The organism is Nesterenkonia sp. K-15-9-6, assembly GCF_052656005.1.
Genome location: NZ_JBQYEY010000006.1, coordinates 112981 through 170341 on the forward strand (window position 1 = coordinate 112981; position 57361 = coordinate 170341).

General features: G+C 69.2%; 48 protein-coding genes and 1 pseudogene (1 of these 49 cut by a window edge). 32 read left to right on the forward strand and 17 right to left on the reverse strand.

Annotated features, from left to right (window positions below):
• The 3 genes in view from SD455_RS05795 to SD455_RS05805 are tightly spaced (at most 56 nt apart) and all read right to left on the reverse strand, a layout consistent with a single transcriptional unit that may run on beyond the window.
• Positions 1-347 carry the start of an FAD-dependent oxidoreductase gene (locus SD455_RS05795; RefSeq protein ID WP_445507511.1) on the reverse strand. The gene continues 1333 nt to the left of window position 1, outside the view, so only the first 347 of its 1680 coding nucleotides appear in the window; it begins with the start codon at positions 345-347; the stop codon falls past the left edge of the window.
• Entirely contained in the window at positions 344-2602 is a 2259-nt protein-coding gene (locus SD455_RS05800; protein WP_445507512.1) for a molybdopterin oxidoreductase family protein, read from the reverse strand. Before SD455_RS05800 ends, SD455_RS05795 begins: the two co-directional genes overlap by 4 nt.
• 56 nt (positions 2603-2658) lie before the next feature.
• The gene (locus tag SD455_RS05805; protein ID WP_445507513.1) at positions 2659-4092 is read right to left on the reverse strand and encodes an MFS transporter; all 1434 of its coding nucleotides are present in this window, start codon (positions 4090-4092) and stop codon (positions 2659-2661) included.
• Positions 4093-4380: 288 nt separating this feature from the next.
• On the opposite strand from SD455_RS05805, the gene nagB reads away from it, so the two are divergent.
• The gene (nagB, locus tag SD455_RS05810) at positions 4381-5175 is read left to right on the forward strand and encodes a glucosamine-6-phosphate deaminase (RefSeq protein WP_445507514.1); all 795 of its coding nucleotides are present in this window, start codon (positions 4381-4383) and stop codon (positions 5173-5175) included.
• 151 nt (positions 5176-5326) lie between these two features.
• On the opposite strand, the gene SD455_RS05815 is transcribed toward nagB, so the two are convergent.
• Positions 5327-6115, reverse strand: a complete 789-nt coding sequence (locus tag SD455_RS05815; protein WP_445507515.1) for a FadR/GntR family transcriptional regulator — start codon at positions 6113-6115, stop codon at positions 5327-5329.
• A 109-nt stretch (positions 6116-6224) separates the two neighbouring features.
• Here SD455_RS05815 and SD455_RS05820 point away from each other — a divergent pair, with 109 nt between their 5' ends.
• From SD455_RS05820 to SD455_RS05855, 8 genes are all read left to right on the forward strand, one after another.
• On the forward strand, positions 6225-7745 hold the full coding sequence (locus tag SD455_RS05820; protein ID WP_445507516.1) for an ABC transporter substrate-binding protein: 1521 nt from the start codon (positions 6225-6227) through the stop codon (positions 7743-7745).
• Between the two features lie 90 nt (positions 7746-7835).
• On the forward strand, positions 7836-8792 hold the full coding sequence (locus SD455_RS05825) for an ABC transporter permease (RefSeq protein WP_445507517.1): 957 nt from the start codon (positions 7836-7838) through the stop codon (positions 8790-8792).
• A 2-nt stretch (positions 8793-8794) separates the two neighbouring features.
• Positions 8795-10843, forward strand: coding sequence for a dipeptide/oligopeptide/nickel ABC transporter permease/ATP-binding protein (locus SD455_RS05830; protein WP_445507518.1), 2049 nt, complete (start codon positions 8795-8797; stop codon positions 10841-10843).
• The gene (locus SD455_RS05835) at positions 10840-11652 is read left to right on the forward strand and encodes an ABC transporter ATP-binding protein (protein ID WP_445507519.1); all 813 of its coding nucleotides are present in this window, start codon (positions 10840-10842) and stop codon (positions 11650-11652) included. Before SD455_RS05830 ends, SD455_RS05835 begins: the two co-directional genes overlap by 4 nt.
• A gap of 7 nt (positions 11653-11659) precedes the next feature.
• Positions 11660-12577, forward strand: a complete 918-nt coding sequence (locus tag SD455_RS05840; protein WP_445507520.1) for a dihydrodipicolinate synthase family protein — start codon at positions 11660-11662, stop codon at positions 12575-12577.
• Positions 12577-13575, forward strand: a complete 999-nt coding sequence (locus SD455_RS05845; protein WP_445507521.1) for an ROK family protein — start codon at positions 12577-12579, stop codon at positions 13573-13575. Before SD455_RS05840 ends, SD455_RS05845 begins: the two co-directional genes overlap by 1 nt.
• Positions 13572-14267, forward strand: coding sequence for an N-acetylmannosamine-6-phosphate 2-epimerase (locus tag SD455_RS05850; protein ID WP_445507522.1), 696 nt, complete (start codon positions 13572-13574; stop codon positions 14265-14267). The genes SD455_RS05845 and SD455_RS05850 overlap by 4 nt, the downstream gene beginning before the upstream one ends.
• Positions 14268-14877: 610 nt before the next feature.
• A complete protein-coding gene (locus SD455_RS05855; protein ID WP_445507523.1) occupies positions 14878-16770 on the forward strand; it encodes an exo-alpha-sialidase in 1893 nt (630 codons plus the stop codon).
• Between the two features lie 234 nt (positions 16771-17004).
• Here the strand turns inward: SD455_RS05855 and SD455_RS05860 are convergent.
• A pseudogene (locus tag SD455_RS05860) lies at positions 17005-17355 on the reverse strand (transposase); the annotation flags it as partial.
• A 176-nt stretch (positions 17356-17531) separates the two neighbouring features.
• Here SD455_RS05860 and SD455_RS05865 point away from each other — a divergent pair.
• Complete coding sequence (locus SD455_RS05865; protein WP_445507524.1) at positions 17532-18413, forward strand: hypothetical protein; 882 nt, start codon at positions 17532-17534, stop codon at positions 18411-18413.
• A 35-nt stretch (positions 18414-18448) separates the two neighbouring features.
• Here SD455_RS05865 and SD455_RS05870 read toward each other — a convergent pair whose 3' ends face one another.
• Positions 18449-19552 (reverse strand): CPBP family intramembrane glutamic endopeptidase, encoded by a 1104-nt coding sequence (locus tag SD455_RS05870; protein ID WP_445507525.1) that lies wholly within the window; start codon positions 19550-19552, stop codon positions 18449-18451.
• Positions 19553-19691: 139 nt separating this feature from the next.
• Positions 19692-20477 (reverse strand): methyltransferase domain-containing protein, encoded by a 786-nt coding sequence (locus SD455_RS05875; RefSeq protein WP_445507526.1) that lies wholly within the window; start codon positions 20475-20477, stop codon positions 19692-19694.
• A gap of 162 nt (positions 20478-20639) precedes the next feature.
• Between SD455_RS05875 and SD455_RS05880 the strand changes: the two genes are divergently transcribed.
• Positions 20640-22139 (forward strand): hypothetical protein, encoded by a 1500-nt coding sequence (locus SD455_RS05880; RefSeq protein WP_445507527.1) that lies wholly within the window; start codon positions 20640-20642, stop codon positions 22137-22139.
• Positions 22140-22510: 371 nt separating this feature from the next.
• On the opposite strand, the gene SD455_RS05885 is transcribed toward SD455_RS05880, so the two are convergent.
• The 3 genes from SD455_RS05885 to SD455_RS05895 are packed head-to-tail and all read right to left on the reverse strand — an operon-like array spanning position 22511 to position 24959.
• Positions 22511-23584, reverse strand: a complete 1074-nt coding sequence (locus SD455_RS05885; protein WP_445507528.1) for an NAD(P)H-dependent flavin oxidoreductase — start codon at positions 23582-23584, stop codon at positions 22511-22513.
• A 20-nt stretch (positions 23585-23604) separates the two neighbouring features.
• A complete protein-coding gene (locus SD455_RS05890; protein WP_445507529.1) occupies positions 23605-24525 on the reverse strand; it encodes a DMT family transporter in 921 nt (306 codons plus the stop codon).
• Positions 24526-24584: 59 nt separating this feature from the next.
• Positions 24585-24959: a metal-sensitive transcriptional regulator gene (locus tag SD455_RS05895; protein ID WP_445507530.1), complete on the reverse strand. Its 375-nt coding sequence runs from the start codon at positions 24957-24959 to the stop codon at positions 24585-24587.
• Positions 24960-25071: 112 nt separating this feature from the next.
• On the opposite strand from SD455_RS05895, the gene SD455_RS05900 reads away from it, so the two are divergent.
• The 5 genes from SD455_RS05900 (at position 25072) to SD455_RS05920 (ending at position 31514) form a co-directional block, all read left to right on the forward strand.
• On the forward strand, positions 25072-25293 hold the full coding sequence (locus tag SD455_RS05900) for a heavy-metal-associated domain-containing protein (RefSeq protein WP_445507531.1): 222 nt from the start codon (positions 25072-25074) through the stop codon (positions 25291-25293).
• Positions 25290-27644 (forward strand): heavy metal translocating P-type ATPase, encoded by a 2355-nt coding sequence (locus SD455_RS05905; protein WP_445507532.1) that lies wholly within the window; start codon positions 25290-25292, stop codon positions 27642-27644. Before SD455_RS05900 ends, SD455_RS05905 begins: the two co-directional genes overlap by 4 nt.
• Positions 27645-27781: 137 nt before the next feature.
• Complete coding sequence (locus SD455_RS05910) at positions 27782-28861, forward strand: siderophore-interacting protein (protein WP_445507533.1); 1080 nt, start codon at positions 27782-27784, stop codon at positions 28859-28861.
• 46 nt (positions 28862-28907) lie between these two features.
• A complete protein-coding gene (gene rlmN, locus SD455_RS05915; RefSeq protein WP_445507534.1) occupies positions 28908-30254 on the forward strand; it encodes a 23S rRNA (adenine(2503)-C(2))-methyltransferase RlmN in 1347 nt (448 codons plus the stop codon).
• A 60-nt stretch (positions 30255-30314) separates the two neighbouring features.
• Positions 30315-31514: a pyridoxal phosphate-dependent aminotransferase gene (locus tag SD455_RS05920; protein WP_445507535.1), complete on the forward strand. Its 1200-nt coding sequence runs from the start codon at positions 30315-30317 to the stop codon at positions 31512-31514.
• A 37-nt stretch (positions 31515-31551) separates the two neighbouring features.
• Here the strand turns inward: SD455_RS05920 and erm are convergent, their stop codons facing one another.
• The gene (gene erm / locus SD455_RS05925) at positions 31552-32316 is read right to left on the reverse strand and encodes a 23S ribosomal RNA methyltransferase Erm (RefSeq protein ID WP_085437521.1); all 765 of its coding nucleotides are present in this window, start codon (positions 32314-32316) and stop codon (positions 31552-31554) included.
• Positions 32317-32666: 350 nt separating this feature from the next.
• A complete protein-coding gene (locus tag SD455_RS05930) occupies positions 32667-33095 on the reverse strand; it encodes a VOC family protein (protein WP_070160340.1) in 429 nt (142 codons plus the stop codon).
• 290 nt (positions 33096-33385) lie between these two features.
• On the opposite strand from SD455_RS05930, the gene SD455_RS05935 reads away from it, so the two are divergent.
• Positions 33386-34021, forward strand: a complete 636-nt coding sequence (locus SD455_RS05935; protein ID WP_070160361.1) for a DUF998 domain-containing protein — start codon at positions 33386-33388, stop codon at positions 34019-34021.
• A gap of 10 nt (positions 34022-34031) precedes the next feature.
• Here the strand turns inward: SD455_RS05935 and SD455_RS05940 are convergent, their stop codons facing one another.
• The gene (locus SD455_RS05940; protein ID WP_170922632.1) at positions 34032-34820 is read right to left on the reverse strand and encodes a TetR/AcrR family transcriptional regulator; all 789 of its coding nucleotides are present in this window, start codon (positions 34818-34820) and stop codon (positions 34032-34034) included.
• 80 nt (positions 34821-34900) lie between these two features.
• Here SD455_RS05940 and SD455_RS05945 point away from each other — a divergent pair, with 80 nt between their 5' ends.
• Together SD455_RS05945 and SD455_RS05950 are read left to right on the forward strand one after the other, a co-directional pair.
• Entirely contained in the window at positions 34901-35836 is a 936-nt protein-coding gene (locus tag SD455_RS05945) for an ATP-binding cassette domain-containing protein (RefSeq protein WP_445507536.1), read from the forward strand.
• Positions 35833-36717 (forward strand): ABC transporter permease, encoded by an 885-nt coding sequence (locus tag SD455_RS05950; protein ID WP_445507537.1) that lies wholly within the window; start codon positions 35833-35835, stop codon positions 36715-36717. The genes SD455_RS05945 and SD455_RS05950 overlap by 4 nt, the downstream gene beginning before the upstream one ends.
• A gap of 115 nt (positions 36718-36832) precedes the next feature.
• Here the strand turns inward: SD455_RS05950 and purB are convergent, their stop codons facing one another.
• Positions 36833-38296: an adenylosuccinate lyase gene (gene purB, locus SD455_RS05955; RefSeq protein ID WP_445507538.1), complete on the reverse strand. Its 1464-nt coding sequence runs from the start codon at positions 38294-38296 to the stop codon at positions 36833-36835.
• A gap of 209 nt (positions 38297-38505) precedes the next feature.
• On the opposite strand from purB, the gene SD455_RS05960 reads away from it, so the two are divergent.
• Positions 38506-38991: a hypothetical protein gene (locus SD455_RS05960; protein ID WP_311025294.1), complete on the forward strand. Its 486-nt coding sequence runs from the start codon at positions 38506-38508 to the stop codon at positions 38989-38991.
• 62 nt (positions 38992-39053) lie between these two features.
• Entirely contained in the window at positions 39054-41024 is a 1971-nt protein-coding gene (locus SD455_RS05965) for a hypothetical protein (RefSeq protein ID WP_445507539.1), read from the forward strand.
• A gap of 24 nt (positions 41025-41048) precedes the next feature.
• Here the strand turns inward: SD455_RS05965 and SD455_RS05970 are convergent, their stop codons facing one another.
• Positions 41049-41444 carry a phage holin family protein gene (locus tag SD455_RS05970; protein ID WP_083277521.1) on the reverse strand — a complete coding sequence of 132 codons (396 nt, stop codon included), beginning with the start codon at positions 41442-41444 and terminating at the stop codon, positions 41049-41051.
• Between the two features lie 55 nt (positions 41445-41499).
• Between SD455_RS05970 and SD455_RS05975 the strand changes: the two genes are divergently transcribed.
• From SD455_RS05975 to SD455_RS05990, 4 genes are read left to right on the forward strand one after another with little or no spacing between them, the layout of a single operon-like run.
• Positions 41500-42645, forward strand: a complete 1146-nt coding sequence (locus SD455_RS05975; RefSeq protein ID WP_445507540.1) for a histidinol-phosphate transaminase — start codon at positions 41500-41502, stop codon at positions 42643-42645.
• 58 nt (positions 42646-42703) lie between these two features.
• Complete coding sequence (locus tag SD455_RS05980) at positions 42704-43831, forward strand: thiamine pyrophosphate-dependent enzyme (RefSeq protein ID WP_070160353.1); 1128 nt, start codon at positions 42704-42706, stop codon at positions 43829-43831.
• Positions 43828-45009: an alpha-ketoacid dehydrogenase subunit beta gene (locus SD455_RS05985; protein WP_237090049.1), complete on the forward strand. Its 1182-nt coding sequence runs from the start codon at positions 43828-43830 to the stop codon at positions 45007-45009. The genes SD455_RS05980 and SD455_RS05985 overlap by 4 nt, the downstream gene beginning before the upstream one ends.
• 35 nt (positions 45010-45044) lie before the next feature.
• The gene (locus tag SD455_RS05990) at positions 45045-46505 is read left to right on the forward strand and encodes a dihydrolipoamide acetyltransferase family protein (RefSeq protein ID WP_445507541.1); all 1461 of its coding nucleotides are present in this window, start codon (positions 45045-45047) and stop codon (positions 46503-46505) included.
• A 41-nt stretch (positions 46506-46546) separates the two neighbouring features.
• On the opposite strand, the gene SD455_RS05995 is transcribed toward SD455_RS05990, so the two are convergent.
• Positions 46547-47218: a GerMN domain-containing protein gene (locus SD455_RS05995; protein ID WP_070160357.1), complete on the reverse strand. Its 672-nt coding sequence runs from the start codon at positions 47216-47218 to the stop codon at positions 46547-46549.
• Between the two features lie 507 nt (positions 47219-47725).
• On the opposite strand from SD455_RS05995, the gene SD455_RS06000 reads away from it, so the two are divergent.
• From SD455_RS06000 to SD455_RS06025, 6 genes are all read left to right on the forward strand, one after another.
• Entirely contained in the window at positions 47726-48571 is an 846-nt protein-coding gene (locus SD455_RS06000; RefSeq protein WP_311025297.1) for an HpcH/HpaI aldolase/citrate lyase family protein, read from the forward strand.
• Positions 48572-48574: 3 nt separating this feature from the next.
• The gene (locus SD455_RS06005) at positions 48575-49840 is read left to right on the forward strand and encodes a multidrug effflux MFS transporter (RefSeq protein ID WP_445507542.1); all 1266 of its coding nucleotides are present in this window, start codon (positions 48575-48577) and stop codon (positions 49838-49840) included.
• A gap of 162 nt (positions 49841-50002) precedes the next feature.
• Complete coding sequence (locus SD455_RS06010) at positions 50003-51112, forward strand: enoyl-CoA hydratase/isomerase family protein (RefSeq protein WP_445507543.1); 1110 nt, start codon at positions 50003-50005, stop codon at positions 51110-51112.
• Positions 51105-51887, forward strand: coding sequence for an enoyl-CoA hydratase (locus tag SD455_RS06015; RefSeq protein ID WP_070158820.1), 783 nt, complete (start codon positions 51105-51107; stop codon positions 51885-51887). Before SD455_RS06010 ends, SD455_RS06015 begins: the two co-directional genes overlap by 8 nt.
• An 87-nt stretch (positions 51888-51974) precedes the next feature.
• Positions 51975-52652 carry a hypothetical protein gene (locus SD455_RS06020; RefSeq protein WP_070158816.1) on the forward strand — a complete coding sequence of 226 codons (678 nt, stop codon included), beginning with the start codon at positions 51975-51977 and terminating at the stop codon, positions 52650-52652.
• A gap of 42 nt (positions 52653-52694) precedes the next feature.
• A complete protein-coding gene (locus tag SD455_RS06025) occupies positions 52695-53228 on the forward strand; it encodes a DUF1648 domain-containing protein (RefSeq protein WP_445507544.1) in 534 nt (177 codons plus the stop codon).
• Between the two features lie 12 nt (positions 53229-53240).
• Here SD455_RS06025 and SD455_RS06030 read toward each other — a convergent pair whose 3' ends face one another.
• Positions 53241-55010, reverse strand: coding sequence for an AMP-binding protein (locus tag SD455_RS06030; protein WP_445507545.1), 1770 nt, complete (start codon positions 55008-55010; stop codon positions 53241-53243).
• Positions 55011-55301: 291 nt separating this feature from the next.
• Here SD455_RS06030 and SD455_RS06035 point away from each other — a divergent pair, with 291 nt between their 5' ends.
• The gene (locus tag SD455_RS06035; RefSeq protein ID WP_070158818.1) at positions 55302-56471 is read left to right on the forward strand and encodes an acyl-CoA dehydrogenase family protein; all 1170 of its coding nucleotides are present in this window, start codon (positions 55302-55304) and stop codon (positions 56469-56471) included.
• The last annotated feature ends 890 nt before the right edge of the window (positions 56472-57361 follow it).

A 57361-nucleotide genomic window follows, 5' to 3' on the forward strand; every position in this document is an offset into this window, starting at 1 on the left:
GCCGCATGCACGGCGGTGGCGGTGACCCCGCAGCGGACGTCGACTCCCGCCTCGGCCAGCTCGACCTCGTCGGCCAGGGCCAGGTCCTCCGGCTCGCTGCGGCCGACGCTGACGTCGCCGATCCTGATCCGCTGATAGGCCGGGACGCACTCGGAGCCCACCACGGTCACGCGCAGGTGACCGGCGACGACGTCGCCCCGCAGCTGCTCGAGCAGGCGGGCGGCCACCGGACCGAAGCCCAGCACCACCACGTGGGGTGCCTGCTCGGCGGCGGAGCTGCCGGTGGGAGAGTCACCGGCGGGGGAGGCGTCGGCAGCGGAGCGGGGGGAGGTCGACGGGGACGTCACAGGCGGGTCTCCTTCGAAGGTGCGGTCTCGGCAGGCTCAGTGCCTCCGGTCGCCCCGGCTGTCGCCGTGCGAGGCGCCTGGGCCGGACGCAGCGTCACCGGGGTGTTCTTGAACTCGGGCATCCGGCTCTGCGGGTCTGTCAGCGACTGGGTCAGCAGGTTCGCCGTGCCGGCGCCGGGGTAGTGGAAGGGGGCGAAGATCGTGTCGGTGCGGATCCCGGCGTCGCAGACCACCGTCGCGGTCATCTCCCCCTGGGCGTTGGCGATGACGGCCTGGTCGCCGTCGTCGAGCCCGTGCTCCCGGGCGGTGGCCGGATGCACGGAGACCGTCGCCTCCGGATGGGTGTCCAACAGGGCGGGGACGCGCCGCGTCTGGGTGCCGGACTGATAGTGCTCCATGTGTCGGCCGGTGGTCAGCGTGAGCTCTCCGGAGGCCGGTGCCGGGACCCTCCCGGGGGTGATGGCGGCCAGCCGCGCCTTCCCGTCGGGGTGGGCGAAACGCTCCAGGAACATCCGGGTGGTGCCGATGATCGGCTCCCCGGTCAGGGAGGCCTCTCCGCTCAGGGCCGCCGACGGGACCGGCCAGTACGGGGCATGGCCGGCGTCGATGAGATCCCAGTCGAGGCCGGAGTAGTCGGCGGCGGCGCCCTCGGTGGCCTGGCGGATCTCGGCGAAGACCTCCGCCGGGTCCACGGGGAAACCGTCGGGGAGCCCCAGTCGCCGGGCGAGGTCGTGCCAGATCCACAGCTCCGAGCGCGGCCCGGAGTCCGGTTCCGCGGACGACGGCGGCTCCACCAGCTTCCGACGGCGCAGCACCCGGCCTTCCAGGCTGGTCATGGTCCCGTCCTCCTCGGCCCACTGCAGCACCGGGAGCACGACGTCGGCCTCCTCGGCGGTCTCGGAGAGGAAGAAGTCGGCCACCACCAACAGGTCCAGGGCGCGCAGGTTCTCCACCACGCGGCCGGCGTCGGGGGCGGAGATCGCCACATTGGAGCCGTGGACCAGCAGCGCCTTCACGCCGTCGTCGTGGCCCATCGTGTGCAGCAGCTGGGCGGCGGGCCGGCCGGGGCCGGGGATGGACCCCTCGTCCACACCCCAGATGCGGGCCATGTGGGCGCGGTCGGTCGGATCGGTGATGGAGCGGATGCCGGGCAGCTGGTCGGTCTTCTGGCCCATCTCCCGACCGCCCTGCCCGTTGCCCTGCCCGGTGAGCGTGCCGTAGCCGCCGGCGCGGCTGCCGGGCAGCCCCAGCAGCAGGGCCAGGCTGATCGCCGCCCGGGCTGTGTCGGTGCCGTCCTTGTGCTGCTCCACCCCGCGCCCGGTGAGGATGTAGACGGGGTCGCCCCCGGCGCGCGCGGCCCGGGCGGCGTGGCCGAGCCGGCGAGCCACCAGACGGATCTGATCGGCTCCGACGCCGGTGGCCGCCTGGGCGCGCTCGGGCCACCAGTGGGCCACGGAGCGTCGGAACGCGTCCAACCCGGTGACCCGCCGGCTCAGGTAGTCCTCGGCGGCCAGGCCTTCCTCCAGGACCACCTGGGCCACGGAGAGCAGCAGGATCAGGTCCCCGCCCGGTGCCGGGGCGATGTGCAGGCCGCCGCCGTCGGCGGTGAGCTCGGCGGTGGCGCTGCGCCGCGGGTCCACCACGATCAGCCCTCCGGAGGTCTGAGCTCCCTCCAGGTGCTGCACGAACGGCGGCATCGTGTCGGCCACATTGGAACCCAGCAGCAGCACGGTGCAGGCGGCATCGAGGTCCGTCAGCGGGAACGGTAGGCCGCGGTCCAGCCCGAAGGCCAGCGTGGAGGCCTTCGAGGCCGAGGACATGCAGAACCGGCCGTTGTAGTCGATCTGCGCGGTGCCCAGGGCCACCCGGGCGAACTTCCCCAGCGCGTAGGTCTTCTCATTGGTGAGGCCTCCGGAGCCGAAGACGCCGACGCCGTCGCGCCCGTGCTCGGCCTGGATACGGCGGATCTCGGCGGCCACATGCGTCAGGGCGGCCTCCCAGGTGGTCGGGTGCAGCTCGCCGTCGTCGCCGCGCAGCAGGGGTGCGGTGAGTCGGTCCTGACGCCGGGTCAGCAGCTCGGCGGCGGTGTTGCCCTTGCGGCACAGCCTTCCCCGGTTGGTGGGGAAGGTGGCGCCGTCGACCCTGAAGCTGTCCGGTGCTCCCGGCTGCTCGTCCACCGTGAGGTCCATGGCGCACTGCAGGGCGCAGTACGGACAGTGGGTCTGCACTGTGCGGGTGTGCGCCGTGGGGGTCATCGCGGGATGCTCCTGGTGGGGTAGGGGTCAGCCGGGGGCTCGTCAGTCGCGGCTCGTCAGACGTTGGCCCTGGCGAAGATTGTCCCCGGTCGCATGTAAACGGCCCATGTCAGTCCTGCAAAGCCGATGTAAGCCGCCGCGAAGCACCAGAAGGCGACGTCGAATCCGCCGGTCGCGTTGTGGGAGAAGTTCAGGATCTGGGGGATGGCGAAGCCGCCGTAGCCGCCGACGGCGCCGATCAGGCCCAGCGCCGCCGAGGCCTTGCGCTCGTGGCCGACCCGGTCGTCCGGGCTCACGGAGAGCTTGAACACCAGCGGGATCATCCGGTAGCTGGAGCCGTTGGCGATGCCGGTGAGGGTGAACAGCGTCAGGAACAGCAGCAGGTAGAGCCAGAAGCTGGCCATCGGCAGGGTGAGGACCACCAGAGCCGTGACGCCGGCCATGAGGATGAAGCACAGGGAGGTGATCCGGGCGCCGCCGACGCGATCGGCCAGCTTGCCGCCGTAGGGGCGGGCCAGGGAGCCGACCAGAGGACCCATGAACGCCAGGGACAGCGCGGCGCCGAGGACCTGGAAGCTGGAGAACTCCGGGAAGGTCATGTTGATCAATGTGGGGAAGACCGAGCCGAAGCCCATGAAGGAGCCGAAGGTCCCGATGTAGAGGATCGCGATGACCCACAGGTGCTTCTCCTTCAGCGTGGACAGTGACCCCTTGAGGTCGTTCTTCGCGTGGGAGAGGTTGTGCATGTACTTCCAGGCGCCCCAGGAGGCCAGGAGGATGAACGGGATCCAGAAGATCCCTGCCATGGGCAGGTTCGGCTGGAAGGTTCCGAAGGCGAAGGCGGTCACCACGATCGGCACGGTGAACTGGGCGACGGCGACGCCGAGGTTTCCGCCGGCGGCGTTGATGCCCAGCGCGGCGCCCTTCTCCTTGGCCGGGTAGAAGAAGGTGATGTTGGCCATCGAGCTGGCGAAGTTCCCGCCGCCGAAACCGGCGGCCGCGGCGATCGCGAACAGCACCCAGGTGGGGGTGTCGGGGTTGCCGAGGCTGAAGGCCATCGCGAGGGTGGGAATCAGCAGCAGCAGGGCCGAGACGATGGTCCAGTTGCGTCCGCCGAACATGGCGACGGTGAAGCTGTAGGGGATGCGCAGGGTCGCCCCGACCAGCGGCGGCAGGGAGACGAGCCAGAACTGCTGGGAGGTGGTGAGGTCGAAGCCCACCTGGGGGAGGAAGACCACGGTGACGGACCACAGCTGCCAGACGGCGAAGCCCAGGAACTCGCAGAACACCGACCAGATGAGGTTGATCCGGGCGGTCACCCGGCCTGGGCCCTCCCAGAAGCGGGAATTCTCGGGCTGCCAGTTGGTGATCCAGCGGCCGCGCTCCACGACCAGGCGGTCGTCGGGGGCCGCGGCGACCGCGTCCGGCGGTCCGGAGCGGTGCTGCTCGGTGTCAGTGAGGGGTCCGGTGCTGTAGGGCTGCGGGGTCATGGTGTCCTGCTCTCCTCCGCTCGATGGCGGGCACGTGGTGGAACCTGGTCTGGCGTGTGAGGCGGGGCCTCACGGTGGGCTCTACGATTCCAACCCGGTGTTTCGCCGTGGGCATCGCAGAGTTTCAGGAAGGAAAAACCAGCCTCATCCGATGAGGTGGGACATGTGAAGACGAACCATCGCTGACGGTGCACTCCATCCTGATAGTCTTTTCATCAGATGTCTGACATATAAGCTTGCAGTGATGAAGCCTCAGCACGAGCTGTGGAGCACGGAAGGGAGCGGGCGATGGAGATGGTGATTCTCGAGGATGAACAGGCTGTGGCCCGCCGTGCCGCGGACATCCTTGAGTCATATGTCCGCCCGGGGGCCACTCTGGGGCTCGCCACCGGTTCCACGCCGTTGGGGATGTACAGGGACCTGATTCGCCGTCATCGCTCGTCGAGCCTGAGCTTCGCAGGCTGCCGGGCCTTCCTCCTGGATGAATACGTCGGTCTTCCTTCGGGCCACGAGCAGAGTTATCGGGAGACCATCCGGCGCGAGTTCACCCGTGAGATCGACATCGCGGATGACCAGGTGCTGGGGCCCGACGGCTCCGCCCAGGATCTGTGGGCTGCGGCACAGGAGTATGAGCGCGCGATCACGGACGCCGGCGGGGTGGACATCCAGGTGCTGGGCGTAGGCACCGACGGTCACATCGGTTTCAACGAGCCGGGCAGCTCGCTGGTGTCTCGCACCCGCCTCAAGACCCTCCACTCGCAGACGGTGGAAGACAATGCCCGCTTCTTCGGTTCAGCCTCCGAGGTACCTCGGCATGTCCTGACCCAAGGGCTGGGGACCATCGTCGACGCCGGGCACCTACTCCTGCTGGCCATCGGCCCCGGCAAGGCGCAGGCCGTGGCTGCGCTTGCTGAGGGCCCTCTCTCGGCGAACTGCCCGGCCTCGGTGCTGCAGTGGCATCCTCGTGCCACTGTCGTCTGCGATGAGGCTGCGGCCGCCGACCTCCGTCACGGCGAGTACTACCGGGCCGTGCTACAGGCGGCATCAGCTCGGCAGCTGCGCAGGGTCGCCCCAGAGGGGTGAGCGCTGCTGAGTGGGGTCTCGGGGATGGAGGCCGTTCCTCAGGGGATGACTCCACGGGCATGTCGAAGCGTCACGGGCGGGGCTGCCGTGAGGCTCGCGATCTGCTTGCCGTGGTCTTCGGTCCGGCTGAGCCCACGGTGGGTCGGATGACTCAGTCCGTCAGCAGATCCTCCAGGTGGGCGTAGTGGTCCCACACGGCCTGCTGATAGGCCGTGGCGTCCCCGGCCTCTGCGGCATCAAGCATATGCTCATGGGCCTCCGCCGTCTTGATCTGACCTTCACTGGGAGAGGGACCGAGGTCTGGGACGACGGCCATGTGCACCAGCCACATGGAGGCCGTGAGCTGCTGGGCCAGGGTTCCGTCGATCCGCTCGAGCAGACCGTTGTGGAAGGCGATGTCCTCGTCCATGAACTTCTCGCCGCGGACGGCCTTGGCCTTCATCTCGTCCACGCACTCCCGGAGGTCCGGGTTCGTGGTCCCCGAGAGTGTGCTGACGGTGTCATGGGTCAGGCCCAGGTCCAGATAACGGCGCACCTTGACCACTTCGCGCAGTGAGGCGGTGTTCGACCGCTGCCCCAGTGCCGAGCGAAGGACCAGGGTTTCGACCATCGGGGTCAGTGACATCTCCCCGACGAAAGTGCCCCGCCCCTGCTTGATCACGACGATGTCCAGGGCTTGGAGCTTGCGCAGCGCTTCCCGTACTGAGGAACGCGAGACCTGCAGGTCCGCGCAGAGCTTCGCCTCGGTGGGGAGCGGGTCCCCTGGGCCGAGTCCACGACGCAGGATGTATGCCTTGATGGCGTCCGTGGTCGCCGCCGAGCGGCTGACAATCTCGATGCCGCTGAGCGGCTGGCCCTCCTCTCCTCCTGAGCCCAGCAGATTCTGCAGCAGGTCCTGAGGTGTGTCCTTGCTCACTTGCGTCGGTGTGTCTGAAGTCATATATTGATCCTACTCGCATTTAGGTCAGATGTCAGACATCTGAGATCTGCTCATCGAAGGGACATGTTACATGCGCATCACAGCCAGGGGGGTCCCCACCCTCGCAGGGATGACCATCACCGCATTGGCGCTGGCCGCCTGCGGCGCAGACGCACCGGGGGTCGAGGGTGGCGATGGGGGCACCACCACGCTCACTGCCGCCGTGGCCTATGAGACTGACAACTATCATCCCTCCTCCACTGCTTCGGCGCTGGCCATGGGTTCGAACTGGCACGTCATGGAAGGGCTCTTCGAGCTCGACATGACCACCGGTGAGCCGTATGCGGCGCTCGCGGCCGACGAGGAGCTCACAGAGATCTCCGACACCGAGTACGAGGTCACGCTGAGGGATGGGGCTCGGTTCTCCGACGGCGAAGAGGTCACAGCGGCCGACATCGTCGCCTCGTTCGAGAAGTCCGCCGACCCGGACAACATCTACGGGCCCATGCTGAGCTTTATCGACGAGGTGACAGAAGTGGACGAGACCACGGTGTCGATCACTCTTGAGCACCCCTTCAGTCTGATCAAGGAGCGCCTCGCCCTGGTGAAGATCGTCTCGGCTGACGCTTCCGACGAGGAGCTCACGAGCCAGCCGGTGGGCACTGGACCCTGGGCCTACGAGTCCATCTCGCAGTCCTCGGTGGACTTCGTCCCGAACGAGCACTACAACGGTCCTCGACCTGTCCAGGCCGAGGCCATGGAGTGGGAGGTCATCCTTGACGACACCGCGCGCACCACGGCGCTGCAGGAGGGGACCGTCCAGGTCGCGGAAGCAGTGCCCGCCGACATGCGGGACGTCGTCACCGGGGCGGGAGCCGAGGTCGAATCCGTCCAGGGCTTCAACCTGCCATTCCTGATGTTCAACACCACCAAGGAGCCCTTCGACGACCCGCGGGTCCGGCAGGCGGTCCACTACGCCGTGAACGTGGACCAGCTCATCGACAATGCTATGTCCGGCACAGCGCAGGCCGCGACCTCCTTCCTGCCTGAGGACCACCCTCACTACAACGAGGCGGCCAACGTCTACGACCACGATCCGGAGAGGGCCCAGGAGCTCCTGGACGAGGCCGGCGTGGATGACCTCTCGCTCACCTTGGTCACCACCGACCACGGGTGGATCACCGCACTGGCTCCGCAGATCCAGAACGATCTCCGTGAAGTCGGGATCAACGTCAGCATCCAGGAGGAGGCCTCCGCCTCGCTCTACGCGAACTACACCGACGTGGAGGACCCCACCTACGACGTCGCCCTGGCGCCCGGTGACCCCTCGGTGTTCGGTAGTGACCCCGACCTGCTGCTGAACTGGTGGTACGGGAACAACATCTGGACCCAACAGAGGTCCTTCTGGAGCGAGAGTGAGAGCTTCGAGGAGTTCCACGGCCTGCTGGACGAAGCCGTCCGGACCGAGGGTGACGAGCAGCAGCAGCTGTGGAACGAGGCCTTCGACCTCATCTCCGAGGAGGTTCCGATCTACCCGCTCTTCCACCGCGAGATGCTCACCGGGTACCGGCCGGACGCCATCGGTGGATTCGAGCCCATCGGCACCACCGGGCTGACGCTGCTGAACTCTGAGGCGACCGACTCCGAGTGACTCGAGGGCCACGGAGGGAGCGGGCGCCCGGCGCGCCCGCTCCCTCGGCGTCCGACCTCCATCCCTGCACCTCCACCATCGGAGCGGTTCATGAACAACGTCTTCAGCCTCATCGCGCGGCGGCTTATGGTGTTGCCGGTCATGGTCCTGGGAGTCACGTTCCTCGTGTTCTTCCTCATGTCCTTCTCCACCATCGATCCCGCATACTCAGCCCTCGGCGAAGGAGCCAGCCCTGAGGCTCTGGCCGCCTACCGCGAGACCCATGGTCTCAACGACCCTTGGTTGACGCGCTTTTTCAGCTTCCTCGCCGGTCTCCTTCAGGGCGACCTCGGCAACTACGGCACTCGGCAGGTCTCGGTTGCCGACCGGGTCTTCGAGGCCTTCCCTGTGACCCTGGAGCTCACGGTCATCGGCCTGGTGCTCGCCGTGGCCATCGCTCTGCCGCTCGGCGTGGTGGCGGCGCTCTACCGCGACCAGTGGGCCGACCAGTTCATCCGGATCGCCTCCATCATCTTCATCGCCACGCCGTCGTTCTGGCTCGCCGTGCTGCTGATCCTGGCGTTCTCCGCCAACCTGGGGATGTTCCCCGCCTCCGGTGCTCTGCCGAGCTTCGCCGAGAGTCCGAGCGGGTACGTCGATCGGATGATCATGCCCGCGTTCGCCTTGGCCGTGCCGGTCGCCGGCTCCCTGATCCGCATCGTGAGGACCTCCATGGTGGAAGAGCTAGACAAGGACTACGTGCGCACCGCACTCGGCGCCGGGATCGCCAAGCCGGTGGTCATCGGACGGAACGTGCTGCGCAACGCGCTGATCACCCCGGTGACCGTCATGGGACTCCGCATCGGGTACCTCATGGGCGGTGCCGTGGTCATCGAGGTCATCTTCAACCTACCTGGCATGGGCGTGACCATCCTCCAGGGCATCCAGCAGAATCACCCCGACCTCGTGCAGGGAGTCGTGCTGACCGTGGCACTGGCGTTCATCGTGATCAACATCATCGTGGATCTGCTCTATCTGCTCATCAACCCCAGAATCCGGGCGGTGTGACCATGAGACCCTTTCTGACGAAGAAGCTTCAGAACGCCGGAAGCCTACGCGGTTTCCGACAGATGCCCGTGGGCTCGAAGATCTCTCTGATCGTGCTGGTCATCGTCGCCGGGGCGGCGATCCTCGCCCCGCTGGTGGCCCCCCATGACCCGGTCCAGATCTTCTCGGCGCGTCAGCCGCCGAGCGCCGAACATCTCTTCGGGACCGACGAGAAGGGCCGAGATGTCCTGTCGCGGATGATCCACGGCACCCGCTACTCGCTGCTGATCGGCCTGCTGGCCACAGGAATGGCGCTGGTCAGCGGGGCGATCCTGGGATCGATCGCGGCCGTCTCGCGCAAACCGATCTCCGAGACCGTGATGCGGATCATGGACATCATCATGTCCTTCCCCGGCATCGCTCTGGCGGCCGTCTACGTCTCGGTCTTCGGAAACTCCCTGCCCATCATCATCTTCGCCATCGGCTTCCTCTACGTCCCACAGCTGACCCGTGTGGTCCGTGCCAATGTGCTCTCCGCCTTCGGCGAGGACTACGTCAACGCCGCGCTGGTGGCAGGCGCCCGCGCTCCGTGGATCCTGATCAAGCACGTCATGCGCAACACCATCGCACCGGTGATGGTCTTCGCGACCATCCTGGTCGCCGACGCCATCGTCTTCGAAGCCTCGCTGACCTTCATCCAGGCTGGCATCGGAGAGCCCACCCCCACCTGGGGCAACATCCTCTCCGACGCCCGGCAAGGTGTGCTGGCCGGACGCTGGTGGCAGGCGCTGTTCCCGGGACTGGCGATCATGATCACAGTGCTGTGCCTGAACATCCTCTCTGAGGGGCTGACCGACGCCATGGTGGCGACGCCGGACAACAGAGTGTCCGCTGCAGTGGTGAGCAGCCGCAGGAGCGACGAGATCCTCGTCGACCCGGTGGCCGCTCACCGTCAGCAGGAGCAGGAGCTCAACGGCAGGCTCGAGCACCTCACCGAAGTGGAGCGCAGCCGCACCGACCGGCGGATCTCCGCGGGACGGGGAGCCCCTCTCCTGGAGGTCGAGGGGCTGAGCATCAGCTTCCCGCGGCACGGGGACGTCAACGTTGTCGACGACGTCTCCTTCTCGGTGCGGCCGAGCGAGACCATGGGCCTGGTGGGTGAGTCAGGATGTGGAAAGTCGATCACGGCTCTGGCCATCATGGGTCTGCTGGACCCCAAGGCTCGCATCACCGGTGAGGTCCGCTATCAGGGGGAGGATCTGCTTTCCTGCTCCCCGGCCCGCCGTCAGGAGCTGCTGGGCCGGGAGATCGCGATGATCTATCAGGACGCGCTCTCCGCACTGAACCCCTCCATGCTGATCCGGTCGCAGTTGGGTCAGCTGACCCGCCGGGGAGGGACTCGGAGTGCTGAGGAGCTGCTCGACCTCGTGGGCCTGGAGCCGGCTCGGGTCCTGAGCTCCTATCCGCATGAGCTCTCCGGAGGCCAACGGCAACGGGTGCTGATCGCCATGGCGCTGACCAGGGATCCGAAGTTGATCATCGCCGACGAACCGACCACGGCCCTGGATGTGACCGTCCAACGTCAGGTGATCGACCTCCTCGACGAGCTCGGTGAGAAGCTCGGATTCTCGATGGTGTTCGTCTCCCATGACCTCGCGCTGGTGGCCGAGGTCGCTCATTCGGTGACCGTCATGTATGCAGGACAGGTCGTCGAGCAGGCCCAGACCACCGACCTGCTGATCGACCCGAAGCACGAGTACACCAGAGGTCTGCTGGGAGCGGTGCTGTCGATCGAGGCTGGAGCAGGACGTCTGCACCAGGTGCCGGGAACCGTCCCCTCGCCCCAGGACTTCCCCGTCGGCGACCGGTTCGCTCCGCGATCCTCGAGGCCCGATCGGGGACTGGACGTGCGTCCGGTGCTGACGCGGGTGGGGAACTCCGACCATCTCTATGCGGTGCATCCCGAGGACGGCGACGCGGCCGACAGGCATCGGTGTGACCCCGCGGTGGCGTCGTCGATCGGCGCCCCGGGACCTGCCGGCTTCACCCGTGACCAGGAGGATGACGCATGACAAGCACGGATGCTCCGCTCATCGATCTTCGGGATGTGGAGGTGACCTTCACGTCGCGGACGGGCAGCCTGTTCCGGCGGAACCGGGTCCGCGCCGTGCGCGGCATCTCGCTGCAGTTGTACCGCGGGGAGACCGTGGGCATCGTGGGAGAGTCGGGCTGCGGAAAATCGACCACCGCGAACGTGCTGTGCGGACTTCAGAAGCCGACAGCTGGAACCGTCACGGTGCGTGGTGAGAAGGTTGCGCGTTTTTCGCCGGCGGTCCGTCGGCGCATCGGGCGAGTCGTCTCCGTGGTGTTCCAGGACCCCTCCAGCGCGTTGAACCCGCGAATGGTCGTCCGTGAGCAGCTCATTGATCCGTTGCGCATCCACGGGATCGGCACACCGGAGGAACGGCTGCGCCGTGTCCAGGAACTCATGCCCCAGGTGGGCCTCCCCGAGTCGGCCCTGGAGGCTTTGCCCTCGCAGCTCTCGGGCGGTCAGCGGCAGCGTGTGGCCATCGCCAGGGCACTGGTCCTGGACCCGGAGGTCATCATTGCTGACGAGCCCACCTCGGCACTGGACGTCTCGGTCCGGGCGCAGATCCTCAACCTGTTCATGGACCTCAAGCGGGAGCTCGGCCTCTCCATGGTCTTCATCTCCCATGACATCCAGACCATTCGGTACATCTCGGATCGGATCGCCGTCATGAACGAGGGGAAGATAGTCGAGGAGGGCCCATCAGAGGTGATCCTGGACCGCCCTGAGGACGCCTATACCCGCACCCTTCTGGCCGCTGCGCCCTCCCTTCTCCGACCCACCACCAGTTAGGACAGCCATGGACAGAACATTCACCGGTGTCATCCCGCCGGTCATCACGCCGCTCACCGCTGACGGCGAGTTCGACGTCGTATCGTTCACCCGCGTCGTGGATCGGCTCATCGATGCCGGAGTCGACGGACTCTTCCTGCTCGGGTCCTCGGGGGAGGTCGTCTTCTCCACGGACGAGCGACGCCGCCAGATCCTGGAGACCGGGGTCGAAGTCGTCGCTGGTCGGGTTCCGGTCCTCGCCGGGGTGATTGAGACTCAGACCGAACGAGTCGTCGAGCAGGCGCGCATGGCTCAGGCAGTCGGAGTCGACGCTCTGGTCGCGACGGCGCCCTTCTATGCGCTCGGAGGGCCGGAGGTCGTCGAGCGTCACTTCCGGGTGCTCCGGAGCCGGGTGGACCTGCCCCTCTTCGCCTACGACATTCCGGTGTGTGTGCACACCAAGCTCGACGGGCAGATGCTGCTGCGCCTGGGGCGCGAGGGGATCATCGATGGTGTCAAGGACTCCTCAGGCGACGATGTCAGCTTCCGGCAGCTCATCCGCGCCAACACGGCTGCGGGAAGCCCTTTGGTCCTGCTGACCGGCCATGAGGTGGTGGTCGACGGGGCGTACCTGGCAGGCGCCCACGGCGCTGTTCCGGGGTTGGCCAACGTGGCACCGGAGCCTTATGTGAAGCAGTGGCGGGCGGCTCAGTCCGGGGACTGGGATGCTGTGCGTGAGGTCCAAGACCACCTGGCGGATCTGATGACCATCGTGTCGGTGACCTCCGGCGTGAGCGGCTATGGGGCAGGCGTCGGGGCCTTCAAGACTGCGCTGTCCCTCATGGGCGTGATCACGAGCAACCAGGTCACTGAGCCGGTCTCTGCTCTCGAAGGGCAGAACGTCGAGGCCATTGCCGGTGTGCTGAGGGCTCAGGGCCTGCTCTGATGGGCTCGCCAGACACTGTGGAGTCTTTTCCGACGGGGGCCCGGCTGATCTGCCTAGACATCGGTGGCACAGCGATCCGAGGCGGTGTGGCGACCATCGCCGCCGGAGCCGTGCCGCAGATCGGGCTCCGGCGCCGCGACTTGACCCATGCCGCGCAGGGCGGTGCCGCGGTTCTGCGCCGCGCTGTCCAGATGGTTTCCGCTGTGCTCGCTGAGGTCCCCGAGGCGATAGGCGTGGCAGTGTCCAGCGCCGGAGTGATCGACGACGCCACGGGACAGGTCGTCTCAGCCACTGAGCTGATCCCCGGGTGGACCGGGGTCGAGCTTGGCGCTGCCCTGCGGCGGGAGACCGGGTTGCGTTGCACGGTCCTCAACGACGTCCATGCCCACGCCCTGGGCGAGGTCCGTGTGGGGGCCGGCGAAGGCTGCAGCTCCGCACTGGTGGTGGCCGTGGGCACGGGAGTGGGTGGCGCGCTCATCCATCAGGGCGCACCGGTTCGGGGTGCCGGTGGCCTGGCCGGGCACGTCGGGCACATGCACCACAGTGCGGCCCGCCAGGTGGTGTGCTCCTGCGGCAGGACCGGGCACCTGGAGTCCGTGGCCTCCGGGAGTGGGATCGCGAGCCGCTATGCCGCCCGGCGGCTTCCGAGTGATCCTGAGGCCGCTGACGCCGCGGAGGTCGCCGCTGTCGCGGCCGACGTCGAGGGGACGGCTCGCCGGACGCTCATCACTGCTGGGACCGCACTGGGTGAGTGTCTCGGGTCCCTGGCGAACGCCTGGGACCCCGAGCGGATCATCCTCACCGGATCCGTGACCGGGGCGGGAGGCCTCTGGTGGCACGCTGTGCGCCGCGGGTACGCCGCCACAGCGATGGACCCGCTGCGGCATCGTGCGTTGTTTCGCGGCGCCCTGGGTGACGATGCTCCCCTGCTGGGAGCCGCGACCATGCACGAGATGGCCATCCGTTCAGAGACGACCAGCAACAGGAGAAGTACATGAGCACTTCCGTCCGGGACGGGTCCCGCAGCGCGATCGTGGAGGCGCTGCGTGGGCAGCTGATCGTCTCCTGTCAGGCATATCCCGGGGAGCCCATGCGGACGCCGGACACCATGGCTCGGGTGGCTCTGGCCGCCGAGGCCGGGGGAGCGGCCGGCATACGATGCCAGGGGCTGGCGGACATCTCCGCCATCCGGGGGCAGGTGGGAGTTCCGGTGATCGGGCTCTGGAAGGACGGCCGGGGCGACGTCGTCATCACGCCGACGCTGCGGCATGCGAGGGCCTGCCTGTCCGCGGGTGCTGACGTCGTCGCGCTCGACGCCACAGGGCGTCCCCGCCCCGATGGCCTGGACTTCGCCCAGACCGTGGGCCAGCTGCATCAGGAGGGGGCTGTGGTGATGGCCGACTGCGGTTCCGCCGCCGATGCTGAACGAGCTGTCGACGCCGGCGCCGCTCTGCTCTCCACCACGCTGGCCGGATACACCGGAGAGCGGCCGAAGGGCTCGGGTCCTGACCTGGAGCTGTTGGCAGAGATCGTACGATCCCATCCCGATGTTCCGGTGGTGGCCGAAGGCAGGATCCGGACGCCCGCTGAAGCCGCGGAGGCGTTGGCCTTGGGTGCTTGGGCCGTGGTCGTCGGGACGGCGATCACGCATCCGACGTCACTCACCGCTCGGTTCCGCGGCGCTCTCTGACGTCAGGGCTTCGTCTTCTCGTGGGTGTGCTCGGAACGGTCATGAAACAACATGCACCGGGGTAGGGCCGACCGAGCGTGCGATAGGCGCAGGGTTCGCCCGACCGTCACGCATCACTCGAGGGGCGATTTCGGTGACAGTGGTGGCTGCGCACTCTTCACGGATCTCCGCGGTCTCCACGTCAGAGACATCTGCCGCAGCAGACAACACCATCTCGAAGGTGCTGGCGCGGTCGATCGATCTCGCCCGGCGTGTCCGAGGGCCGGGGCGGCTCCGATGCTGAACCTGGTTCCTGACACTGACGGAATGTCCTGTGGGGGTCGACCCGCCGTCCGCGGCTCGACACGTCGGCGACCGGTCGGTGGACCGAGGCGAAATCGGCCTGGCGCAACCATGTGCTCAGGCGCCCCGCAAGGGTCCCGAAGTCCTCGGCGATCTCGGCGAGGGTGAGTCTGGGACTACGCCGTGGGGTCGTCCAGGCCACGTCGACTCGACACTCTTCTGGGGTAGGGCTTGAGCCTACTGGTGATGTGTTGCATATCACAAGGAGTCGTCGTAATGTTCACAGCAGACATCTAACGTCTGATGTCTGACCTAGAGAGGATGACTTGTGAATTCACGACGGAGAACGCCGCGCATCGCGGGCCGCTGGCTGGCGGTCGCCGCCGCGGCCACGATGCTGGTCCCCATGCATGCCGCGCATGCCGCCCACACGGAAGCCGAGTCCGACCACGACGCCACGCCTTTCTGGGGCGGTCAGCCGATGTATGAGGAGCAGGACCTCGCCGTGGCCGGGGATGGCGGCTTCCCCAACTACCGCATCCCTGCGCTCGCCGTGACCAACGAGGGCACGATCCTGGCCTCTTACGACGGGCGGCCCACGGCGGCCGACTCGCCGGGCCCCAACTCGATCCTGCAGCGTCGCTCCGACGACGGCGGCCAGACCTGGCAGGAGCAGACCTTCATCCGCGAAGGCGACACCGAGGCACCCATAGAGGGCTACTCCGACCCCAGCTACGTCGTGGACCGTGAGACCGGGGACATCTTCAACTTCCACGTGTTCTCGCAGGACCAGGGGTTCTTCGGATCCCAGCCTGGGGTGGATCCCGAAGATCGCAACGTGATCCACGCCAATGTGAGCGTCTCCAGCGACGACGGTGAGACCTGGGAACACCGGACGATCACCGAGGACATCACCAACGACCTTGACTGGAGGTCACGATTCGCCTCGGCGGGGCAGGGCATCCAGCTGAAGTACGGCCCGCATGCGGGCCGCCTGATCCAGCAGTACACCATCATCAATGGAGACGAAGAGTTCCAGGCGATCTCCATCTACTCGGACGACCACGGCGAGACCTGGCAGGCCGGCGAGCCGGTGGGCGTCGGTATGGACGAGAACAAGACGGTCGAACTCTCCGACGGGCGCGTCATGCTCAATTCGCGGGACTCTCACAATTCCGGGTTCCGCAAGGTGGCGATCAGCGAAGACGGAGGAGTCACCTACGGTGAGGTGACCCTGGACCGGGATCTGCCCGACCCGACGAACAACGCCTCCATCCTGCGGGCCTTCCCGAACGCCGAGGAGGGCAGCGACCGGGCGAAGGTGCTGCTGTTCTCCAACGCGGCGAGCCAGTCGGGCCGCACCAACGGAACTGTGCGTGCCAGCTGCGACGACGGCGAGACCTGGCCTGTCTCCAAGGTGTTCCAGCCCGGAGCGATGTCCTACTCCACACTGGCGACCCTGCCCAACGGCAATGTCGGTCTGCTCTATGAGCCGAGCTTCGACTCCATCCGCTACGCAGAGTTCAACCTCGCCTGGCTCGAAGGGTTGTGCGCCCCGCTGACGGCTGAGGACCTCACCGTCGAGCGCGGCGATTCTGGTACTGCCATCGTCGGTGTGGAGCACCAGCTCGGCCCGGCGATCCGCGGTGTCGAGGTGGATGCCGAGGCCCCCGACGGCTGGGACGTCACTGTCGAAGGTGCTCCGTCTCGGCTGACACCGGGCGGCTCCGCTGAGTTCACCGTCGACGTCGACGTTCCACCGACCGCCTCCGGTGGAACCCACCGGATCCCGCTGACGATGACCGACGCGAACGGACGCAGTTCGCAGGGCACGCTCGTCGTGAACGTCCCACGGCTGGAGGATGAGGTCGACGGCCTGATCACTGTCACCGGCGGAACCCTGGTGGGCCCCCAGGAGGAGCCTTACGAGGTGGGCGATCGACTCACGTTCACCTACGACATCGCCAACGTCTCGGAGGCGACCACCACCGTGGTCGCCAGCGGAAACCTTCGGGACCTCGATCCTGAGCAAGACGTCCGGAACTGCCGCTGGCGGAACCTGGAAGGTGGCGCCTCCTACACCTGCGGCTTCCCCTATCACACGGTGACCCAGGAGGATCTGGACCGCGGCTCCTTCGTCCCCACCACCACGTGGACCTCCACGTCGGGGGGTGAGGTCACCACCATCGAGCACGAGGGCCCCGCTGTGGAGCTTCCGTGAAGTAGTCCACCCACCGATGCTGAGCGGAGGGGGCTGAGGGTGACCGGGGCCGGTCGACGCACCGCGCACGCGAGTGTCGGCCGGCCCTTCCTCCTGTGATGGTCGTCGCTCAGGCGCTGAGCGCGTGATGCTGCGGCGGGTGCCTGAGCAGTGGGCGCGGGATCAGGCCAGGATCATCCTTGAGCGGGTGAGCAACGTGTTCGAGATCCTCAGGGTTTTGGACAGCCAGGTCTGGGACTTGACCTGGATCCCGAGGATCGCGCGGTGCCCGTCAGCATTGAACACGGTGGCGACCAGGCCGTGAACTTGCGCTGCCAGGCTGCTCTCGCGGACTGTGAGCACCAGAGCGTCCGCGGCGACGAACGTGGATGAGGACAGGCGAAGGTATGGGGTCCGGTGTCCAAAGGGCCGACGAGCTTGTCCATCCGCGGGGTCGAGCCCCCCGAGCAGGCCGCATCAGCATCGGCAGCAAGCAAGGCGCTGATGAACTGCTGGAGCAGTTCGCGCACCAGAGTCGGGTCGGCCTGAGGGTGCTGTTCCTCCCACAAGGCGGGCAGGGTCGATACTGGAAGGAGCGGCGGTCATCCTCGTGGCCTTCTGCGAGAGTGCTGTGAGAGGTCCGGGCCCTCCCGGTGGCGTCCGGCGATTGTTAGGGTCAGCATCAGCAGGCCGGTGACGACGCCGCGTCAGGGTGGGCACGGTGCCGGCGTGGGAGCGAGCACGCATCGCAGAGACGATGGCTGAGAAGGAAGGGCAGGCTCATGCACGGACAGGGTATGGACCGGCAGAGGACGCAGCAGGACGGAACGGTGCTGGAGGAGACGGACATGTTCGCAGCCCGGACGATGGCCGTCCGGACTGCCGGGGCGCTGTCGGTGGCCGCGCTGATGCTCACCGGCTGCGTGACGTTGGGGGACGAGCAGGCCACCGACGTCGACGTGGAGGAGCCGGATGACGACGTCGACCATGACGTCGACGGGCTCGACGACGATGAAGACGACGAAGACGACGACGATGACGACGATGACGACGACGACGATGACGACGAGGCTGACGACGGCGACGGTCCGGCGATCGAGCAGGACATCCTCGCCGGCTACCTCGAGGCGTCCGCACTTCCCGACGGCTGGAGCTACCACGAGGGGCCGACTCCGTTCCTGACGGAGATCGAGCCGGGCGAGGAGGTCATCACCTATGACTTCGAGCTGGACTGGTCCGGCTATGACGTCGACGAGGACTGCGCGGAGGCGCTCGACGACATCGACGACACGACGGCGATCGCCACCGGTTCCGGGGAGGCCGTGGTCTACGACGACGGCCTCGGGACCATCGAGGTGGACATCTTCACCTCGGACCGCAGCCTGAACCTGGTGGAGCCTTACGGCGCCCTGCCCGGGGCCTGCCCCGAGTTGGAGTCCGACGACGGCGACGAGGTCTCTCTCGAGGAGTGGGGCCTGGACGACGTCGGTGGCTTCTGGGCGGACGAGGTCTATTCGGGGCAGGAGATGCAGTCCGGGCTAGCGGTGTGGGACGGCGACGGAGTCCACTTCTCCATGTTCCTCGAGGACCTCGAGAGCAAGGAGGCGGCCGAGGAGTACATCGAGGCCCAGATCGAAGCCCTCGAGGAGATCAACTTCCGCTGACCGGCCCTGCGTGACCGGTGGTGGTCAGGGCCTGCTCAGATGCCTGCCGGGGCGAAGCTGCGGCGGCGGGTCAGCAGCAGCACGCCCAGCAGGGCGGCCGGCAGCAGCCAGCCGGACCAGCCCTGCAGGGTGGCCTGCCGGAAGTCGAGCTGTTCGCCGAAGGAGGTGAACCAGTAGGCCAGGATCGTCGCCGCGGTGATCATCGACTGGGCGAATGCGGCCGGCCAGACGGATCCTGAGCGCATGCGCAGCCAGGCCAGGATCCCGCCGATGATGATGCAGAAGACGATCATCAGCCCCATGGCTTGGAAGACATCGGCCTGGTCGTAGAAGAAGCCGACGGCCAGCAGCGGGGCGTACCAGAGTCCGTTGGCCGCCCCGGTGATCAGCACCGCGCGAGTGGTGCCCCAGCGCAGCTGCGCCCGGGGGAAGAACCAGCCGCGCCAGCCGATCTCGGCGCCCACATGCAGGAAGACGAAGCCGATGGCGGCGGCGAAGATGATCCCGGCCTCCACCATCAGGCCGGTGGCGATGAACTCCGTGGGGTCGTGGCCCAGACGCTGGCCCAGGTCCTGCACGAAGACCGGCATGGACGGGTCGAAGGCGTAGACCCCCAGCAGACCGCCGATGGGCAGGGTGGCCATGCTGAACGCGAAGAACAGCAGGAGGCCCAACACCGACCAGCTGATCAGTCGAGACACCGGACGCAGCGGTGTGATGCCGAGCGCGTCGGTCACCGTCTGCGGCCGCAGGCGAGTGGTGATGTCGACGTCGGCCGCTGAGTCGTGCTCAGCGTCGTGCTCAGCGTCGGCGTCGGGCTCGGCCTCACGCGTCCGCGCCAAGTGGCCGTAGAGCACCTGGGCGGGCTGGCGCCGTTCCATCACGTGGACGGCCACGGCTGCCAGTGCGGGGCTGAGCATGAACAGGTTGAAGAAGATGTCCAGCGGTGCGGCGTGCCGGTCCGGCGCCTCCATCAGCACCAGGGGCAGGCCGATGAGCCAACCCAGGGCCAGAGCCAGGATCAGATAGGTGCTCATGATCACCAGCGGGGTGCGCGGAGTGGCCGGGGCGGTGCGTACAGGCGCGCCGTCGGACGGCTCCTGGGCTGCCGGTCGGGTGTCAGGGGAGTGCTGCGACATGGGAGGCCTCACTGGTCTCACGGTCAGGGGAAGTTCCGGTCCAGCCCCCGATGATACGTGGTCTGGCTTGACGTCCTGACCGAGACGCAGAAGGCCTGCGCGGCCGCGCCCGGGAGCCCGAGCGCGGCCGCGACGCACATCACTGCGCTGGGCGACGAGCGATGAAGAACAGGCGACGGAACGGCAGGACCGTGCCGAGCGAGGTCTGCGGGTACGCCTCGCGCAGAGCGGCCTTGTACTCCTTGGTGAACCGGCTCAGCTCGGGCTCTGGGAGGGCCTGGAGCACCGGGCGCGCGGCCGCCGCGGAGATCCACTGGAAGACCGGGTCCTCGCCCTGCAGCACATGGTGGTAGCGGGTCTCCCAGGCTTCCACCTCCCAGCCGGGGCGGGCGACGTCGAGCATGTAGTCGGTCAGCGCGTGGGTCGGCTGGAGCAGGGAGTCCTGGTCGATGTGGGCGGCATAGGGTTCGCGGGAGGCGAAGTCGGCCAGCAGGGCGTGGCTGGGGGCGCTGAAGTTCCCCGGGATCTGGACCGCCAGCGCACCGCCGGGGGCGACCATGTCGAGGATGTGAGGCAGCACGTCCCGATGGTCGGGGAGCCACTGCAGGGCCGCGTTGGAGACCACCAGGTCCACCGGCTCCGGCACTTCCAGGTTCCGGATGTCCGAGCGGATGTAGCTGATGCGGTCGTCGTCGGTGGCCTCGCGGGCGCGGTCGAGCATCTCCGCGCTGGAGTCGACGCCGGTGATGGACGCGTGCGGCCACATGCCGCGCAGCACGGGCATGCCGTTTCCGGGGCCGCAGCCCAGGTCCAGGATGGTCCCCGCCTGGGGGAGGCGAACGCGCTGGAGGACGTCGATGAAGGGCTGCGTGCGCTCGGACGCGTAGGTCAGATACGCGCCCGGATTCCACTGGGTACTGGGCATGGCTGTCATTCTATGGACGCGGGTGACCGGGGCCGAGGGGTCGGGACACATTCCGACACCTGATGTGCACGCTCGGAGCATGCCGGCGGTGCACTGTCACGTCGTCGTCACAAACTGCGAACGGTTTGCATCTATTGCGAGTGATTCCTGATAATGATTCGCATGAATAGGAATGCAGTCACTCTCAGCTCCCTGGCCATGGCTTCGGCGCTCGTCCTGTCCGCCTGCGGCGACGACGGCGCCGCCAGCGACGAGGAGGAGCTGGACACCGCCGCGCAGACCGAGGAGACCGACGCCGGCGACGGGGAGGGTGCGCAGGAGGAGGACTCCGAGGAGGAGCGCGTCGAGCCGTCGGACCGGGAGACCCATGAGGCCGGCGGGCCGACGACTCGTCTGGCCGTGACCCATGACGGCGGGGTCGCCGTGCTCGACGGGGCGACCTTGGAGGTCCTCGGGGACTTCGACGCCGAGGGCTTCGTGCGCGTCAACGCCGCCGGAGACGGGCGCCACTTCTTCCTGACCGAAGGTGAGACGTTCCGCCTGCTCGACGGCGGCACCTGGGGTGCTCCGCACGGCGATCACAACCACTACTACACGACAGACCCGCTGCTGACGGAGATCACGGTCGACGGTCCCGAGCCTGGCCACGTGGTGGCCCACGACGGCGTCGGGGCCCTGTTCTTCGACGGCAACGGCGAGATCCACAGCTACGACCTGGGTAGCCTCGACGCCGAGTCCGAGATCGAGGCGGAGGTGGCCGAGACCGAGGAGGCGCACCACGGTGTCGCCGTGGTCAACGCCGACGGTTCCCGCTTCGAGACTCTGGCGGACCGCAACGGCGCCCGCTTCCTCGACGCCGACGGCGAGGAGGTCGCCCGTAGCGAGGAGTGCCCGGGGGTCCACGGTGAGGCTGCGCTTCCGGACCACACCATCGCTGTGGGCTGCGAGGACGGTGTTCTGCTGTTCGACGGCGAGGAGTTCACCAAGGTCGAGGCCGGCGAGGACTTCGCACGGATCGGCAACCTCTTCCCCCACGATGACTCCCCGGTGCTGCTGGGCGACTACCTGCTGGATGAGGACCGCGAGGAGCCCATGACGGAGGTGGCTCTGGTCAACTCCGAGACTGAGGAGATCGTGCTGGGCGACGTCGGGGTCGCCTACAACTTCCGGTCCTTGGCTCGGGGCCCCGAGGGCGAGGCCCTGGTGATGGCCGAAGACGGGCAGCTGCACGTCCTCGACGAGGAGACCGGTGAGCCCATCGACCACCTCCAGATCATGGACGAGTGGACCGAGCCGGAGGAGTGGCAGGAGCCGCGACCGGCCATCCGCGTGGTGGACGACATCGCCTACATCACCGAACCGGACACTCAGACGATCCACATGGTGGACCTGAACGAGCTGGAGATCATCCACGAGGCTGAGCTGGACTTCGCGCCGAACGAGATCGCCGCGGTGGACGGCCGTCCGGTGCAGGGTGTGTCCGACGACTTCGAGGGCGAGCACGACGGCGACGAGGACGACCACGAGGGTCACGACCATGGCGACGAGGACCATGGCGACGAGGACCATGGCGACGAGGATGACCACGACCACGATCACGATGACGATGACGATGATCATGACGACCATGATCACGATGATGAGGACGATCACGACCACTGAGTCGGGCGTCCCTGATGGGCTCGGGTGGTTCTGCCAGACCCGACACCGCTGACGGTGTCACGGACAGCGTCAGCGGACTCCTCCTGGCAGGTGCGAGATGGGGTGGTGCTGTCGCCGCCGGAGATTCTTGGGCGGATCTTCGGGCATGACGGCGCAGCGCATGACACCCCTGGCAAGGTAGGTGGGCGGCGGCCCGGTGACAGAGCATCAGCTCTGGGCCGGGCCGCCGTTCTGTCTGCAGGCCCCGGCCGGCCCCGAAGATCGTCTCTGCGTGAGAGATCGTCGTCGAATAGAGAGACGATTTCTCAGGTGCAGACGATCCACAGGCGGGGAGGCAGGCGGAAGCCCGTCGCGGACGTCAGTTCCGCAGGTCAGGGCGTGAGGCGGGCGACGACGTCGGCGGCAGACTCCTCCCGGCAGGCATCGGTCCGGGTGCCGGCCCACAGGCTGAGGTGCTCCGCATCGCCGGCGGCCGCCGCGGCCGCGCGCAGCGGGGCGGTGAGCTGGTTCACCTGCGGATACCCCGGCACCGCCTGTCCGTCCATGTCCTCGATGAACCGATTGCGCAGTCCCCGTGCCGGCCGGCCAGAGAATGCCCGGGTCACCACCGTCTCCCGGCGCGCCGGATCCAGCACCGCCTCCCGATGGGGCGCGCGCGTCCCCGCCTCGGCTGCCGTGAGGAACTGGGTCCCCACCTGCACCGCGCGAGCGCCCGCATCACACAGGGCGGCCACGTCCTGAGCGGTCCCGACCCCTCCGGCGCCGATCAGCGGGAGGCCCGCCGAACCGCCGTCGGCCAGCGCGCGGCGCACAGTGCGCAGCAGATCGGCCGTGTCGATCCGCTCGGGCTCGTCATGCATGTCCAGCACTGACCGGTGTCCGCCCGCCTGCTGCCCCTGCACCACCAGGCCGTCCGGCTCCAGTGCGGCAGCGCGCAGCGCACCGGGGAGGTCAGCCACGGTGATCACGACGGCGGAGCCCGCCTGCTGCAGGTGTCGCACCACCTCGGCCGACGGTAGGCCGAAGGTGAAGGAGACGGCGGCGACGGGGCGGGTGACCAGCAGCTCGACCTTGGCGGGGAAGTCGTCGTCGGACCAGGCGGGCACCTCGGGGACCTGTGTGCCGAGGGTGACGGCCACCGGATGCAGTGCGGCACGGTAGGCCTCCAGGGCGACGGCGTCGGCCGTGTCCGGGTCGGGGACGAACAGGTTCACCCCGATCGGCAGGGAACCGTCCGGTGGGGCAGAGGAGCCGAGGAGCTCCCCGGTGGCGTCCAGCTGGGCGGCCAGCGCGGCGGCGGTGAGATTGCCGCCGGCCACCTGGCCGAAGGCGCCGGCGCGGTGCACGGCGGCGACCAGGGCAGGCGTCGTCGGGCCGCCGGCCATCGGGGCCTGCAGGATGGGGGTGCGCAGTTGGCCCAGCAGCTGCTCGAGTCGGGTGCTCATGCCGACGAGGCTACTCCCGTTCAGGTCTGATCCACCGCAGATGACCGCCGCGCCCGCTGCAGCCGATGCGAGGCGAGGGAGGCCCACCAGGCGCCGAGGATGATCACCGCGCAGCCGATCAGCTGGACCGGGGAGGGAGCCTCGCGCAGCAGCACTGCCGCCAGCCCCAGGGCGAAGACGCCGGGAAGCAGCAGCAGAGTGGAGGTCGCGGTCTCGGAGATGCCGGTCATGCCCACGTTGAGGCACCAGAACACGACCACCTGGCCCACGAACGCCAGGGCCAGCAGCTGGCCCCACGTGCCGGGTTCGGTGGGCCAGTGGGCGCCCCCGGTGACCGCAGCCCCGACGCCGGCGGCGAATCCTGCCGCGAGGCACACCAGGGCCAGGACGGTGAACGGCGCAGGTTTGGTGGTGGCGGGCGCCGTGCGGCGGATGACCGCCAGGTAGATCGCATAGGCGGTGCCGGCGGCCAGCCCGGCCAGCACTCCGCCCAGCTGGACGCCGCCGACGTCGAAGGTTCCGGCGGTCATCACCACCCCGGTGAGCATCAGCGGGATGATCACGGCCAGCTGCTTCATGGGCCGGGTGCGCTCCACCAGCCAGGCGATCAGCGGCAGTGCGACCAGCTGGATGTTGAGCAGCACGGTGGCGATGCCGGGACCCACCAGCCCGATGGACGTGTTCCAGAAGCTGTAGTCGATCCCCAGGGCGAGGCCGGCGATCAGCGCGCCGATCACCGTACGTCGGGGCAGTGACGCGGCCCGGTCCACGCGACGCAGCTCCCACAGCACCATGGGCAGCAGCATCGGCACGGCCAGGAAGCAGCGCAGAGCGGCGATGACCAGCGGATCAGCGGGGATGGTGGAGATCAGCAGCGAGGTCCCGCCGAGGGCGGAGGTTCCGGCCAGGAGCAGCAGCGTGCCCTTCAGCGGAGTCACCATGCGGTCAGTGTGGCACAGGACCGCTGGTGCGATTCAGCGCCGTGTCCGGGCGTGGCGACTCAGGACTTGACCAGGCGTCGGATGGCGTCGGAGGCCTCCTTGAGCTTCTCCTCGCCTTCAGCGCCCCCGTCGGCCACGGCGTCGGCCACACAGTGCTTCAGGTGGTCGTCCAGCAGGGCCAGCCCCACGTTCTCCAGGGCGGAGGTCATGGCGCTGATCTGGGTGAGGATGTCGATGCAGTAGGTGTCGTCCTCGATCATCCGGTGGATGCCCCGAGCCTGACCTTCGATGCGCCGCAGCCGGGAGAGGTATCGGGCTTTGTCGGACATGTATCCGTGGTGGGTGTGCTCGGCGCGCTCGCTGGGCTCGGGCGCCGCAGCGCCGTCGCTGCCCGCTGTGCCCTCACTGGGGGCGGCCGTCGTCGTCTCGCTCATCGGTCATGGCCTCCTTATGTGATGAAGTGTACCGGAGAGGGGTATGCAGATGTACCCCCTAGGGGTATAGTGGACGGCATCGGATGATCAGTCGATCCTACGGAGGAGCATCATGACCACCACTCTGCACTACACCGTCACCGGCATGACCTGCGCGCACTGCGAGAAGGCCGTCCGTGAGGAGGTCGAGGCCCTCGACGGTGTCCAGGGCGTCGAGGTCAGCGCCGCCGACGGCGCGCTGCGTCTGACCTCCGAGGTCCCGGAGCGGATCTCCGACGACGCCGTCATCGCTGCCGTGGACGAGGCCGGATATGAGGCGGTGCGCGCCTCATGAGCACCTCCACCGGACCAGCGCGCAGCGCACCGACGGACAGGGCGGACAGGACGGACGTCGTGGACGGCGTCGAGCGCCTGGAGCTGGAGATCGGCGGGATGACCTGCGCCTCCTGCGCGAACCGCGTGGAGAAGCGGCTCAATCGGCTCGACGGCGTGACCGCCTCGGTCAACTACGCCACCGAGAAGGCCTGGGTCAGCGCCGAGGACGTCGGGGACCGCCAGGAATTCGTCCAGACCCTCATCGCCGCCGTCGAGAAGACCGGCTACACCGCCGAGCTTCCCGAGGACGACGAGGCCGAAGAGGACGAGCGCGCGGACCGTGAGCTCCGCGGGCTGAAGCGCCGCCTGGTGGCTGCCGCCGTGCTCAGCGCGCCCGTGGTGGTCTGGGCGATGGTTCCGGTCACCCAGTTCGACGGCTGGGGCTGGGCGTCCCTGGTGCTGAGCCTGCCGGTGGTGCTCTGGGCCGGCTGGCCGTTCCACCGGGCCGCGGCCCTCAATGCGCGGCACGGGATGGCCACCATGGACACGCTCATCTCCTTGGGAACCCTGGCTGCCCTGATCTGGTCGCTCTACGCGCTGATCTTCGGCACCGCCGGAGACCCCGGGATGCGCCACGAGTTCAATCTCTTCCCCGAGCACGTCGACGGCGCAGCCAACATCTATCTGGAAGTCGCCACTGCCGTGACGGCCTTCCTGCTGCTGGGCCGCTACCTGGAGAAGCGTTCGAAGCGGCAGGCCGGGGCCGCCTTGCGCTCACTGCTGCGTATGGGGGCCAAGGAGGTCTCGGTGCTGCGCGAGGGTCAGGAGGTCCGCATCCCGGTGGAGCGGCTCAGCGTCGGGGACGAATTCGTGGTCCGGCCCGGTGAGAAGGTCGCCACCGACGGGGAGATCGTCCGGGGCGTCTCGGCAGTGGACATGTCGATGCTCACCGGTGAGTCCATCCCGGTGGAGGTCTCTCCGGGCAGCTCGGTGGCCGGGGCGACCGTGAACACCTCCGGGCGCCTGGTGGTGCGGGCCACCCGTATCGGATCCGACACCCAGCTGGCCCAGATGGCACGCCTGGTGGAGGAGGCGCAGTCCGGCAAGGCGGAGGTGCAGCGGCTGGCCGACCGCATCTCCGGGATCTTCGTGCCGGTGGTGCTGGTGATCGCCGTGGTCACCCTGCTGGCGTGGCTGCTGCTCGGGCACCCGGTGGAGGCCGGGTTCACCGCCGCCGTCGCCGTGCTGATCATCGCCTGCCCCTGTGCCCTGGGGCTGGCCACTCCCACCGCGCTGCTGGTCGGCACCGGCCGGGGTGCCCAGATGGGGATCCTCATCAAGGGGCCCGAGGTCCTGGAGTCCTCGCGGACCGTCGACGCTGTGGTGCTGGACAAGACCGGCACCGTCACCACGGGTACGATGCGGTTGACAGCCGTCCATGCTGAGGGCGGAGCGGCTCATCCGGGGGAGCCCGGAGCGGCATCGGAGAACGACGGCGACCGGCTCCTCCTGCGCCTGGCCGGCGCCCTGGAGTCCTACTCCGAGCATCCCATCGCCCGCGCGGTCACGGCGGCCGCCCGGGAGACCCACGGGGAGCGGGACGGCTCCCTGCCGGAGGTCGAGGACTTCCGGAGCCATCAGGGTCGCGGCGTCTCCGGACGGGTCGAGGGGCGCGACGTCTCGGTCGGGCGGCGCAGCTTCCTCTCCGAGCAGGACGTGGAGCTGCCCCAGGAGGTCCTGGCGATGTGCCGCAGCGTCGAGCGCCAGGGGCGCACGCCTGTGCTGGTCGCCGTCGACGGTGCCTTCGCAGGAGTGCTGATCGTCGCCGACGCGGTCAAGGAGACCTCGGCGGAGGCGGTCTCCCAGCTGCAGGATCTGGGGCTGACTCCCGTTCTGCTGACCGGGGACAACACGGGCACCGCCGAGCGTGTGGCCGAGGAGGTCGGCATTGCGGACGTCGTCGCCGAGGCCCTGCCCGAGGACAAGGTCGACGCCGTGAAGCGCCTGCAGGAACAGGGGCGCACGGTGGCGATGGTCGGTGACGGGGTCAACGACGCCGCGGCGCTGGCACAGGCCGATCTCGGCATCGCCATGGGCACCGGCACCGACGTAGCGATCGACGCCGCGGACATCACCATCATCCGGGGAGACCTGCGCAGTGTGGCCGACGCCGTGCGGCTGTCCCGGAAGACGTTCACCACGATCCGCTCGAATCTGTTCTGGGCGTTCCTGTACAACACGGCGGCGATTCCGCTGGCCGCGCTCGGGCTGCTGAACCCGATGCTCGCCGGGGCGGCGATGGTGCTCTCCTCGCTGTCCGTGGTCGGCAACAGCCTCCGGCTGCGCGGCTTCCGCGCCCGGGCGCGGTGAGCGGGCCCGGTGCCAGAGGCGTCACAGTCGGTTTCGTCATTGCGAAGTTCGCTAAAGGGCGTCTAGTGTGGTGAGGCGAACCTTCCCTGATGGCTCGGTCGAGTGCATCGGGGTCGCCCCGACCTGTGGAGGATCCGATGAGCGCACAGCCGGTCGACGTCGCCGAGACGACACCCGCCCGCCCGGAGATCCGTGCCGTGGAAGGCTCGGGTCGGAGCGCAGCCGCCCAGGCACCGGCCGCGACCACTGACGGGTCGCCAGCGGAGGCGCGCCCGATCCCGGCCACCCGTGCGTTCCGGACCACGGTCGCCGACGTCGTACGGCTCAGTCCCCATTTCATCCGGGTGACGGTGACCGCTGAGGAACTCCGCCACTTCTACACCGGCGGGCTGGACCAGCGGATCAAGGTCTTCCTGCCCCGTGCCGACGGCGAGTATCCGGAGATCGGGCTCTTCGCCGACCCGGCCCCCACGATCATGGAGTGGTACCACCGCTGGCGCGAGCTCGACGACGCGGAGCGCAACCCCATCCGCACCTACACGGTGCGCGCGATCCGCCCGGAGCACCGCGAGATCGACATCGACTTCGTGGTCCACGGCACCGAGGGTCCCGCCTCCGCCTGGGTGAGTGCCGCCAGCCGGGGTGACGAACTGATCGTCATCGGCCCGGACGGACGGTCCGAAGAGGTCGCGGCCGGCATCGAATGGAACCCGGGCACCGCCCGTGACGTCCTGCTGGCCGGGGACGAGACCGCGGTGCCCGCCATGTGCGCGATCCTCGAGTCCCTGCCGGAGGGAATCACCGGTGAGGCGTACCTGGAGGTGCCCAGCAGCCAGGACGCCCTCGAGGTCGCCACCCGCTGCGGCGTCACCGTCCACTGGCTCGGCCGTGACGGCGCCCCGCTGGGGGAGAAGCTCACCGCCGCCGTCGAGGACTGGGCACGCCGCCGGGAGGAGATCTTCGCCGCCCGGCAGGCCGCCTGCGAGCCGGCGCGTGCCGCGGTCGGCGCCCCGGACACCGGGGAGCTTCCAGAGGTGAGCGAGGACGCCGTGCTCTGGGAGGTGGCCGATCCCGAGGGGTTCCGCGAGTACGCGTGGCTGGCCGGGGAGGCCGGGGTCATCACCGGTCTGCGCCGCCACCTGGTCAAGGGCATCGGCATGAGCCGCAAGCAGGTCTCCTTCATGGGGTACTGGAAGGCCGGCCGCGCCAGCGCCTGACTCTGCCCCTGAATCGAGGTCGCCTCGGCATGGGACACTGGTGTCGATGTCGACTTCACCGAAGAACCCGGAGACGCCGCGCGCGGCCGCGGCGCAGCGCCCCGCCCGTGCCGACGACGCCCGCCCCCAGGTCCGCCCCAAGCCGGAGGGGTGGAAGCAGCCCATGGGTCCCGACGGGCGCCCGCAGCTGCAGTTCGCCCAGTCCAAGCGCGTCACCCAGCCGCCCAAGCACCTGGCGGATATGAGCCTGGAGGAGCGCATCGCGCGCGCCAAGGAGCTCGGTTACCCGGGCTTCCGGGCCAAGCAGCTCTCCGTGCACTACTTCCAGCACTACACCTCGGATCCCTCCGAGATGACGGACCTGCCGGCGGCGACCCGGGAGGAGCTGGTCTCCGAGTTCCTGCCGCCGCTGCTGACCGAGGTCCGTCGGCTGCGCACCGACGACGGCGCCACCATCAAGTTCCTCTGGCGGCTCTTCGACGGCGCCCTGGTGGAGTCGGTGCTCATGCGGTACCGCAACCGCATCACCCTGTGCATCTCCTCCCAGTGCGGCTGCGGGATGAACTGCCCCTTCTGCGCCACCGGCCAGAACGGCCTGACCCGGAACATGTCCACCGCGGAGATCGTGGACCAGATCGTCCAGGCGAACCGGGCCATCGCCGCCGGAGAACTCGACGCCCCCAGTGCGGCGGAGATCGCCGAGGAGCGGGACCACGCCGGCCTCGGTGAGGAGACCGACTTCGCCGAGGCGGGTCCTGAGCCTGCCGCGGCCGGGACGCAGCGCACCGGTCCGCAGCGGGTGTCCAACATCGTCTTCATGGGCATGGGGGAGCCGCTGGCGAACTACAAGCGGGTCATGAACGCGGTGCATCGGATGATCGACGACGCCCCTGAAGGATTGGGGATGAGCGCGCGAGGCATCACCATCTCCACGGTCGGCCTGGTGCCGGCGATCAGGAAGCTCGCCGACGAGGACCTGCCGATCACCTTCGCCCTGAGCCTCCACGCTCCCGACGATGAGCTGCGCGACGAGCTCATCCCCGTGAATTCGCGTTGGAAGGCCGACGAGGCGATCGACGCCGCGTACTACTACTACGAGACCACCGGCCGCCGAGTGTCCATCGAGTATGCGCTCATCAAGGACATGAACGACCACGGGTGGCGTGCCGACCTGCTGGCGGAGAAGCTCAACGCCCGAGGCCGGGGCTGGGTGCATGTGAACCCCATCCCGCTGAACCCCACACCGGGCTCCATCTGGACCTCCTCCGAGCCGGAGGTCATGCAGGAGTTCATCGCTCGGCTCGAGGCCAAGGGTGTGCCCACCACACTCCGGGACACCCGCGGCAAGGAGATCGACGGCGCCTGCGGTCAGCTCGCCGCCGCCGAGGACTGACAGCCCGCCCCGCTCCCGCCGCGGAGCCGACGTCGGCTGCGGACCGTTAGGCTGGCTCGCATGAAACCGTCGCAGCGCTCCGCGGTCCCCGGGTTCCAGGTGATGAGCATCCTCGCCGAGATCGACGCCCTCCGGGCGCGGGGTCGGGACATCGTCTCGCTGACCGCCGGTGAGCCCGGCTCCGGCGCTCCGCCGGCGGTCAACCGCGCCGCCGCGGCGATCCATGCTCAGGACACGGTGCTCAACTACAGTGCCGCCCTGGGGATCCGGCCGCTGCGTGAGGCGGTGGCCGCCCATTACGGTGACTGGTACGGCGTCCAGGTCGACGTCGACCGGGTCGCCATCACCACCGGGTCCTCCGGTGCGTTCCTGCTGAGCTTCCTGGCCGCCTTCGACGTCGGCGACCGGGTGGCGCTCGCCCGGCCCGGTTATCCGGCCTACCGGAACATCCTGACCAGCCTCGGCATCGACGTGGTGGATCTGGACTGTGGCCCGGAGGTCCGCTTCCAGCCCACCGTGGAGCTGCTGGAGCAGGCGGCGGCCGACGGCGGCCCGCTGGCCGGTCTGATCCTCGCGTCCCCGGCCAACCCCACCGGAACCATGATCGGCCGTGAGGAGCTCGGTTCGCTGGTGGACTGGTGTCGGGGCCAGGATGTGCAGCTGGTCAGTGACGAGATCTACCACGGCATCACCTCGGGCGGCGACGACCCGGCCACCGGGCTGCCCTCGCCCGGGGTGAGCGCGGTGGAGCTCACCGCCGAGGCCGTCGTCGTGTCCTCCTTCTCGAAATACTGGGGCATGCCCGGCTGGAGGTTGGGCTGGGCGGTGCTGCCTGAGCACCTGGTGGATCCGGTCTCGCGGCTGGCCGGCAACGTTTCGCTGTGCCCGCCGCACGGCTCACAGCTGGCCGCCGTGGAGGTCTTCAGCCCGGAGTCTATGGCTTTCGCCGGAGCGCAGGTGGAGCAGTACGCCTCGGCCCGCCAGCTGGTGCTGGACCGGCTGCCGGAGCTCGGCTGGGGCCAGGTGGCGCCCGCCGACGGCGCCTTCTACGTGTATGCGCACATCGGTGAGCACCTGGAGGAGTTCGGGGACGCTCCGGCCTACTGTCAGGCGGTCCTGCAGCAGGCCGGGGTGGCGATCGTCCCCGGCACTGACTTCGATCCCGTGACCGGTCACGAGTGGGTGCGCCTGTCCCTGGCACCGGGGCCGACCGCCGTCGCCGAGGGTCTCGACCGGATCGTGGCCTTCCACCGCGGCTGAGCCCAGGGTCGACCGACTGAACCCTGCGCTGACCGAGTCAGGGGGCCCGCCGCCAGAGGGCGGCCCACTGCTCAGCAGTCAGACGGCCGGGGGCAGCATCGCGACGCACCCCCGCAGCGCCCAACAGCGGGCCCACCTCGCGGCGTGACAGTCCGAGGCCGTGCTGCAGGATCTGCCCCATGCCGCGGCCCGGTCCGGTGAACGCCCGGTGGACGAAGGCCGCATACGCTCTCCGGTCCGTGTGGGGGACCAGAGGGCGCTCCCGCCGTGCGATGGTCAGCAGTCCGCCGTCCACGGCAGGGCGGGGTCGATACGCCGACGCGGGGATCCGTCCCTCCAACCTGAATGCGTAGTACGGGGCCCATTGGGCGGTCATCATGGTGGATCCCCCGACGCCGGCACGTCGGCGGGCGACCTCCCATTGGGTCATCAGCACGGCATCGGTCCAGCCGGGGGCATAGAGCAGCCGCCGCAGGATCGCCGTCGTCAGGTGAAAGGGGAGGTTGCCGACCACCACGTGGGGCTCCCGGGGGAGACGGTGGGTGAGGAAGTCCCCTTCGACCACCCGGGTGCGTCGGCCGGTGCGCTGGTCCAGACGCCGGGCCGCGCGGGTGTCGATCTCCACTGCGGTGAGGGGGCGTCTCAGCGTCTGCAACGGCAGGGTCAGGGCGCCGTCTCCGGGGCCGATCTCCAGGATCGGGCCCTCGGTGCGGGCGACGAGCGCCACCACGGTCCGGATGGCGCGGGGGTCGATGAGGAAGTTCTGGCCGTGTTCGTGACGGCTGTGGGCATAGGTGTGCACAAGTGATCTCCAGATCGCGCAGGGATCACGCTGGGCAGCACGAGGCGCCGCGCAGCGTGGTGGTCAGCTGCGGCGGCGGGAGAGCATCAGGGACTCGTCCAGGTCACCAGGGCAGGGCTGCCGACGGCGCGCGGGCGCGCAGGCAGGCAGAGGCCAGCGGTGGACTACGGGAAGAGACGGAGCTCGAGGGACGCCTAGATCAGCGCCGAGCGCGGACGTGCCGCGACCACGCCTCGAGGTTCAGCTGCTCATCGCCGCTGAGCCCGTGCGGGGACGGGCCACGGCGATGATGTAGATGGCGTTGAAGGAACCCATGGGCATGAGGATAGCAGAGGCCGGCCTGGGGCTGATCAGCCTTGCGAGGCGGTCTCGGCGGTGTTGAACATCCAGGTGACCCCGAACCGGTCCTTCAGCATGCCGAACCGGTCACCCCAGGGTGCGCGTTCCAGCGGCATGAGGACCTCGGAGTGCTCGCTCAGGTCGTTCCACCAGCGTTCGAGCTTCGTGTTCTCCGAGGCGTCGGGCTCGTTGACGCTGAGCGCGATGGTGCCCAGCCCGTTGCTCTCCATCCCGGGCGGCAGGTCGGAGGCCATCACGTGCAGGCCGCGGTCCACGAAGAGCGAACCGTGCATGATGCTGTCCTTGTTCTGGTCGTCGACCCCCATGCCTTCGCCGTAGGTGAGCATGCCCAGCTCTCCGCCGAACACGGCATGGTAGGTCTCGAGCGCCTCGCGGGCGGTGCCGGGGAGCTGCAGGTAGGGGGTCAGCGCGACAGCCATGATGGAGCCTTCCTCGCAGGGTCGGGGCCGCTCGGGCCTCGAGTCACAGGTGGTGTGGGTCCGTACCGCGACGGCGGATGCCGAGAGACTCGGTCGGGTTCCCGCCGGCCGCGGAGGGGCCTGTGCCTGTCATCGTGCTCCGGTTCGCACGCGAGGGGAAGGGCCGCTCGCCCGGGGTTCGAGATTCCGCGCGTCACGACGTTCGTGACCATCGGCACGTGCCTCGCAAGGGATCCGCCCCCTAAGCTGAGGCATCCGTAGCTCGGCCCGTCGGAGAGGGTGCTGTGAGCATGTCGAGTCTGTTGCTGGGAGCGCCGCTGTTCGGCGCTGTCCTGTTCATCGCGGTCTTCCTGATCGACGGGGCCACACGGCCCGGCTACGATCCTCGCCGCCAACCCGTCAGCGCCCTCGCCCTGAGCTCTCGCGGCTGGGTCCAGACTGCCAACTTCCTCCAGCTCGGCAGCGCGCTCATCCTCGGGGCCTCCGTGCTCATCCGACAGGCCTTCAGCGGCGTCTCTGGGTCAGACGTCCCCTGGGCAGACCTGATCTGGGCAGGCGGCGTCGCGGTCCTGGGCCTCGCCGTGGTGGCCTCTGGGCTGTTCCGCATGGACCCCATGCGGGGATATCCGCCGGGCAGTCCCGCGGGCGACCCCGAGGTGCTGTCCCGGCGGCACCGGCGGCATGACCAGGCGGGCTCCGTGGTGTTCCTCGGGCTTCCGGTCGTGATGATCGGGGTGGTCGTGGTCCCTGGCCTGGACACGGCGGTGCGGGTCGCCGCCGTCGTCGCGGGCCTGGCCACGGGGTGGCTGGCCGTGCGATTCGGGGAGCGATGGGAGCAGGACGCAGGGGATGCCGGTCTGTGGCAGCGGGCCCATCTGGTCCTCGGGCTGCCGAGCCTGGGAGCTGTGGTCCTGGCGGTGGGGTGACCCGCGCTGGTCAGTGTCGAGTCGCCGTCTCCGCAGCGCCGCCGGCGCGGGACTCCAGGCCCGCGATGATCAGGTCCAGACCGAGGTCGTACTCCGCCTCGACGTTCTCCACCGGGGGTTCGTCAGTGGCTGGGGGTGAGGCGGTGGACCCCGGCGAGTAGTCGCCGGCCTGATAGAGCGGAGCCACGTGGGGGTAGCGCTCTTCGGTGATGACCTCCTTGAGCATCGCGGCGCCCTCCTCGGTGACGGTCAGCTGGCCCTCCTGCGCCAGGGCGAGCTCCAGCTCGGTCATCGAGGCCACGTGCTGGGAGACCACGAGAATGACGCCGATCTTGTCGTCCCTGGTCAGGGGCAGGGACTCCAGAGCCTGGAGCCCGAGGTCGGCGAGGCGCATCTGGTTGGGCATCAGCACCGAGACCTGTCCCCGGGGGATCTCGCGGAGCCAGGGGTGGGCCCGCCAGGCCTCGCGGATCAGCGCGGCCCATTGTCGGAGCGCCTGGCGCCAGTCGGGATCGAGCGTGACCTTCTCAGAGAGCCGCGCGGCCGCATCACCCATGAGCTGCAGCATCTCCTCCTTGCCGGAGACATAGCGGTACAGCGACATCGTGGTGAATCCCAAGGACTTCGCCACGGCCTGCATCGTGACGGCGGCCAGGCCCTCCTCGTCGGCGATGCGGACCGCAGCGGCCACGATCCGCTCATGGCTCAGGCCGCGGCTCGGGCCGCGCTGCGGCGTCTCCTGCATGCCCCAGGCGACGGCGACCGCGCGGGGGAGGCCTGTCTCAGTGGTGTCGACCATGACGTGCATTCTCTCACCTGGACGAGTACCACCTGACATTGACTGTGTACGAACTACACTGTGTATGTCATACTCTATGTATGACGTACACAGAAAGTCGCGGCGCGGCCGCGCCGGAGGACGCCCCTCCGCTCATCCATGTCACCGGGCTGAGGAAGAGCCACGGACGCCATCGAGTCCTGGACGACCTCACCCTGTCACTGCCCCCGGGCGTCCACGCCTTGCTGGGTCCCAACGGCGCCGGCAAGACCACGTTCGTCTCGATCCTGTCCACCCTGATCCCCCGGGACTCAGGCGAGGTGCGGGTGCTCGGACTGGATCCCTGGGCCGATCGGCGGCGACTGCAGCGGCTGATCTCCCTGACCGGTCAGCATGCCGCGGTCGACGAGTCCCTCTCCGGGGAGGAGAACATGCAGCTCATGGGCCGCCTGTTCGGACTGTCCCGGTCCCGAGCCCGCGAGCGGTCCGAGACGCTGCTGGCGAGGTTCGGCCTCACCGAGCACGCCCGCCGCCGGGCCGGCACGTACTCGGGAGGCATGCGCAGAAAGCTGGACATCGCCGTCGGGCTGATCCCCGAGCCGCGGCTGCTGTTCCTGGACGAGCCCACCACCGGGCTCGACACACGGAGCCGTCAGGCGCTCTGGGATGAGATCCAGGCCCTCGCCGACCAGGGCACCTCCGTGTTCCTGACCACCCAGTACCTCGAGGAGGCCGACGTCCTGGCCGATCAGGTCCTGGTGCTCCACGGCGGTCGGATCATCGCCAGGGGCACTGCCGAGGAGCTCAAGGCGCAGGTGGGCGGCTCCACCATCGAACTGCGCGACGACGCCGGGCACGTCTGTGAGGAGATCCCCACCGGGGGAGAGGTCGACGACGTCGCGCGGGTGCTGCACGGCATCGCTGAGTCCCGCCCGGGCATGCGTGTCACGGTGCGTCGCCCCAGCCTGGACGAGGTCTTCCTCCAGCTCACCGGCGCCCCGCCCACCGATCAGATCACCGAGGAGGCCCTGTCATGACCAGTACGAGCACCGACGAGCTCGCCGCCGTCCGGCCCGCCCGTCAACACCAGGGCGCCGAGGGCGCCGAGTTGCCGCAGACACCGACTCGGGTTCCCCCTGGGGCGCCCGGAGCCGGGCTGCTGACAGGCCTGACGCAGTTCTCTCTGCGCAGTCTCCGTCATTCCTTCCGGGACGTGGAGTCCGTGCTGATGGCCGTGCTGCTGCCGGTCATGCTCATGCTGATCTTCACCTTCGTCATGGGGGAGGCCATGGCGATCGGGGACGGCAGCCGGGCCGACTACCTGGCCTTCGTGCTGCCGGCCATCGCGCTGACCGCCGCCGGATTCGGCGCCTCCCACACCGCCGTCGTCGTCAGCAACGACGTCACCACCGGCTTCATGGACCGGCTGCGGACCATGCCCTTCCCGGCGGTCACGGTGCTGCTGGGCCACACGGTGGCCTCCATGGTGCGCAACCTGCTGGCCACAGCCGTGGTGCTCGGGGTGGCCTTCGCCGTCGGCTTCCGCACGGATGCGGGCCTGCCCCAGCTGCTGGGAGCAGTGGGGCTCATCGCCCTCTGGATCCTGGCCATCACCTGCGTCTTCGCCCTGCTGGGGCTGATCTCCGGTTCGGCGGAGTCGGCCAACGGCTACGGGTTCATCCTGCTGTTCCTGCCCTATGTCTCCAGCGGCTTCGCGCCCGTGGAGACGATGCCCGGATGGCTGCAGGGCTTCGCACAGCACCAGCCGATGACACCCATCATCGATGCCGCCCGCGCGCTGATCACCGGGACGGAGGTTCCCTCGACCTGGTGGGGCGGCCCGCTCTGGTGCCTCGGCTTCGTGATCCTCGCGGTGTGGCTCACCGCGGTCGTGTTCCCGCGCAAGGTGACACGATGAAGGCGCTGACCGTCTGAGGCGCTGACAGGCTGTGCGGCCCATGCGGCCGTGAACGACGAAGGGGGCCGCCGAAGCGGCCCCCTTCACCGTGTCTGCGCTGCTCGCTCGGTGCCGGTCACTCGGTGCCGGCGAACTCCCGGGCCAGCCGCGTCGCGAGGCCGGTGTACCGGGCCGGGGTGAGGCTCTTCAGCCGGTCCTCGGCGGCGGGGCTCAGCCCGAGTCCGGCGACGAACTCCTGGAGCTTCTCGGCGTCCACGCGGCGGCCGCGGGTCAGCTCCTTGAGCCGTTCGTAGGGGTTCTCCATGCCGGAGGTGCCCGCGATGGCTTCTGCGCGCATGACGGTCTGGATCGCCTCTCCCAGGACCTCCCAGTTGGCGTCCAGGTCGGCGGCGATGACCTCGGCGGCGACGTCGAGCTGCTTCAGGCCCTTGGTGACGTTGCTCAGCGCCAGCACCGAGTGGCCGATGCCGGTGCCGATGTTGCGCTGGCCCGAGGAGTCGGTGAGGTCGCGCTGCCATCGGGACTCCACGAGCGTGGAGCCGAGGGAGTCGAGCAGGGCGTTGGAGATCTCCAGATTGGCCTCGGCGTTCTCGAAGCGGATCGGGTTGACCTTGTGCGGCATCGTCGAAGACCCGGTGGCCCCGGCCACGGGGATCTGACGGAAGAAGCCGATGGAGATGTAGGACCAGATGTCTACGCACAGCCCGTGCAGGATCCGATTGAAGCGGGCGATGTCCGCGTAGAGCTCCGCCTGCCAGTCATGAGACTCGATCTGGGTGGTCAGCGGGTTGAACGTCAGTCCGAGCTTCTCCACGAACCGCTGTGCCAGCGCCGGCCAGTCCAGCTCCGGTGCGGCCGCCAGGTGGGCGGCGTAGGTGCCCGTGGCGCCGTTGATCTTCCCCAGGTACTCCTGAGCTTCGACACGACGCACCTGGCGGGCCAGGCGGTGGACGAAGACGGCGATCTCCTTGCCGAGGGTGCTGGGAGTCGCTGGCTGGCCGTGGGTACGGGAGAGCATCGGCACCTCGGCGGCCTCTGCGGCCAGGGCGCCCAGACCGTCCAGCGCCGTGCGGGCCGCAGGAAGCCACACCTGCTCGACGGCGTCACGGATGCCCACCGCGTAGCTGAGGTTGTTGATGTCCTCACTGGTGCAGGCGAAATGCACCAGCGGGGTCAGCTCACCGAGTCCGAGTCCGTCGAGGCGACGGGCGATGAAGTACTCCACCGCCTTCACGTCATGGACCGTCTCGGCCTCGATGGCGGCCAGCTCGGCGACCTGGTCCGGCCCGAATCCGGTCACGATGCCGCGGAGCCCGGCGATCTGTTCCTCCGTCAGGATGGGCAGGCCCGGCAGCGCCTGCTCGGTGCAGAGGTGGATGAACCATTCGACCTCCACGTGGATGCGGTTGCGGTTCAACGCGGCCTCGGAGAGGTGGTCGATCAGCGGCGCGACGGCGGGGCGGTACCGACCGTCCAGCGCACCCAGGGCGATCTGCGGCTCGGCGGCGGCGAGGCTGACGCGGTCCTGGTCGGCGGAGGACGGCGTGGACACGGCAGGGGAGGAGACAGAGTTGGCCATGCCCGACATTCTTCCACGGCCGAGGGGCGCAGGTGCAGGCCCGTCACAGGCGGGCTCCTCCACAGGGGCCGGACGACGGCGGCGACATGCCCGGGCTATCCACAGACCGCCGCCCCGGCCGGCGCAGAGAGCGGTGCGCCGCCTAGCGTCGACGGCGTCGTCCCTGTTCAGTCAGCCGCCGTCGAGCGGCCGAGCCCCGAGGAGTTCCCGTGTACAGTGCCGCAGCTGCCCACTTGGACCAGGTCGCCACGGTCTATGACGAGATGGCCGCCCGGTACCGGCGCGCAGCGGGTCTGGGCCCTCAGCAGCGGACGCAGCTCGTCCTCGCTCAGGACGCGGTGCGGTGGGAATCGTTGGCCGGGGACGCCTTCCGCGGGTTGATCGACCTGCTGATGGCCGACAGCGCGGGGGTCAGCGAGGAAGCTGAGGACTTGGCGTCCGAGGCGTCGATCCTCGCGGGGGTCATGCGGGAGGGAGCGCAGGTCGCGCGCCATCTGGCCGCGATCCTCGACGCGGTGGCCGGGCTGGACATCGTGGGGATCTCCGGCGAGGTCCTGCTGCGACGAGCGCGCGCGGCAGTGGACGACGTCATGTCCCTGGGGAGTTTCCTCGACGACTACGGGGGAGTTCCGCCTGGGCTCGGCGACGTGATCGCAGAGGTCCTGCGACCGCCTGTCGAGCAGAACGCCACTTGACGGCCACTCCATCAACCGCCCCATCCACCACCCCGTCGACGACACACTGTCAGGAGATGACCATGGATCTTCCTGCCCCTCAGTTCCCCGTGCCGGTGCCCGTGCGCCCGCACACCGCCGATCACGGTCCGTTCACCGTCAGGGTCTCTGGCGGGGACACGACGATCGACGTCGCCTGGGAGACGCTCCTCGCGGCCTCGTCCCACGTCGGGGCGGCTCAGGAGCTCGCGGGGAGGCAGCTGGACGACGTCGCCGCGAACAACACGCTGCTGCTGGTGCCACGTCCTCAGATCCCCCACTGGCGGGCGCCGCTGCTGGTGACCCGGAGTGCGAGTCTCAGCATGCGGATCATCTGGATCAGCGGTCTGGTGGAGAAGTGTGTGTCGGCGATCGAGTACTCCCACGACAAGTACCGCGAGGGCGAGTCGATGATCCGCCGATGGCTGCAGATCAGCGAGCTCATCTCGGAGACCTCCTACGTCATCGATCAGGCCGGTCAGGGGGACGGGAGGCTGGCCGGCGACTGGGCCCGCAGCCTCGGTGTGCTCGGCGGGCAGGAGGCGCTTCGGCTGGTGGCGGCGTACTTCACGCGTGGGCGATCAGGCCTCGGGGGCGGCAGGCCCAGCGGGCGCGATCGGTTCGAGGACGGTGCCGGGTTCGGGTTCCTGGCGATCGCGAAGCTCCAGGAAGAGAACGCGCTGGCCGCGTATGAGATGGCGAGACATGATTTGAGGCTGGGTGATCAGACGGGAACGTCCTTCCACCACGGCGACGGAACGCTGCACTCGTGGTACCAGCAGATGGGCCAGGTTTCGGAGGAGGGGGACCTCGCGGTGACGACCGTCGCCGGAGACTCGGGCGAGACCACGTACATGGTGCATCTGCCGGGACTGGATATGGACATCACCGACCTCAACCGGCAGGACGGCAGGGGGTACCTGGGTCTGGTCGACTCGGCGTTCAACGACGCCGAGCAGCTCGCCGATGTGGTCGATGAGGCATTGGAGAGCCTGGGGGCGCAGGAAGGAGACCAGATCGCTCTGTCCGGCTACAGTCTCGGCGGGATCGGGGTGACCAATCTGGTCCGGAACGGCAGGCTGGGGGAGAAGTATGACCTGGTCGCCGCGACGAGCATCGGAGCCCCGGGCCGACACGGCGGCTTCCCGCCAGGGACGCAGACCTCGACCACGCATATCCAGGACCGTCGTGATCCTGTGCCGCACCTCCTCGGTGAGCACCAAGGAACCGGGGTGAACCGACAGGTCATCGAGGTCGCCCATCACGACGAGGACGCCCGGCCCGAGGACCCCTCGCTGTTCGGCGATGCCCACAGCTACCAGCATTACCTCGACATCGTCGAGGAGCTAGAGGCCAACCCGGAGGAGCACCTCGGTGAGGGCGGGGATGCGCTGCTGCGAGACTTCTCCACGCTGTACCAGGGCCAGGCGGAGACGCACGTCTTCCGGACGAAATGGGAGGAGAACCCGGACAGCCAGGACCCGGACCTGTTCGACCCGGAGTTCTGGGAAGCCACGGGACTGACGACCGGCGTCTGGGAGTCCATCGAGCGGTTGGACGTCTTGGGGATCGGAGACGCGTTCGGCCCGGTGACACCGGTGGAGGATCCCGAGACGCCAGGAACGCCGGACCTCGAGGACACCGCACCACCTTCTCCCTCCGAGAGGACACGGGGCGCCGGCACCCTCGACTCCGGCACCCTCGACTCCGGCGCACTGGGATCTGCCGGTGAGGAGGACGGTCAGGGCCTGGCTGGGGAGCCCGGAGGTGCTATTGGGGAGGAGTCGCTCGGCGGCGCCGTCGGATCCGACGCCTCGGCGATGCGGAGCCAGGCGGAAGCCGCCGCGAATCCCCAGGAACCGGTCCGCGGCCACCGTGACCGCGCGCAGCCGCTCACCCCCGGCGTGATCATCCCGACCACCCCACGGTCCGGTCCGGCGCCGGGCGCCGACGACGGCGAACCGTCCGTACCGCAGCCGCTCACCCCGGCCGTCATCGGCCCGCCGGAGCGGTGAGCCCCCATCCCGGCGGCCCGGTGATCAGGCCGCGCGTGCCGCCGGATCCACCAGGAACCGGCCTAGGATCGCGGAGACCAGGGAGACGATGATGGCCCCGAGGATCGCATCCCAGAAGAACGACCCGACGACGAACTGTACGGGGAAGAAGGAGGTGACCCAGCCGGTGAGCATCAGCATCGCGGCATTGATCACCACGGCGAACAGGCCCAGCGTCAGGCAGGTGATCGGCAGGGCCAGGAGGGAGAGGACCGGTTTGATCACGGCGTTGATGACCCCGAAGACAGCCCCGACGAAGAGATAGGCCAGCAGGACCATCCCGATGTCGTCACCGGCGCCCTCGACGCCGATCCCAGGGAGGAGCAGAGCCGCCGCGCCCAGGGCGCAGGCGTTGAGCACGATCGCCAGTAGGATTCTCACGAGGACGATCATCTCATGTCAGAGATGAGAGAACCCTGAGAGGATCATGCGACCCATGAGCACCACAGACCACGACACCGCCCGGACGGCTGACCGGCTGACCCGCAGCGTCGCGGGCACGGTCACCCCGCGCCCTGCCCTGTCCCTGCTGCCCACCTATGCCGCAGGCAAGCCGCCTCGCCCCGCCGAGGGGCTCACCCCCTACAAGCTCTCCTCCAACGAGAATCCGCTGGGCCCGGTCCCCTCCGTGGAACGGGCCATCGCCTCGGTGGACACCGTCCACCGCTACCCGAACCCCGGTGCGGAGCAGCTGCGTGCCGCGCTCGCCGAGACCCTCGACGTGCCGGTGGAGGACATCGTCACCGGAACGGGCAGCCTCGGCGCCCTGACCCAGGTGATCAGCGCCTTCGCCGGCACAGGGCCCGACGGCGTTCCTGACGAGGTGATCTACGCCTGGCGCTCCTTCGAGGCCTACCCCATTGTGGTCCGCACTGCAGGCGCCCAGGATGTCCCGGTGCCCGTCACGCAGGACGGTCGCCACGATCTCGAGGCGATGGCCGTCGCGGTCAGGGACCGGACCCGGGTCATCCTGCTGTGCACACCCAACAACCCGACCGGGCCCGCGCTGCGGCATCAGGAGGTCGTGGACTTCCTGGGGAAGGTCCCCCGCGACGTCGTCGTCGTCATCGACGAGGCCTACCTGGAGTTCGTGCGCATCGAGGACCCCGTGGACACGCTCGCGCTGTACCGCGAGCACCCGCAGGTCGTGGTGCTGCGGACCTTCTCCAAAGCACACGGTCTCGCGGCCCTGCGGGTCGGCTACTCCATCGCCTCACCGGAGGTGACCCAGCACCTGCGCAAGGTCGCGGTCCCGTTCGGCGTCTCCACGCTGGGTGAGGTCGCAGCGATCGCATCGCTGGAAGCTCTGGACGAGGTGAACTCCAGGGTGCAGAATCTTGTACAAGAACGACAGAGAGTCCGGGACGCCCTCATCGACGCGGGGTGGAACGTGCCGGACGCGCAGGGCAACTTCATATGGCTGCCGTTGCGGGACCACGCAGGTGACTTCGCCCACGAGGCCGGGCTCCAGGCCCTCGCCGTGCGGGCCTTCGACGGCGACGGTGTACGAGTCAGCATCGGCGAAACCGAAGCCAACGATCGGCTGATCCAGTTGTGTAAGACCTACACACGGACGAGCTGACCGCAGCTGACAGAATGAACGGTGGCCCACCCTTGATGCCACCGGAGAGGAGCACGCCGTGCAGCCCATCCAGCTGCTCGCGCCCGACGGAACCTACACCGAGCATGACGTGTACAGCGAGTACATCGCCGCGCTCGGAGAGCAGGATCTGCGCGACCTGTATCGACTCATGGCCACGGAGCGGCGCATGGACGCTGAGGCGACCTCGCTCCAGCGCCAGGGCCAGCTCGCCCTCTGGGTGCCTGCCCTCGGACAGGAGGCCGCCCAGGCCGGAACCGTCTCAGCGCTGAAGCCCACGGACATGATCTTCCCGACCTACCGGGAACACGTCATGGCCCTCCACCGCGGCATCCGCCCGGACCAGATCATCCAGCTCTTCCGCGCCACCGCGCACAGCGGCTGGGACCCCCGTGAGCACGCCATGAACGTCTACATGGTGGTGCTCGGCGCCCAGACCCTCCACGCCGCCGGGTGGGCGATGGGCATCCAGCGGGAGCTCGAAGCGGGTGACCTCGCCGACGGGCGGGCGGAGGACGAGATCGTCCTGGCCTGCCTCGGCGATGGTGCCAGCAGCCAGGGAGACGTCCACGAGTCCATGGTCTTCGCGAGCTCCTACGAGCTGCCGGTGCTCTATTTCATCCAGAACAACCATTGGGCGATCTCCGTGCCCTCCTCCACGCAGTCTCGGAGCCCGCTGGCCGCTCGCGCCGCCGGGTACGGCTTCGAGGGGGTCCAGGTGGACGGCAACGATGTGCTCGCCAGCTATGCGGTGGCCGCCCACATGGCGGGACAGGTGCGCGCCGGCGGACCGAAGCTCATCGAATCGGTCACCTACCGGATGGGCGCCCACACCACGGCCGACGACCCCACCAAGTACCGCAGCGCGGACGAGGTGGAGGCCTGGCGCGCCAAGGACCCGCTGGACCGGTACCGTCGCTGGCTCGAGGCCGAGGACCTCGCCGATGACATCTACTTCTCCGAGGTGGACCAGGAGGCCGCCGAGGTCGCGGCCGAGCTGCGTCGGGCCGTCCAGGAGATCGATCCGCTGCCGCTCGAGGAGGCCATGGACGCCGTCTACGCCGAGCCGCACCGGCAGGTCGAGACGGACAAGGCGTGGTTGAAGGAGTACGAGGCCGGCTTCGTCGATGACGACGCCCTGGCCGGCGGAGAGGCTGGTGCCCGATGACACTGATGAACCATGGCCAGGCACGCCGGGCGGAGTCCCACGCGCCCTCGGCACGCAGCTCCCGCCGAGGTGCACGCGGGACGCGCCCCGCGGCCCCCACACCGTCCTCACCGGACGTCGTCTCCACGGCCTCTTCGGCACGCAGCGCCCAGGAGGCGGTCGGGCACGACGACGGCGTCGAGACGCCCGCACCTCCGCGGGAACTCGTCCTCGCCAAGGCGATCACCGCGGCGTTGCACGATGAGCTCGCCGCCGACCCGCGCACCCTGCTCATCGGGGAGGACATCGGCGCCCTGGGCGGCGTCTTCCGCGTCACCGACGGGCTGCAGAAGGAGTTCGGCCCCCGGCGGGTCATCGACTCTCCGCTGGCGGAGTCAGGAATCGTCGGCACCTCCATCGGTCTGGCGATGCGCGGGCACCGTCCGGTCGCCGAGATCCAGTTCGACGGCTTCGTCTTCCCGGCGTTCAACCAGATCACCACCCAGCTGGCCAAGATCAGCTCCCGCACCGCGGGGAAGGTGCACCTGCCGGTGACGATCCGGCTGCCCTACGGCGGCTCCATCGGCTCGATCGAGCATCACTCCGAGTCTCCGGAGGCGCTCTTCGCGCATACAGCGGGTCTGCGCATCATCACGCCGTCGAACGCGCATGACGCCTACTGGATGACGCGTCAGGCGGTGCGCTGCGAGGACCCGGTCATCATCCTGGAGCCCAAGCGCCGATACTGGCTCAAGGGCATGGTGGACTTCTCCACCCCCGCCCAGGACGCCTTCACCGCCCAGGTGGTGCGCGAAGGCACCGACGCCACGATCGCCTGCTACGGGCCCCTTGTGCCGGTGGCTCTCGCGGCCGCGGAGGCGGCGGCCCAGGACGGACGCAGCATCGAGGTCGTCGACGTCCGCTCGATCAGCCCGCTCGACGACGAGACCATCGCTCGATCGGCGGCGAAGACGCAGCGGCTCATCGTCGCCCACGAGGCCCCAACCTTCGGCGGCTTCGGCGCGGAGATCGCCGCCCGAGTGAGCGAGCGGGCCCACCACCGACTCGTCGCCCCGGTGCTTCGGGTGGGCGGCTTCCACATGCCGTACCCGCCGTCGCAGCAGGAGCACCGCTACCTGCCGGACATCGATCGCATGCTGGAGGCCGTGGACCGCAGCTTCAGCCATCCCCGCCGCTGATCCCGGCGTCGACAACGAACGGAGAGAGACTGAGCATGGTCGACACCTTCAACCTGCCTGACGTCGGCGAGGGGCTCACCGAGGCGGAGATCGTCTCCTGGCGTGTGGCGGTCGGGGACACGGTCGAGGTCAACGACATCGTCGTCGAGATCGAGACCGCCAAATCGCTGGTGGAGCTCCCCATCCCGTACGCCGGCCAGGTCCAGGAGCTCGTCGCGGACGAGGGCGAGACGATCGAGGTCGGCAGTCCGCTGATCCGCATCGCTGTGGAGGGCTCCCCGAGCCCCGAGACCGAGCCGTCAGCGGCTCAGTCGGCGGAACCGGCGGCCGCCCCCGCCCCCGTCGACGACGAGTCTGCCGGGACGACGAGCTCTGCGGCACAGGCGACGTCGACCTCCACCCCGGCCTCCTCTTCGCAGAGCGAGGACTCGCTGATCGGCTCCGGGCCCAAGGCGGACTCGGCCCGGCGCCGTCCGCGCAGCGGGCACACCACCCCTGACCTGGTGGACGTCTCGGATCTGGGACTCCCGGACCTGGACCCTTCAGGCGGGCGCCCCGGCGACGTCGTCCCGGCTCCCGCTGCGGGCGCCTCGGACATCGGCGATCTCGTGGCGAAGGCGAGCCCACCGGTCCGGGCGCTGGCCAAGCGTCTGGGTGTGGCGGTCTGGGAGCTGGTCGGCTCCGGCGGCAACGGCAAGATCACCCGCGACGACGTCGAGCGCCGCGCTCGTCAGAAGAACGGGGAGAAGGCCCCGGCGACAGCGACCCCGGCCGAGCCGCCGTTCACCGGCCTGCTCCGCGAGGGCCCCCGGGAGGAGAAGGTTCCGGTGCGCGGCATCCGGAAGGCGACGGCGACGAATGTGAGCGCCTCCGCCTCCGAGGTCCCGCATGTCAGCGTGTTCAAGGAGATCGACGTCACGCGCACCATGGAGCTGCGGACCGCGCTGAAGCAGGACCCCTCCTACGAGGGACTGAGCGTGTCTCCGCTGCTCTTCGCGGCCAAGGCGATCATCTGGGCCGCCCGCCGCAACCCGCAGGTCAACGCCACCTGGCATGACAGCCACTACTCGGTGAAGAACTATGTGAATCTGGGGATCGCTGCGGCCACCCCGCGGGGCCTGATGGTGCCGGTGATCCATGATGCGCAGACCTACAGCACCCGTGGCCTCGCGGCCGCCATCACTCAGCTGACGGTGGACGCCCGGGATGGGAAGACTGCCCCGGCGGACATGCAGGGCGGCACGATCTCTATCACCAACGTCGGCCCGCTGGGCCTGGACGGCGGCACCCCGATCCTGCCTCCGGGCCAGGCCTCGATCGTCCTGCTCGGCGCCGTGCGGCGCAAGCCCTGGGTGGTGGGTGAGCAGATCGTCCCCCGGGACGTGATGACCATCGGCGGGTCCTTCGACCACCGCCTCATCGACGGCGACCACGCCGGACGGTTCATCAGCGACGTCGGTGCGGTCCTCGAGCAGCCCGGACTGCTTCTGGACTGAGGGCGCCTGGTGGGCTGACGACGTCGGCGTCCCGGGCAGGGTCAGCGGATGATGTCGGTGACGCGCTGCAGGGTCAGCGGACCCTCCGTCACCTCGATGCCCAGCACGTGGGCGAACGGCTCCCCGTCGAGCAGGATCTCGGCCTCCTCGGCGCCGGTGGCGGCGCGGGCGGTGGCCTCCAGCTGGGAGTGGATCTGCCAGGACTCGCAGGCGCCGCGCACCGTGGGCTCCCCAGTGAGATCCACGGTGACGACGTCGTCGTCGACGGTCACGGAGTCGAGCTCCAGTCCCTCGGAGATGGCCAGCGGATTCAGGTAGGCGGGGTCCCCGTGGTGGTAGTGCTGGTCCTGCAGCAGGAACTCCACGGCGCTGCGTGCCGGGTCCTCGGTGACCATCGGTACGGAGGCGATCACGGACACGGTGTCTTCGCAGCCGAAGGTGTCGGTCCGGTAGACCTCGGTCTGCTGCACGCTCCCGACGTCCTCCCGGATCCGGACCACGCCCTCCTCGTCGATCGGGGCGTTGACGCTGTGGCCCTGGGGGCTCACCAGCCCGAGGGGCAGGCGGACCGTGTCATCGGCCTCATGTTCGGGTGCTGGGATGGCCTGGTCCGGCTCCGTGGGAGCGTCCTCGTCGTCGCCGCCGCAGCCGGCCAGCAGCAGCGCAGCAGCTGCGGCCGCGCCGCACAGGCGCAGGGAACGGCGGAGAGTCATGGGAGCCAGAATACGAGCCCTCCCGCGGTTCAGCGAATTCGGCGGAGCTCCGCAGGTGTCACGAGGTGGAGGGAGCGGGCGGGAGGCCAGAACGGGGGTGCCTCCCGCCCGCTGGGCGAGAAGGGACCGGGCGGCTGTCAGGGGTGGGATGATGCGCACCCGGCCAGCAGATCTTCTCGCGGGGCAGAACACGATGCCCGAGGGAACGGAAACTCGGACATCGATTTTCTGTCGGGCCGGAGACGAGGGGGATGTCTCCATGACGGTTCAAAGTTGAACCGTGGCCCATCACTATGTTCCTCCGCACGGCGGCCGGTGTCAATCCCCGCCACGTTCCGCCGAACCGTCGTCGATCGCCGCGGACAGCGACCATCGATCGCGGCAGGCATGAGCGGCGTCGGTGGGGAGCCCGGGAGCGCCGGGGGTGCCCCCATCGGTGCTTCTCAGCATGCGGGAGGCGGGTGCGTCAGCCCGGCCCACCAGGCGGCGGGACGATAGGCTGGGCCCATGCCGATTCGCAACCGACGCGCCGCCGCTCTGCCTGCCAAGCTCTCCCGCTCCTGGCTGCTGATCAATGCGGCCAAGCAGGAGGACTTCGCCCCCGGCCTCGCCAGCGAGGCGGACTCGGTGATCTTCGACCTGGAGGCCTCGGTGCCCGATGACGGCAAGGTCGCCGCCCGGGCCGCCGTGCTGGAGGCGCTCAACGGCGGGATGACCGCCTGGGTCCGCATCAGCCCCACCTCGTCTCCGCACTGGGAGGACGACGTCGCCGCGCTCTCCAAGGCCGAGGGGCTGCGCGGGGTCATGCTTGCCGAGACCGAGCGGCCGGAGCAGGTCACCTACACGGCCATGCGTCTGCGGGCCGGAACTCCGGTGATCGCGCTGGTGGAGTCGGCCCTCGGCGTGGAGAACGCCACACAGATCGCCTCGGCTCCCGGCACCTTCCGCCTGGCCTTCGGCACCAATGACTTCCGCAAGGACGTCGGCGTCTCCGCCGACCCCATGGCGCTGGCCTATGCGCGGTCGCGCCTGGTCATCGCCTCCCGTGTGGGCGGACTACCGGGCGCCATCGACGGCCCGACGCCGCCCGATGCGGAGGAGGCCGCCGTCATCGAAGCCTGCGGTGTGACCGCCTCGATGGGCATGACCGGCAAGCTCTCGCTCAACCGCGGGCAGGTGGACCTGGTCAACAAGGGTCTCAGCCCCTCCGACGATGAGCTCAACTGGGCCCGCGAACTGATCGAAGCGCATGAGAAGGGTGCCTCCATCGGTGACGGCTCCTACCTGCCGCGTCTGGCCCGCGCCCAGAAGATCGCGTCCCTGGCCGACTCCTACGGCCTCTGGAACGCCTGAGCCGTGCCTGACTGTCAGGAGCGGACCGCGCTGACGCCCGGGGAGCTGCTGACCCCGGCGGAGCGGCTGCGGCTCATTCTGGTGCTGGGCGTGCTCATCGCGCTGGGTCCGCTCACCGTGGACATGTACCTGCCGGCCCTGCCGGCCATCCGTGATGACCTGATGACCACGGAGGCCGCCGTGCAGCTGACGCTGACCGGTACGCTCGCCGGTCTGGGTCTGGGACAGCTGCTGGTGGGCCCGCTCTCGGACGCGGTGGGCCGTCGTCGTCCGCTGCTGGTGGGGGTGGCCGTCCACGTGGTGGCCTCCGTCGGCTGCGCGCTCGCCCCGGACCTGGTCGCCCTCGGCGGCATGCGGGTCCTGCAGGGCCTCGGGGCGGCCGCGGCCGCCGTCGTCGCGATGGCCGTGGTCCGGGATCTGTTCGTCGGCATGGCGGCCGCGAAGATCCTCTCCCGTCTCATGCTGGTCATGGGTGCGGCCCCGGTGCTGGCCCCCACGCTCGGAGGGCTGGTCCTGGCTCTGGTGTCCTGGCGGGGCGTGTTCGTGGTGCTGGCGATCCTCGGCGTCGCGATCACCGTGGTGGCCGCGATGCTGCTGCCGGAGACGCTGGCGCCGGAGGGCCGGCGCCGCGGAGGCCCGCTCGGCACGCTGCGGGACTGCGGCCGGCTGCTGGGCGACCGGCCGTACGTGGGTCTGATCCTCGTGGCCGGGTTGGCGATGTCGTCCCTGTTCGGCTACGTCTCCGGGTCCTCGTTCGTCTTCCAGCAGGTCTACGGGCTGGACGAGCAGCAGTACGCGATCGTCTTCGGCCTGGGCGCAGTGGGCCTGATCATCGCCACGCAGTGCAACGTGCGGCTGCTCCGCCGTTTCGCCCCCGCCCAGGTGATGACCGGCGCTCTGGTCGCCGGCACCGCCGCGGGCGTGGTCCTGCTGCTGCTCGCCGCCACGGGCGTCGGCGGTCTGCCTGGCCTGCTCGTCCCGCTGTGGCTGGTCCTGGCCGCCTGCGGGCTCGCCCTGCCCAATGCGCCCGCGCTGGCGCTCTCCCGTCATGGGGAGGCCGCGGGCACCGCCGCCGCACTGCTGGGCGCCGTCCAGTTCGGCGTGGCCGCCCTGACGGCCCCGCTGGTGGGCGTGCTCGGCGCAGGCGCGACAGGGATGGCCATCGTCATCGCTGGAGGCATGGCCGCGGCCACCGCGGTGGCCCTGCTGGTGGTCCGGCCCTGGCAGATCGAGGCCTCCGCGACGCCGGCGGGTCCGGTGGCGCACTGAGCCGACCGGGTTCCGGAACCTCCTGATCAGCGCCGCGTCCGTGCCGTCGTCGGCGCGTTGAACGCGTCCCTGTGGGCCGGTACATTGTGGTGAGACCCAGGTCACTCCCTGTGCTCTGGGTTCTCATCGACCGACGGGTCCGCGGACCGGCAAGGAGGCGTGATGGGCAGGGAGACTTTCACCGGCGACGTCGCATTCGAGGTCCGAGGACATCTCGGCATCATCACGTTGAACCGGCCCAAGGCCATGAACGCGCTGACGCAGCTGATGTGCGAGTCCGTGCTCATCCAGCTGGAGGAATGGGCCGCCGACGACGCCGTCGCCCAGGTGCTCGTCCGGGGCGCGGGGGAGCGGGGGCTCTGCGCGGGCGGAGACGTCGTCGGCGTCTACCGGGACATGGTGGAGCATCAGGACCACGACGGCGGCCCGATGCTTCCTGACGGCACCCCCGCCTATCAGGCGCATTTCGCCACCGAGGACTTCTGGGCGGTCGAGTACCGCATGAACCTGCTGATCTCCCAGTACCCGAAGCCGTACATCGCGCTGATGGACGGGTTGGTGCTCGGCGGGGGCATGGGCATCTCCGCGCACGGCTCCCACCGGATCGTCACCGAACGCACCCGGGCCGGGATGCCGGAGACCACCATCGGGTTCTCGCCCGACGTCGGCGGTACCTTCCTGCTGGGTCATGCGCCGAGGAAGGTCGGCCTGCACGCGGGGATGCTGGGGCTCCACCTGGGAGCCGCGGATGCGATCTTCGCCGGACTGGCGGACACCCGGATCGACTCGGGGTCCATCGAAGCGTTGATCCGCGAGCTGACCAGTCGCCCAGTGGATGAGGCGCTGCCGGAGTTCGCCGTGGAGCCGGGAGACTCCGCCCTGGGCGCGGCCGAGTGGATCAACCACGTCTACTCCGGCAATGATGTGGACATCATCCTCGCCCGGCTGGACGGTGTGGCCGGGGAGATCCCGGAGGCCGCCGAGGCGGCGTCCACGCTGCGGGCGCGTTCCCCGCTGTCCGTGAGGGTCGCGCATCGTGCCATCACCACGGCGGCGGAGCTCTCCCTGGCGGGTGCCCTCATCCAGGAGTACACGGTGGGGATGCATATGCTGCGCTCCCATGACTTCCGGGAGGGGATCCGTGCCCAGCTGGTGGACAAGGACCGCAGCCCGCGCTGGAACCCCGCCCGGCTGGCCGACGTCGACGACGACCTGCTCGACCATTTCTTCACCCCGGTGCCCCACAAGATTCTGGAGCTGCCCCATGACTGAACAGACGTACACCACCATCAAGGTCTCCTCCGCCAAGCGGGTCGGGAGGATCCAGCTGAACCGGCCCGCCGCGCTGAACGCGCTCAACGCAGAGACCATGGAGGAAGTGGTCGCTGCGACCGTGGCCTTCGACGCCGACCCGCAGATCGGTGCGATCCTGCTCTCCGGTTCGCAGAAGGCGTTCGCCGCCGGGGCGGACATCAAGGAGATGTCCGAGCAGTCCTTCGCCGACATGTACGCGGCGGACTGGTTCCGCCGCTGGGAGGACCTGGCTCGAGTGCGGACCCCGATCGTCGCCGCCGTCTCCGGCTACGCGCTGGGCGGCGGCTGTGAGCTGGCGATGATGGCCGACATCATCATCGCGGGCACCGGGGCGAAGTTCGGCCAGCCGGAGATCAACCTGGGCGTCATCCCGGGGATGGGCGGCTCCCAGCGGCTCACCCGTTCCGTGGGCAAGGCCAAGGCCATGGACATGGTGCTCACCGGCCGCCACATCGACGCCGAGGAGGCCGAGCGGATCGGCCTCGTCTCGCGGGTGGTCCCGGACGGGGAGCTCGACGCCGAGGCGAAGACGGTGGCCGAGCTGATCGCCTCCAAGTCCAAGCCGGCCGCACAGATGGCCAAGGAGGCGGTGGCTGCGGCCTTTGAGATGCCGCTGGCCAGTGGGCTGCAGTTCGAGCGCCGAATCTTCCACTCGCTGTTCTCCACGGAGGACCAGTCCGAAGGTATGGACGCCTTCGCGAACAAGCGGAAGCCCACCTGGCAGCACCGGTAGTCATCGCCTGCTGCCGTGTGGGCCGTGAGGACGAATCATCCTTCCGGCTGATCCTCGCGCGGCGCGACGCCTGGCAGGCTGGAGCCCATGAAGGAATGGGGCAAGCGGCGTCGGCAGCGGAAGGTCCGTCCGGGGGACGGCCGTGCCTTCGTTCCGATGCAGTGGTGGCATGTGCTGCACCGCTCGGCCTTCCATCTGGAGCTTCCCGTCTCCGACGGGGCCGCCGGTGGGCCTGACGAGGCGCGGCCGACGGTGGACTACCAGGTCGATGTGGACCATTTCTCCGCCGAGTTCGAGGCCTCGCTGTACCGTGAGGGCCGCCAGGTAGGCGTCGGCGCCTCCCCGGCCGCGTTCTCCGTGCCGGGTGGTGTGGTGGAGTTCGCCGCCAGCCTCTACGGTCTGAAGCGCATGCACTACGTGCCCGACGACGGAGGGCCCACCCGCATGCTGGAGCCGGACCCCCGCTCCATGGAGGGGCTGCGCGCAGAGTTCGACCGTCGGCGCCCCCGGGCCAGTCGTGCGGTGGGCTGGGCCGCCGTCGTGATCCTGGTCGTCGGGCTCGTGGTGGGCGGGCTGCAGCTGGCCGAGGTGGTGTCCCGCTGGGATGTCGTACCGGAGTCCTGGGGCGTGTTCATCTCCCCGGTGACCCTGCCCGGCTGGGCGAACGTCACCCTGACGGTCGCGGCGGTGGGTGCGGCCCTGGAGCGGGCGCTGACCCTGCGCCATCACTGGTTGCTCGACGGCGGGCTCGGGGACTTCGACTGATGAGTACGCACATCACGCGCAAGACAGGAGAGAGGACTGGCTGTGGGGGACGCTGAGACGAGCCGGGCGCAGGCGCCGGAGCCGGAGGTGTATGGCGGATGGCAGGACCGTCCGGAGCCGGACTATGAGTTGGGCTCGGGGTGGAGGACCCTGCGCTGGGCGAGCGTGGTGGTCGGCGCGGTTCCGATGCTGCTCATCGGCTGGCGTGCCCTGGAGGAGCCCAGTCAGGTGCCGGTGCATTTCGCCATCGACGGGTCGGTGAACAGGATGGGATCACCCTGGGAGCTGTTCCTCGCCCCCGTGCTGATCTGGCTGCTCTGCGTGCTCGGCATGACGCTGCTCTCCCGGCGCCCGCGGATCTTCAACTTCCCGAAGCCGTTGACCAGTGAGAACGTGCAGGACATGTACCGACTCGGGGAGAGGATGCTGATCGCCCTGGCCGCATCGGCGGCGGTGCTCTGCTGGGGGATGGTCGGGGCCATGCCGGGGATGCCGCTGTTCTGGCTCACCTGGGTCGGCGGCGCAGGTGTCGTCGGGGTCGCCGCCGTCGGGATCTGGCAGATGGTCAAGGCCTGACCCGGCTCCGCCTCAGGTCCGGAGCGCCGGCAGCTCGGCGTCGCGGAACTCCTCGGCGCCGGGCTCGCCGCCCCGGCTCTCCTCCAGTGCCCGCAGCTCCACCCGGCGGATCTTCCCGGAGATGGTCTTCGGCAGCTCGATGCGCTCGATCCTCCGGATTCGCTTGAACGGCGGCAGCTTCTCCCGGCAGGACGCCAGGATCGAGGTGGCCGTCTCTTCATCCCAGTCCCAGCCGGCCGCCAGGACCACGTAGGCCTTGGGCACCGCCAGCCGCAGCTCGTCCGCGGCGGGCACGACGGCGGCCTCCGCTACAGCGGGGTGCTCCACCAGCACGGACTCCAGCTCGAAGGGCGAGATCCGGTAGTCGCTGGACTTGAAGACGTCGTCGCTGCGGCCCACGTAGGTCAGCACCCCGTCCTCACCCCGTCGGACCACGTCTCCTGTGTGGTACAGGCCGTCGCGGAAGACCTCCGCCGTGCGTTCGGGGTCTCCCGCGTAGCCCTTCATGAGTCCCACGGGCCGGCGCGTCCCGGACTGCTCGGCGCGCAGGCACAGCTCCCCCTCCTCGGCCTCCTCCCCGGTGCGGGGATCGATCAGCACCACGTCGAAGCCGGGCAGGGGCCGACCCATCGAGCCGCGCGTCACCGGCTGGCCGGGAGTGTTGGCCACCTGCAGCGTGGATTCGGTCTGTCCGAAGCCGTCTCGGATGGTGCAGCCCCAGGCCCGCTCCACCTGGTCGATCACCTCGGCGTTGAGCGGCTCCCCGGCGGAGACGGTCACCCGGGGCGGGTGCTGCAGCAGGGTGAGGTCGGCCTGGATGAGCATCCGCCAGACGGTGGGCGGGGCGCAGAAGCTGCTCACCCGGCGGGCGTCCATCTGGGCCATCAGTTCGGCGGCGTCGAAACGGGTGTAGTTGTAGATGAAGATCGTGGCCTCGGCAATCCACGGGGTGAAGAAGTTGGACCAGGCGTGTTTGGCCCACCCAGGTCCGGCGACGTTGAGGTGGACGTCTCCCGGCTGCATGCCGATCCAGTACAGCGTGGACAGGTGCCCCACCGGGTAGGAGGTGTGGGTGTGCTCCACCAGCTTGGGCAGCGAGGTGGTCCCGGAGGTGAAGTAGAGCAGCAGGGTCTCGTCAGCCGGGGTCGGCTGCACGGGGGTGAATGTCGCGGAGGCGTGCCGGGAGTCCTCGTAGTCCAGCACAGTCCGCCCGCTGTCCGGCGGCGCCCCCGCCCCCGGCACGTGGATGAGGGTGAGGTCGCCGTCGACCTCCTGGAATTTCGCCAGGTCTGCGGGGCCGGCCACGGCCCAGCGCGCCTGTCCGCGGCTGACCCGGTCCTGGAGGTCGGCGGGCCCCATCTGCGTGGTGGTGGGGATCAGCACGGCGCCCAGCTTGATGCCGGCGAGCATGACCTCCCAGAGTTCCACCTGGTTGCCCAGCATGAGGATCATCCGGTCGCCGCGTCGGACGCCCTGAGCGGTCAGCCAGTTCGCCACTCGGTTCGATGCGTCGCGCAGCTGGGCGAAGGTGCGGCGCAGCACGGTGCCGTCGGCCTCGGCGATCACCAGGGCGTCCTGGTCGGCTCGCTCCCCGGAGGCGACGACGTCGAACCAGTCCAGGCCGAAGTTGAAGTGGGAGAACCGAGGCCAGCGGAACTCCTCACGGGCCCGGTCGTAGTCCTGCTGGCAGGCCACCAGGCGGTCCCGGGCCTGGCGGAACGCGGCGGCGCGCTCGGCGCTGGTCAGGGCGCTGGAGTCGAGTGAGGCGTTGTGGCTGGTCATGTCCTGGAGAACCTCCCACTGGCTGCGTGCGGCGTCAGTCGACACGGGGCCCGACGTGATTGCCGGGCTGACAGCTCCAGCCTACGACAGGACCTGACCTCCTGTGATGCGCGTCACTGGTCAGGCCATATACTGAGGGTCCCGAGGCGGCCAGGCCGAGATCCGGCACCGCCTGGGACCCGAGACCGGGGTGCGTCCCTCCCGAGGGGGCGCGCCTCCCCATCCCGGCCCCGGCGCGGCTCATCATGGCCGGCTCCAGGAGCCGGCGACCATGCGAAGGAGCTGGTGACGGTGACCGTTGCTGTCCAGTACCCCGAGGGCGACCTGCTGAAGACCAGGCGCCACCTGTCCGCTGAGGAGGACGAGCGCCTCCGTCACATCGAGGCCTTCGTGCAGGAGAGGCTCCGCAAGCCTTCCCTCGAAGCGTGGAACGAGGAGCGGTTCCTGGCCGAGGCGCTGCCGTCGCTGGCGGACCTGGGGCTCGGCGGTCTGGAGATCGACGGCACGTCCCGTCTCTTCAAGGGCCTGGCGCACGCCGCCGTCGCCCAGGCCGACGTCTCCATGTCCGCAGTGCTGGGCATCCACAACGAGCTCATCGTGGGTCTCATCCACGCCTATGGCTCCGCGGAGCAGAAGGAGGCCTGGCTGGGGCGCCTATCCCGCTTTGAGGCGCTTGGCGCCTTCTGTCTCACCGAGCCGGACCACGGCTCGGACATCGCCGGCGGTCTGGCGACCACGGCTCGCCGGGAGGGCGACTCCTGGGTCATCAACGGCACCAAACGCTGGATCGGGATGGCCACCATCGCTGACATCGCCCTCATCTGGGCCCGTGACGTCGCCGACGACGCCATCAAGTGCTTCCTCGTGGAGACGAACACTCCCGGTTACCACGCGGAGATGATCCGCCACAAGATGGGGTTGCGCGGCATCCCCAACGCCGACGTCGTGCTGGAGGATCTGCGGGTTCCGGCTGAGGCCAAGCTGCCCGGCGCCCGCAGCTTCGCGGACACCAACGTGCTGCTGTGCAGCTCACGGGCCTGGGTCGGCTGGCAGGCGGTCGGTCTGCAGCACGCGGTGCTCGACGTGGTGCGCACCTATGTGACCGATCGCGAGCAGTTCGGCCGCCCGCTGGCCTCATTCCAGCTCATCCAGCAGGCCATCGCCGAGATCTCGGGGAACCTGACGGCGACACAGGCGCTGATGACGCAGATCACCGCACTCCAGCAGGAGGGACAGCTGGAGATGGTGCACGCGGCTGCTGCGAAGGCAACTGCGACCCGCCTGGCCCGGGCGTCCGCGGCCCTCGGGCGGGAGGCCCTGGGCGGGAACGGCATCACCACCGACTACGAGGTCGCCAAGCTCATGGGGGACGCCGAGGCCATCTATACCTATGAGGGCTCCTACGGGATCAACTCCCTGATCGTGGGGCGGGCACTCACCGGGGTCTCGGCCTTCGTCTGATCGGGATGCCGCAGCCAGGACGGAGCTGATGGTGCTGGCGCGGGTGCTGGAGGACGTGGTGCGGCTGGTCTCCTCCAACTGCCTCGGTGAGGATTCGCAGGTCCGCCGGGGCCGACCCGTGCGTGGAGGACCGGCGCGACGACGTGCCCGGCTGAGCAGGTCAGTCAGCGGGGAGTTCGGTGGTGTGGCTGGGCTGGTGTGGCTCAGTGTCGTCGTCTGCTGGTCTCGTAGAAGACGGTCACGCCCGCACGGGACCCCGGGGTGCCTTGGTGTGCGGCGATGAGGTCGACACGGCCGTGGGGCGTGAGGGCACGCCGTCGCGTGGGCTGCCAGGCAGGCGGCAGCCCACGACGCCGCGGACCGGGGCGCGTCGGTGGAGCTGCCGGCCGCTGTGAGGACGGTGGCGGCGATGTTGCTGGCGGGGGTGCTGCTGGCGGGGCTGGCGACGCCGGGGGAGTCTGTGGCGCTGCTGGCTCTGGTGCTGCTGTCTTCGGTGGTGTGGCCGGGTCCTCTTCGGTGGTCAGCAGGCCGTGGGATTTGATCCGGTGGTGCCTGCGGCACAGGGCCTGGAGGTTGGGCCCGCTGGTGGGGCCTGCCGGGTAGGGGAGCCGGTGGTCAAGATCGCAGCGCTGCGCCGGGGTGGTGCACCCCGGGGCCTGGCAGACCCCATCGCGGAAGATGATGGCATCCCGCAGCCGGGCTGGAGCGTAGCGGCCGGTGTAGGTGATGGCGAGGATGTTCGGAGAGACGTCTCCTGCGCCCGGCTGGTGCGGGCCGGTGGTGGCCTGGTACCAGTTGTGGCAGGTGCGGGGGTCACCGGCGAGGTGGCGGGCATCGCTGGCTGGGATCACCCAGTTCCGGTCGGCACTGATGCCGGGGTCGTCGCTGTG

What these genes read in the sequence shown, in the direction of transcription:
- SD455_RS06030 (WP_445507545.1), bottom strand. Translation starts at nt 55,010, where the DNA reads ATGACCAGCCACAACGCCTCACTCGACTCCAGCGCCCTGACCAGCGCC.
- SD455_RS05875 (WP_445507526.1), bottom strand. Translation starts at nt 20,477, where the DNA reads ATGCCCAGTACCCAGTGGAATCCGGGCGCGTATCTGACCTACGCGTCC.
- SD455_RS05825 (WP_445507517.1), top strand. Translation starts at nt 7,836, where the DNA reads ATGAACAACGTCTTCAGCCTCATCGCGCGGCGGCTTATGGTGTTGCCG.
- purB (WP_445507538.1), bottom strand. Translation starts at nt 38,296, where the DNA reads ATGGCCAACTCTGTCTCCTCCCCTGCCGTGTCCACGCCGTCCTCCGCC.
- SD455_RS05930 (WP_070160340.1), bottom strand. Translation starts at nt 33,095, where the DNA reads ATGGCTGTCGCGCTGACCCCCTACCTGCAGCTCCCCGGCACCGCCCGC.
- SD455_RS06000 (WP_311025297.1), top strand. Translation starts at nt 47,726, where the DNA reads ATGCCGATTCGCAACCGACGCGCCGCCGCTCTGCCTGCCAAGCTCTCC.
- rlmN (WP_445507534.1), top strand. Translation starts at nt 28,908, where the DNA reads ATGTCGACTTCACCGAAGAACCCGGAGACGCCGCGCGCGGCCGCGGCG.
- SD455_RS06010 (WP_445507543.1), top strand. Translation starts at nt 50,003, where the DNA reads ATGGGCAGGGAGACTTTCACCGGCGACGTCGCATTCGAGGTCCGAGGA.
- SD455_RS05940 (WP_170922632.1), bottom strand. Translation starts at nt 34,820, where the DNA reads ATGGTCGACACCACTGAGACAGGCCTCCCCCGCGCGGTCGCCGTCGCC.
- SD455_RS05975 (WP_445507540.1), top strand. Translation starts at nt 41,500, where the DNA reads ATGAGCACCACAGACCACGACACCGCCCGGACGGCTGACCGGCTGACC.
- SD455_RS05835 (WP_445507519.1), top strand. Translation starts at nt 10,840, where the DNA reads ATGACAAGCACGGATGCTCCGCTCATCGATCTTCGGGATGTGGAGGTG.
- SD455_RS05845 (WP_445507521.1), top strand. Translation starts at nt 12,577, where the DNA reads ATGGGCTCGCCAGACACTGTGGAGTCTTTTCCGACGGGGGCCCGGCTG.
- SD455_RS05950 (WP_445507537.1), top strand. Translation starts at nt 35,833, where the DNA reads ATGACCAGTACGAGCACCGACGAGCTCGCCGCCGTCCGGCCCGCCCGT.
- SD455_RS05895 (WP_445507530.1), bottom strand. Translation starts at nt 24,959, where the DNA reads ATGAGCGAGACGACGACGGCCGCCCCCAGTGAGGGCACAGCGGGCAGC.
- SD455_RS05805 (WP_445507513.1), bottom strand. Translation starts at nt 4,092, where the DNA reads ATGACCCCGCAGCCCTACAGCACCGGACCCCTCACTGACACCGAGCAG.
- SD455_RS05965 (WP_445507539.1), top strand. Translation starts at nt 39,054, where the DNA reads ATGGATCTTCCTGCCCCTCAGTTCCCCGTGCCGGTGCCCGTGCGCCCG.
- SD455_RS05840 (WP_445507520.1), top strand. Translation starts at nt 11,660, where the DNA reads ATGGACAGAACATTCACCGGTGTCATCCCGCCGGTCATCACGCCGCTC.
- nagB (WP_445507514.1), top strand. Translation starts at nt 4,381, where the DNA reads ATGGAGATGGTGATTCTCGAGGATGAACAGGCTGTGGCCCGCCGTGCC.
- SD455_RS05905 (WP_445507532.1), top strand. Translation starts at nt 25,290, where the DNA reads ATGAGCACCTCCACCGGACCAGCGCGCAGCGCACCGACGGACAGGGCG.
- SD455_RS05800 (WP_445507512.1), bottom strand. Translation starts at nt 2,602, where the DNA reads ATGACCCCCACGGCGCACACCCGCACAGTGCAGACCCACTGTCCGTAC.
- SD455_RS05815 (WP_445507515.1), bottom strand. Translation starts at nt 6,115, where the DNA reads ATGACTTCAGACACACCGACGCAAGTGAGCAAGGACACACCTCAGGAC.
- SD455_RS05880 (WP_445507527.1), top strand. Translation starts at nt 20,640, where the DNA reads ATGAATAGGAATGCAGTCACTCTCAGCTCCCTGGCCATGGCTTCGGCG.
- SD455_RS05870 (WP_445507525.1), bottom strand. Translation starts at nt 19,552, where the DNA reads ATGTCGCAGCACTCCCCTGACACCCGACCGGCAGCCCAGGAGCCGTCC.
- SD455_RS05820 (WP_445507516.1), top strand. Translation starts at nt 6,225, where the DNA reads ATGACCATCACCGCATTGGCGCTGGCCGCCTGCGGCGCAGACGCACCG.
- SD455_RS05885 (WP_445507528.1), bottom strand. Translation starts at nt 23,584, where the DNA reads ATGAGCACCCGACTCGAGCAGCTGCTGGGCCAACTGCGCACCCCCATC.
- SD455_RS05920 (WP_445507535.1), top strand. Translation starts at nt 30,315, where the DNA reads ATGAAACCGTCGCAGCGCTCCGCGGTCCCCGGGTTCCAGGTGATGAGC.
- SD455_RS05865 (WP_445507524.1), top strand. Translation starts at nt 17,532, where the DNA reads ATGCACGGACAGGGTATGGACCGGCAGAGGACGCAGCAGGACGGAACG.
- SD455_RS05850 (WP_445507522.1), top strand. Translation starts at nt 13,572, where the DNA reads ATGAGCACTTCCGTCCGGGACGGGTCCCGCAGCGCGATCGTGGAGGCG.
- SD455_RS05830 (WP_445507518.1), top strand. Translation starts at nt 8,795, where the DNA reads ATGAGACCCTTTCTGACGAAGAAGCTTCAGAACGCCGGAAGCCTACGC.
- SD455_RS05910 (WP_445507533.1), top strand. Translation starts at nt 27,782, where the DNA reads ATGAGCGCACAGCCGGTCGACGTCGCCGAGACGACACCCGCCCGCCCG.
- SD455_RS05935 (WP_070160361.1), top strand. Translation starts at nt 33,386, where the DNA reads ATGTCGAGTCTGTTGCTGGGAGCGCCGCTGTTCGGCGCTGTCCTGTTC.
- SD455_RS05990 (WP_445507541.1), top strand. Translation starts at nt 45,045, where the DNA reads ATGGTCGACACCTTCAACCTGCCTGACGTCGGCGAGGGGCTCACCGAG.
- SD455_RS05900 (WP_445507531.1), top strand. Translation starts at nt 25,072, where the DNA reads ATGACCACCACTCTGCACTACACCGTCACCGGCATGACCTGCGCGCAC.
- SD455_RS05995 (WP_070160357.1), bottom strand. Translation starts at nt 47,218, where the DNA reads ATGACTCTCCGCCGTTCCCTGCGCCTGTGCGGCGCGGCCGCAGCTGCT.
- SD455_RS05985 (WP_237090049.1), top strand. Translation starts at nt 43,828, where the DNA reads ATGACACTGATGAACCATGGCCAGGCACGCCGGGCGGAGTCCCACGCG.
- SD455_RS06020 (WP_070158816.1), top strand. Translation starts at nt 51,975, where the DNA reads ATGAAGGAATGGGGCAAGCGGCGTCGGCAGCGGAAGGTCCGTCCGGGG.
- SD455_RS05890 (WP_445507529.1), bottom strand. Translation starts at nt 24,525, where the DNA reads ATGGTGACTCCGCTGAAGGGCACGCTGCTGCTCCTGGCCGGAACCTCC.
- SD455_RS06015 (WP_070158820.1), top strand. Translation starts at nt 51,105, where the DNA reads ATGACTGAACAGACGTACACCACCATCAAGGTCTCCTCCGCCAAGCGG.
- SD455_RS05945 (WP_445507536.1), top strand. Translation starts at nt 34,901, where the DNA reads ATGACGTACACAGAAAGTCGCGGCGCGGCCGCGCCGGAGGACGCCCCT.